Annotated in this window: 52 protein-coding genes and 1 tRNA gene (2 of these 53 running past the window's edge); 20 read left to right on the forward strand and 33 right to left on the reverse strand. The window is 69.4% G+C overall.

The window, feature by feature from the left end:
- The 4 genes from Q7J39_RS03780 to Q7J39_RS03795 form a co-directional block, all read right to left on the reverse strand.
- On the reverse strand, positions 1-51 hold the start of the coding sequence (locus tag Q7J39_RS03780) for an LptA/OstA family protein (RefSeq protein ID WP_304820573.1). It extends 510 nt beyond the left edge of the window; 51 of the gene's 561 nt are visible here — the first part of the coding sequence; its start codon is at positions 49-51; its stop codon lies beyond the left edge, outside the window.
- Positions 52-87: 36 nt separating this feature from the next.
- The gene (lptC, locus tag Q7J39_RS03785; protein ID WP_304820575.1) at positions 88-708 is read right to left on the reverse strand and encodes an LPS export ABC transporter periplasmic protein LptC; all 621 of its coding nucleotides are present in this window, start codon (positions 706-708) and stop codon (positions 88-90) included.
- A gap of 7 nt (positions 709-715) precedes the next feature.
- Positions 716-1,333: a ribonuclease D gene (locus Q7J39_RS03790; RefSeq protein WP_304820577.1), complete on the reverse strand. Its 618-nt coding sequence runs from the start codon at positions 1,331-1,333 to the stop codon at positions 716-718.
- 49 nt (positions 1,334-1,382) lie between these two features.
- Positions 1,383-1,469: transfer RNA gene (locus tag Q7J39_RS03795), tRNA-Leu, on the reverse strand.
- A 154-nt stretch (positions 1,470-1,623) separates the two neighbouring features.
- On the opposite strand from Q7J39_RS03795, the gene Q7J39_RS03800 reads away from it, so the two are divergent.
- Positions 1,624-2,598: a complex I NDUFA9 subunit family protein gene (locus Q7J39_RS03800; protein ID WP_304820579.1), complete on the forward strand. Its 975-nt coding sequence runs from the start codon at positions 1,624-1,626 to the stop codon at positions 2,596-2,598.
- A gap of 10 nt (positions 2,599-2,608) precedes the next feature.
- Here the strand turns inward: Q7J39_RS03800 and Q7J39_RS03805 are convergent, their stop codons facing one another.
- A complete protein-coding gene (locus Q7J39_RS03805; protein WP_304820581.1) occupies positions 2,609-3,415 on the reverse strand; it encodes an undecaprenyl-diphosphate phosphatase in 807 nt (268 codons plus the stop codon).
- A gap of 223 nt (positions 3,416-3,638) precedes the next feature.
- On the opposite strand from Q7J39_RS03805, the gene Q7J39_RS03810 reads away from it, so the two are divergent.
- Positions 3,639-5,075 (forward strand): NAD(P)-dependent oxidoreductase, encoded by a 1,437-nt coding sequence (locus tag Q7J39_RS03810; RefSeq protein ID WP_304820583.1) that lies wholly within the window; start codon positions 3,639-3,641, stop codon positions 5,073-5,075.
- Between the two features lie 5 nt (positions 5,076-5,080).
- Positions 5,081-9,643, forward strand: coding sequence for a glutamate synthase large subunit (gene gltB, locus Q7J39_RS03815; protein ID WP_304820584.1), 4,563 nt, complete (start codon positions 5,081-5,083; stop codon positions 9,641-9,643).
- A 156-nt stretch (positions 9,644-9,799) separates the two neighbouring features.
- Here gltB and Q7J39_RS03820 read toward each other — a convergent pair whose 3' ends face one another.
- Positions 9,800-10,981 carry a citrate synthase gene (locus tag Q7J39_RS03820; protein ID WP_304820585.1) on the reverse strand — a complete coding sequence of 394 codons (1,182 nt, stop codon included), beginning with the start codon at positions 10,979-10,981 and terminating at the stop codon, positions 9,800-9,802.
- 88 nt (positions 10,982-11,069) lie between these two features.
- Here Q7J39_RS03820 and Q7J39_RS03825 point away from each other — a divergent pair, with 88 nt between their 5' ends.
- From Q7J39_RS03825 to queG, 4 genes are read left to right on the forward strand one after another with little or no spacing between them, the layout of a single operon-like run.
- Positions 11,070-12,140 carry a citrate synthase/methylcitrate synthase gene (locus Q7J39_RS03825; protein WP_304820592.1) on the forward strand — a complete coding sequence of 357 codons (1,071 nt, stop codon included), beginning with the start codon at positions 11,070-11,072 and terminating at the stop codon, positions 12,138-12,140.
- A gap of 56 nt (positions 12,141-12,196) precedes the next feature.
- Positions 12,197-13,129 carry a cation diffusion facilitator family transporter gene (locus Q7J39_RS03830; protein WP_304820593.1) on the forward strand — a complete coding sequence of 311 codons (933 nt, stop codon included), beginning with the start codon at positions 12,197-12,199 and terminating at the stop codon, positions 13,127-13,129.
- A gap of 41 nt (positions 13,130-13,170) precedes the next feature.
- Positions 13,171-13,845, forward strand: a complete 675-nt coding sequence (locus Q7J39_RS03835; protein WP_304820594.1) for a glutathione S-transferase family protein — start codon at positions 13,171-13,173, stop codon at positions 13,843-13,845.
- Positions 13,826-14,935, forward strand: a complete 1,110-nt coding sequence (gene queG, locus Q7J39_RS03840) for a tRNA epoxyqueuosine(34) reductase QueG (protein WP_304820595.1) — start codon at positions 13,826-13,828, stop codon at positions 14,933-14,935. The genes Q7J39_RS03835 and queG overlap by 20 nt, the downstream gene beginning before the upstream one ends.
- Here queG and Q7J39_RS03845 read toward each other — a convergent pair.
- From Q7J39_RS03845 to Q7J39_RS03870, 6 genes are all read right to left on the reverse strand, one after another.
- On the reverse strand, positions 14,932-15,579 hold the full coding sequence (locus Q7J39_RS03845) for a glutathione S-transferase family protein (RefSeq protein WP_304820596.1): 648 nt from the start codon (positions 15,577-15,579) through the stop codon (positions 14,932-14,934). The genes queG and Q7J39_RS03845 overlap by 4 nt on opposite strands.
- A 60-nt stretch (positions 15,580-15,639) precedes the next feature.
- Positions 15,640-16,458, reverse strand: a complete 819-nt coding sequence (locus Q7J39_RS03850; protein WP_304820598.1) for a crotonase/enoyl-CoA hydratase family protein — start codon at positions 16,456-16,458, stop codon at positions 15,640-15,642.
- A gap of 11 nt (positions 16,459-16,469) precedes the next feature.
- A complete protein-coding gene (locus tag Q7J39_RS03855; protein ID WP_304820599.1) occupies positions 16,470-17,387 on the reverse strand; it encodes a glutathione S-transferase family protein in 918 nt (305 codons plus the stop codon).
- A 95-nt stretch (positions 17,388-17,482) separates the two neighbouring features.
- The gene (locus Q7J39_RS03860; RefSeq protein ID WP_304820600.1) at positions 17,483-18,268 is read right to left on the reverse strand and encodes a 3-hydroxybutyrate dehydrogenase; all 786 of its coding nucleotides are present in this window, start codon (positions 18,266-18,268) and stop codon (positions 17,483-17,485) included.
- A gap of 89 nt (positions 18,269-18,357) precedes the next feature.
- Complete coding sequence (locus tag Q7J39_RS03865; protein WP_304820601.1) at positions 18,358-19,782, reverse strand: MFS transporter; 1,425 nt, start codon at positions 19,780-19,782, stop codon at positions 18,358-18,360.
- Between the two features lie 114 nt (positions 19,783-19,896).
- The gene (locus Q7J39_RS03870) at positions 19,897-20,322 is read right to left on the reverse strand and encodes a globin (RefSeq protein WP_304820602.1); all 426 of its coding nucleotides are present in this window, start codon (positions 20,320-20,322) and stop codon (positions 19,897-19,899) included.
- Between the two features lie 127 nt (positions 20,323-20,449).
- Between Q7J39_RS03870 and Q7J39_RS03875 the strand changes: the two genes are divergently transcribed.
- Positions 20,450-21,556 carry an NADH:flavin oxidoreductase gene (locus tag Q7J39_RS03875; RefSeq protein ID WP_304820605.1) on the forward strand — a complete coding sequence of 369 codons (1,107 nt, stop codon included), beginning with the start codon at positions 20,450-20,452 and terminating at the stop codon, positions 21,554-21,556.
- Positions 21,557-21,592: 36 nt separating this feature from the next.
- Here the strand turns inward: Q7J39_RS03875 and Q7J39_RS03880 are convergent, their stop codons facing one another.
- Genes Q7J39_RS03880 through rfbC form a run of 4 tightly spaced genes read right to left on the reverse strand, consistent with a single transcriptional unit; the run spans position 21,593 to position 24,955 of the window.
- The gene (locus Q7J39_RS03880; protein ID WP_304820607.1) at positions 21,593-22,906 is read right to left on the reverse strand and encodes an amidohydrolase family protein; all 1,314 of its coding nucleotides are present in this window, start codon (positions 22,904-22,906) and stop codon (positions 21,593-21,595) included.
- Positions 22,907-22,959: 53 nt separating this feature from the next.
- Complete coding sequence (locus Q7J39_RS03885) at positions 22,960-23,544, reverse strand: DedA family protein (RefSeq protein ID WP_304820610.1); 585 nt, start codon at positions 23,542-23,544, stop codon at positions 22,960-22,962.
- A gap of 20 nt (positions 23,545-23,564) precedes the next feature.
- Complete coding sequence (locus Q7J39_RS03890; RefSeq protein ID WP_304820612.1) at positions 23,565-24,401, reverse strand: acyl-CoA thioesterase II; 837 nt, start codon at positions 24,399-24,401, stop codon at positions 23,565-23,567.
- A complete protein-coding gene (rfbC, locus tag Q7J39_RS03895; protein WP_304820614.1) occupies positions 24,401-24,955 on the reverse strand; it encodes a dTDP-4-dehydrorhamnose 3,5-epimerase in 555 nt (184 codons plus the stop codon). The genes Q7J39_RS03890 and rfbC overlap by 1 nt, the downstream gene beginning before the upstream one ends.
- A gap of 61 nt (positions 24,956-25,016) precedes the next feature.
- Between rfbC and Q7J39_RS03900 the strand changes: the two genes are divergently transcribed.
- Positions 25,017-26,003, forward strand: coding sequence for a glycosyltransferase family 2 protein (locus tag Q7J39_RS03900; RefSeq protein WP_370689987.1), 987 nt, complete (start codon positions 25,017-25,019; stop codon positions 26,001-26,003).
- 216 nt (positions 26,004-26,219) lie between these two features.
- On the opposite strand, the gene argE is transcribed toward Q7J39_RS03900, so the two are convergent.
- The gene (gene argE / locus Q7J39_RS03905) at positions 26,220-27,395 is read right to left on the reverse strand and encodes an acetylornithine deacetylase (RefSeq protein ID WP_304820618.1); all 1,176 of its coding nucleotides are present in this window, start codon (positions 27,393-27,395) and stop codon (positions 26,220-26,222) included.
- 120 nt (positions 27,396-27,515) lie between these two features.
- Between argE and purU the strand changes: the two genes are divergently transcribed.
- On the forward strand, positions 27,516-28,358 hold the full coding sequence (gene purU / locus Q7J39_RS03910; protein WP_304820621.1) for a formyltetrahydrofolate deformylase: 843 nt from the start codon (positions 27,516-27,518) through the stop codon (positions 28,356-28,358).
- A gap of 3 nt (positions 28,359-28,361) precedes the next feature.
- On the opposite strand, the gene Q7J39_RS03915 is transcribed toward purU, so the two are convergent.
- The 9 genes from Q7J39_RS03915 to Q7J39_RS03955 form a co-directional block, all read right to left on the reverse strand.
- Positions 28,362-29,441, reverse strand: coding sequence for a phosphotransferase family protein (locus Q7J39_RS03915; RefSeq protein ID WP_304820623.1), 1,080 nt, complete (start codon positions 29,439-29,441; stop codon positions 28,362-28,364).
- Positions 29,438-29,788: a nuclear transport factor 2 family protein gene (locus Q7J39_RS03920; protein ID WP_304820625.1), complete on the reverse strand. Its 351-nt coding sequence runs from the start codon at positions 29,786-29,788 to the stop codon at positions 29,438-29,440. The genes Q7J39_RS03915 and Q7J39_RS03920 overlap by 4 nt, the downstream gene beginning before the upstream one ends.
- A complete protein-coding gene (locus Q7J39_RS03925; protein ID WP_304820627.1) occupies positions 29,788-31,020 on the reverse strand; it encodes an NAD(P)/FAD-dependent oxidoreductase in 1,233 nt (410 codons plus the stop codon). The genes Q7J39_RS03920 and Q7J39_RS03925 overlap by 1 nt, the downstream gene beginning before the upstream one ends.
- A gap of 67 nt (positions 31,021-31,087) precedes the next feature.
- On the reverse strand, positions 31,088-31,339 hold the full coding sequence (locus tag Q7J39_RS03930) for a DUF1294 domain-containing protein (protein WP_304820629.1): 252 nt from the start codon (positions 31,337-31,339) through the stop codon (positions 31,088-31,090).
- Between the two features lie 39 nt (positions 31,340-31,378).
- Positions 31,379-31,870 carry an FKBP-type peptidyl-prolyl cis-trans isomerase gene (locus tag Q7J39_RS03935; protein ID WP_304820631.1) on the reverse strand — a complete coding sequence of 164 codons (492 nt, stop codon included), beginning with the start codon at positions 31,868-31,870 and terminating at the stop codon, positions 31,379-31,381.
- 11 nt (positions 31,871-31,881) lie between these two features.
- Complete coding sequence (locus Q7J39_RS03940; RefSeq protein ID WP_304820634.1) at positions 31,882-33,084, reverse strand: threonine ammonia-lyase; 1,203 nt, start codon at positions 33,082-33,084, stop codon at positions 31,882-31,884.
- 49 nt (positions 33,085-33,133) lie between these two features.
- Positions 33,134-34,225 carry a GNAT family N-acetyltransferase gene (locus Q7J39_RS03945; protein ID WP_370689988.1) on the reverse strand — a complete coding sequence of 364 codons (1,092 nt, stop codon included), beginning with the start codon at positions 34,223-34,225 and terminating at the stop codon, positions 33,134-33,136.
- A 108-nt stretch (positions 34,226-34,333) separates the two neighbouring features.
- Positions 34,334-35,401: a mannose-1-phosphate guanylyltransferase gene (locus Q7J39_RS03950; protein ID WP_304820639.1), complete on the reverse strand. Its 1,068-nt coding sequence runs from the start codon at positions 35,399-35,401 to the stop codon at positions 34,334-34,336.
- A gap of 10 nt (positions 35,402-35,411) precedes the next feature.
- Positions 35,412-37,244: a dipeptide ABC transporter ATP-binding protein gene (locus Q7J39_RS03955; RefSeq protein ID WP_304820641.1), complete on the reverse strand. Its 1,833-nt coding sequence runs from the start codon at positions 37,242-37,244 to the stop codon at positions 35,412-35,414.
- Positions 37,245-37,371: 127 nt separating this feature from the next.
- On the opposite strand from Q7J39_RS03955, the gene Q7J39_RS03960 reads away from it, so the two are divergent.
- The 3 genes from Q7J39_RS03960 to Q7J39_RS03970 are packed head-to-tail and all read left to right on the forward strand — an operon-like array spanning position 37,372 to position 40,156.
- Entirely contained in the window at positions 37,372-37,893 is a 522-nt protein-coding gene (locus tag Q7J39_RS03960; RefSeq protein ID WP_304820643.1) for an HAD family hydrolase, read from the forward strand.
- Entirely contained in the window at positions 37,890-38,807 is a 918-nt protein-coding gene (locus Q7J39_RS03965; protein WP_304820645.1) for an ABC transporter ATP-binding protein, read from the forward strand. Before Q7J39_RS03960 ends, Q7J39_RS03965 begins: the two co-directional genes overlap by 4 nt.
- Positions 38,804-40,156, forward strand: a complete 1,353-nt coding sequence (locus Q7J39_RS03970; protein ID WP_304820647.1) for a hypothetical protein — start codon at positions 38,804-38,806, stop codon at positions 40,154-40,156. Before Q7J39_RS03965 ends, Q7J39_RS03970 begins: the two co-directional genes overlap by 4 nt.
- Here Q7J39_RS03970 and Q7J39_RS03975 read toward each other — a convergent pair.
- Both Q7J39_RS03975 and Q7J39_RS03980 read right to left on the reverse strand, forming a co-directional pair.
- A complete protein-coding gene (locus Q7J39_RS03975) occupies positions 40,134-41,768 on the reverse strand; it encodes a cisplatin damage response ATP-dependent DNA ligase (RefSeq protein WP_304820650.1) in 1,635 nt (544 codons plus the stop codon). The two genes, Q7J39_RS03970 and Q7J39_RS03975, sit on opposite strands and share 23 nt — an antisense overlap.
- Complete coding sequence (locus tag Q7J39_RS03980; RefSeq protein ID WP_304820652.1) at positions 41,769-42,782, reverse strand: ligase-associated DNA damage response exonuclease; 1,014 nt, start codon at positions 42,780-42,782, stop codon at positions 41,769-41,771.
- Between the two features lie 333 nt (positions 42,783-43,115).
- Here Q7J39_RS03980 and Q7J39_RS03985 point away from each other — a divergent pair, with 333 nt between their 5' ends.
- Positions 43,116-43,559, forward strand: a complete 444-nt coding sequence (locus Q7J39_RS03985) for a PaaI family thioesterase (protein ID WP_304820654.1) — start codon at positions 43,116-43,118, stop codon at positions 43,557-43,559.
- On the forward strand, positions 43,556-43,972 hold the full coding sequence (locus Q7J39_RS03990; protein WP_304820656.1) for a PaaI family thioesterase: 417 nt from the start codon (positions 43,556-43,558) through the stop codon (positions 43,970-43,972). Before Q7J39_RS03985 ends, Q7J39_RS03990 begins: the two co-directional genes overlap by 4 nt.
- A 1-nt stretch (position 43,973) precedes the next feature.
- Here the strand turns inward: Q7J39_RS03990 and phnD are convergent, their stop codons facing one another.
- On the reverse strand, positions 43,974-44,978 hold the full coding sequence (gene phnD, locus Q7J39_RS03995) for a phosphate/phosphite/phosphonate ABC transporter substrate-binding protein (protein ID WP_304820658.1): 1,005 nt from the start codon (positions 44,976-44,978) through the stop codon (positions 43,974-43,976).
- Between the two features lie 117 nt (positions 44,979-45,095).
- Here phnD and Q7J39_RS04000 point away from each other — a divergent pair, with 117 nt between their 5' ends.
- Positions 45,096-46,787, forward strand: coding sequence for a lysine--tRNA ligase (locus Q7J39_RS04000; RefSeq protein ID WP_304820660.1), 1,692 nt, complete (start codon positions 45,096-45,098; stop codon positions 46,785-46,787).
- Between the two features lie 153 nt (positions 46,788-46,940).
- Here Q7J39_RS04000 and Q7J39_RS04005 read toward each other — a convergent pair whose 3' ends face one another.
- A complete protein-coding gene (locus tag Q7J39_RS04005) occupies positions 46,941-49,391 on the reverse strand; it encodes a zinc-dependent metalloprotease (protein WP_304820662.1) in 2,451 nt (816 codons plus the stop codon).
- 152 nt (positions 49,392-49,543) lie between these two features.
- Between Q7J39_RS04005 and Q7J39_RS04010 the strand changes: the two genes are divergently transcribed.
- The 4 genes from Q7J39_RS04010 (at position 49,544) to Q7J39_RS04025 (ending at position 54,301) form a co-directional block, all read left to right on the forward strand.
- Positions 49,544-50,017: a MerR family DNA-binding transcriptional regulator gene (locus Q7J39_RS04010; RefSeq protein WP_304820665.1), complete on the forward strand. Its 474-nt coding sequence runs from the start codon at positions 49,544-49,546 to the stop codon at positions 50,015-50,017.
- A 90-nt stretch (positions 50,018-50,107) separates the two neighbouring features.
- Positions 50,108-51,895, forward strand: a complete 1,788-nt coding sequence (locus Q7J39_RS04015) for an acyl-CoA dehydrogenase C-terminal domain-containing protein (protein WP_304820667.1) — start codon at positions 50,108-50,110, stop codon at positions 51,893-51,895.
- 2 nt (positions 51,896-51,897) lie between these two features.
- Entirely contained in the window at positions 51,898-52,359 is a 462-nt protein-coding gene (locus tag Q7J39_RS04020; protein WP_304820668.1) for an OsmC family protein, read from the forward strand.
- 229 nt (positions 52,360-52,588) lie between these two features.
- Complete coding sequence (locus tag Q7J39_RS04025) at positions 52,589-54,301, forward strand: ATP-binding protein (RefSeq protein ID WP_304820670.1); 1,713 nt, start codon at positions 52,589-52,591, stop codon at positions 54,299-54,301.
- A 146-nt stretch (positions 54,302-54,447) separates the two neighbouring features.
- Here the strand turns inward: Q7J39_RS04025 and Q7J39_RS04030 are convergent, their stop codons facing one another.
- The 3 genes from Q7J39_RS04030 to Q7J39_RS04040 all read right to left on the reverse strand — a co-directional run.
- On the reverse strand, positions 54,448-54,864 hold the full coding sequence (locus Q7J39_RS04030) for a very short patch repair endonuclease (protein WP_304820672.1): 417 nt from the start codon (positions 54,862-54,864) through the stop codon (positions 54,448-54,450).
- A 17-nt stretch (positions 54,865-54,881) separates the two neighbouring features.
- Positions 54,882-55,874: a cysteine synthase A gene (gene cysK / locus Q7J39_RS04035; protein WP_304820675.1), complete on the reverse strand. Its 993-nt coding sequence runs from the start codon at positions 55,872-55,874 to the stop codon at positions 54,882-54,884.
- A gap of 127 nt (positions 55,875-56,001) precedes the next feature.
- Positions 56,002-56,509, reverse strand: partial view of a pentapeptide repeat-containing protein gene (locus tag Q7J39_RS04040; RefSeq protein WP_304820677.1) — the end only. Its footprint extends 932 nt past the window's final position; 508 of the gene's 1,440 nt are visible here — the last part of the coding sequence; its start codon lies off the right edge, out of view; the stop codon is at positions 56,002-56,004.

Raw genomic sequence — 56,509 nt, forward strand, 5'->3', positions numbered from 1 at the left:
ACCGGCCGCGATCAACCCGCAGGCGAATGCGCCCGCCGCCCACTGCTTCATTTTCGCGAACCTGATCATGCCCATGCCGTTCGAAGCCTAGTGTGACTCGACGCGCGTGTGTACGCCGCCCTTGAACACCATGCGTTCGCCCTTGTCGTACACGCCATAGGACTTCGCGATGATTTCGCCAAGCGCGCCGGCTCCCTTGATCTCACCCGCGCCTTCGAGTTCTCCGGTCGCGGTATTGAAGATGGAGGTGGCGGTGGCGAAATTCACGTCCCCCCCGTTCAATTTCACGCCACCTTCGAGATTCAGCACCCGCTTGTCCTCCCGATAGACCCCGGCCTTGGCCGAAATGCGGGTCGGGCGCGGCCCTTCCTCGTCGAGGATCAGCATAGGGGTGTCGAGCATGACGCGCTGGTAGTCCTTGGGATCGCGCACCGCGACCTTGGCGGTCAGGACAAAGGCGCGACCCTTGTCGTCCCGACCGAGAAAGCGGGGATTGACCAGCTGGATGGGAGCGTCGGCGTCCTGAGGCTTGTCCTTGGCGCCGTCCAGCGTGCTCTGGATGACGAAACCCACCATGATCAGCAGGATCAGCCCAATCACCGCCGGCAGCAGCACCCGCAAGCGCCGAACCAGGCGCGAGCGCTTCCGCCAGCGCTCGAAGTCGGCGCTGTAGGGGGCGTGGCTCTGGTCGGCGAAGGCGGTGGTCACCCGACCCTCACATATGGGCGAAGATGTCGACCTCTTCCCAGCCGGCCACATCGAGCAGGGCGCGGTGAGGCAGGAAGTCGAAGCAGGCGCGCGCCAGATGGTCGCGGCCCTCGCGCACCAGCATGGCGTCCAGCCGGTCGCGCAGGGCGTGGAGGTGCAGGACGTCGGAGGCGGCGTAGGCGATCTGGTCGTCGGTGAGCTTGGCGGCGCCCCAGTCGGAACTCTGCTGGGCCTTGGACATGTCGATCCCGGCCAGTTCCTTGGACACGTCCTTCAGGCCGTGACGGTCGGTATAGGTCCGCGCCAGCTTCGAGGCGATCTTGGTGCAGTAGACCGGCGCGGTGACCACGCCGAGATGCAGATAGAACATGGCGATATCGAAGCGGCCGAAGTGGAAGATCTTGGTGACAGCCGGATCGGTCATCAGCGCCTTGAGATTGGGCGCGTCATAGGTGGCGCGGTCCAGCTGCACCAGGTGGGCGTCGCCCTTGCCGTCGGAAATCTGCACCACGCAGAGCGGGTCGCGGCCGAGCCGCAGGCCCATGGTCTCGGAATCCACCGCGACCGAGGTTGCGCCGGCGAAGGCGCCCTTGGGTAAATCGCCGATGTGCAGATGATTCGCCAAGGTCGCCTCGCTCCGGCGCAAACTAGATCCTCTCCTATATGGAGAGGGATGGTGCCCAGGAAAGGACTCGAACCTTCACGGCCGTTAAGCCACTGGCACCTGAAGCCAGCGCGTCTACCAATTCCGCCACCTGGGCCCGATCCACCGGATCGCGCGAGGGGGGTTCCTTAGGGCGCCGCCTCTGCCCGGTCAACGCCCCGCTTCACCTTCCTTTCAAGTCGCATTGCGGCGCGGGGTCGGTTCGTCTATCGCAAGCCTTCCAAGAGCCACTCAAATCCGGGCGAAACTCCATGCAGGATCTGGTCACCGTCTTCGGCGGTTCGGGCTTCGTCGGCGCCCAGGTCGTCCGCGCGCTGGCCAAGCAGGGCTGGCGGGTGCGGGTCGCCGTGCGCCAGCCGCACCTGGCCTATAAGATGCGCCTGCTGGGCGACGTCGGTCAGATCGAGGTCGTGCAGGCCAATATCCGCAACGAGGCCTCCATTCGCCGCGCCGTCGAGGGCGCGCACGCGGTGGTGAACGCCGTGGGCGTGCTCTATGAGACCGGCCGCCAGAAATTCCAGAGCGTGCACGCCATGGGCGCGCGCAATGTCGCGGCGGTGTCCAAGGCCGCCGGTGTCGACACCCTGGTGCAGATCTCGGCCATCGGCGTCGATGCGGAGTCGGGCTCGAAGTACGCCCGGACCAAGGCCATGGGGGAGAACGCCGTGCGGGAGGCCTTCCCCGGCGCCATCCTCATTCGCCCGTCGGTGATCTTCGGGCCCGATGACCACTTCTTCAACAAGTTCGCCGAGATGGCGGTGATCAGCCCGGCCCTGCCGCTGATCGGCGGCGGCGAGGGAAAGCTGCAGCCGGTGTTCGTCGGCGACGTGGCCAAGGCCGTGGCCCGGGCCGTCACCGACCCGGCCTGCGCCGGCCAGACCTATGAGCTGGGCGGTCCGCGGGCCTATTCGTTCCGCGAGCTGATGGAGCTGCTGATGGCCGAGATCGGCCGCAGGCGGTTCCTGGTTCCCCTGCCCTTCGCCATCGCCGCCCTGATCGGCAAGGCCTGCGAGATCCTGGCCCTGACCCCCTGGACCCCGCCGCTGACCGAGGACCAGGTCGAGCTGCTGAAGAGCGACAACGTGGTGTCGGGAACCCTGCCGGGCCTGGCCGAACTCGGCGTCGAGGCCACCGCCGTCGAGGGTATCGTCCCGGCCTACCTCTACCGCTTCCGCAAGGGCGGCCAGTACGCCGACGAGGTCGAGCGCCTGACGGCCATCGCCTAGCCTCTGACGGCTATTGGCTGGCCATCGCCAGCCAGACCAGACCACCCGCCCCCACCACGATCCGCCACCAGGCGAAGGGCGCGAAGCCGTGGCGGCCGACAAAGTCCACCAGGGCGCGGACGACGATGAAGCCGACGATGAAGCTGACCGCGAAGCCGAGCGCGATGATGCCCGCCTGGTCCATGCTGAGCGCGTCCTTGTTCTTGTAGAGGTCGACGGCGAAGGCGCCGGCCATGGTGGGGATGGCCAGGAAGAAGGAAAACTCGGCGGCGGCTTTCTTCTCCACCCGCATCAGCATCGAACCGACGATGGTGGCGCCCGACCGGGAGACCCCGGGGACCAGGGCCAGCGTCTGGAACAGGCCCACCACCAGGGAGGTCTTCCAGGTCAGCTTCATGGCGTCCTCCTCACGGGGCGTCGGCGCCCAGCGGTCCAGGGCCAGCAGGCCGATTCCGCCGATGATCAGCGACCAGCAGATCAGGCGCGGGCTCTCGAACAGAATCTCCTTGATCACGTCGTGCAGGGCCAGGCCCAGGACCGCCCCGGGGATGAAGGCGATCAGCACCGACAGGGCGAACCCGCGGGCCTCGGCGCTGGTGGGCAGGCCGATCAGCACCTTCCACAGCTTGCCGAAATAGAGCGCCACCACCGCCAGGATCGCGCCCAGCTGGATCAGCACCGCGAAGGTGTCCCAGAACCCGTTCGGCAGGCCCAGGAGGGACTTGGTCAGCAGCAGGTGGCCGGTGGAGGACACCGGGATGAACTCGGTCACCCCCTCGACGATGCCCAGGATGATGGCGGCGATCCAGTCGGACATGCGGGCAACTTTCGGCACGGGATGAAGAGGACCCCAAGGGGCGGGATCAGGGTAAATTTGAGGTTCATCCCATTTATGGACCAATATTGTTGAGAACGTGGGCGGGCGGGGCGCGAAGCTTGAGCAAGGCAGGTGATATAATCTAGTTTGTGGACCATCATATTCCGGCCCCTTGAAAAGGCGCGTAAAAGCCTGTCGCCCATGAGGGGGCGGAGGACCGGCCATGGCCGAGCGGATGCTGAAGTTCACGGTTGTCGAGCGGACCACGCCCCCCAAGCGGGCGGCCGAGGCGCGTTCGGGGGATTTCCACGAAATCTACGCCGACTTCATCGACGCCAAGGCCAGCGAACAGGCCTCGCGCTGTTCGCAGTGCGGGATCCCCTTCTGTCAGACCCACTGCCCGCTGCACAACAACATCCCCGACTGGCTGCGGATGACCGCCGAGGGCCGGCTGCAGGAGGCCTATCAGCTTTCCCAGGCCACCAATTCCATGCCGGAGATCTGCGGCCGCATCTGCCCGCAGGACCGGCTGTGCGAGGGCTCCTGCACCATCGAGCAGTCGGGACACGGCACCGTCACCATCGGCGCCGTCGAGCGCTACCTGACCGACAAGGCCTGGGAGGAGGGCTGGGTCCAGCCGCTCATTCCCGGCCGCGACCAGGGCAAGTCGGTGGGGATCATCGGGGCGGGACCGGCCGGCCTGGCCGCGGCCGAGCGGCTGCGGGAGATGGGCTACGCCGTCACCGTCTATGACCGCCACGACCGGGCCGGCGGCCTGCTGATCTACGGCATCCCCAGCTTCAAGCTGGAGAAGGACGTGGTGATGCGGCGCACCCAGCGGCTGGCCGACGGCGGGGTCGTGTTCAAGCTGGACTTCGAGGTGGGCCTCGACGCCACCCTCGATGAGCTTCGCGACACGCATCACAGCGTGCTGATCGCCACCGGCGTCTATGCCGACCGCGACCTGGTGGTCCCTGGCGCGGGCTCGGCGGGGGTGACCCCGGCGCTCGACTACCTGATCGCCTCCAACCGGGCGGGCCTGGGGGACGAGGTTCCCGAGTTCGCCTCGGGCGAGTTGCACGCCAAGGGCCGCGACGTGGTGGTGGTGGGCGGCGGCGACACGGCCATGGACTGCGTCCGGACCGCCGTGCGCCAAGGGGCCAGGTCGGTGACCTGCCTCTACCGCCGTGACCGCGCCAACATGCCGGGCTCGGTCCGCGAGGTAGCCCACGCCGAGGAGGAGGGCGTGGTCTTCGAATGGCTGGCCGCGCCGCGCGCCGTGCTGGGCAAGGCCAATAGGGCCACCGGGGTCCGCGCCGCCCGCATGCGCCTGGGCGCGTCCGACGCCACCGGCCGCGCCGCGCCGGAGGAGATCGAGGGCGCCGACTTCGAGGCCCCCGCCGACCTGGTGATCAAGGCGCTCGGCTTTGATCCCGAGGACCTGCCGCGCGCCTTCGCCGCCCCGGACCTGGCGGTCAGCCGCTGGGGCACGGTGAAGGCCGACTTCGCCACCCTGATGACCAACCTGCCCGGCGTGTTCGCGGCCGGTGACATCGCCCGCGGCGCCTCCCTGGTGGTCTGGGCGATTAAGGACGGCCGCGACGCCGCCGACGCCATCCACCGCTACCTGACGGAACCCGCGCTCGTCGCGGCGGAGTGAAGATGATGAGCCAGTTTCCAGAGTGGGCGGGTGAGGATACGCAGCGCTACCTCGCCAACCGCCAGAAGCTTATCGACGGCCACGCCTATGATCCCGACTCCGAACGGGACGCCTGCGGCGTGGGACTGGTCTGCGCCCTGGACGGGCAGCCGCGCCGCGAGGTGGTGGAGCTGGCGATCCGGGCGCTGAAGAGTGTCTGGCACCGGGGCGCCATCGACGCCGACGGCAAGACCGGCGACGGCGCGGGCGTGCTGGTCTCCGTGCCCCAGGACTTCTTCGCCGACCAGGTGAAGCGCACGGGGCACAAGCTGCGGCCCGGCCCCATCGCGGTGGGCCAGGTCTTCCTGCCGCGCAACGACCTCAACGCCCAGGAGGCGGCCCGCACCATCGTCGAGGCCGAGGCCCTGCGGTTCGGCTTCTACATCTATGGCTGGCGCCAGGTGCCGACCGACACCCGGGTGATCGGCGAAAAGGCCAACGCCACCCGCCCCGAGATCGAGCAGATCATGCTGGCGGGCCCCGCCGGCCTGGAGGGGGAGGCCCTGGAGCGGGCGCTGTTCCTGTGCCGCAAGCGCATCGAGAAGCGGGTGCTGGCCGCCGGCATCCAGCAATTCTACCTGTGCTCGCTGTCGGCCCGCTCGCTGATCTACAAGGGCATGTTCCTGGCCGAGCACATCGACGCCTTCTATCCCGACCTGACCGACGAACGGTTCACCGCCGCCGTGGCGATCTTCCACCAGCGCTATTCCACCAACACCTTCCCGGAATGGCGGCTGGCCCAGCCGTTCCGGATGCTGGCGCACAACGGCGAGATCAACACCAAGAAGGGCAACCTGAACTGGATGAAGAGCCACGAGATCCGCATGGCCGCCGACGCCTTCGGCGACTTCGGGGACGACGTGAAGCCGGTGATCCAGGATGCCAGCGGCTCGGATTCCATGGCCCTGGACAACACCTTCGAGGTGCTGGTCCGGGCGGGCCGCGACGCCCCCATGGCCAAGGCCCTGCTGATCCCCGAGGCCTGGGCGCACAAGAGCGACGAACAGATCAGCCCGGCCCACAGGGCGCTCTACGCCTATTGCAACGCGGTGATGGAGCCCTGGGACGGGCCGGCCGCCATCTGCGCCACCGACGGCCGCTGGGTCGTGGCCGGCAAGGACCGCAACGGCCTGCGCCCCCTGCGGGTGACCTATACCGACGATGGCTTGCTGATCATGGGCTCGGAGGCTGGCATGTGCCGGGTCGACGAGGCCCGCATCGTGCGCAAGGCCCACATCCAGCCGGGCCGCATGGTGGCCGTCGATCTGCTGGAGGGCCGCCTCTACGAGGAGGACGAGATCATCGACCGCCTCGCCGCCCAGCATCCCTATGACCAGTGGCTGGGCAACATGGTGGACCTGGAGGCCCAGATCGCACCGGGTCCGGAACCTCGCGCCTATGGCCGCGAGGAGCTGACGCGGCGCCAGGCCGCCGCCGGGATGAGCCTGGAGGACCTGGAGCTGCTGCTGGCGCCGATGATCGAGGACGGCAAGGAGGCGGTGGGCTCCATGGGGGACGACGCGCCCCTGGCGGTGCTGAGCGACCAGTACCGGCCGCTCAGCCACTTCTTCCGGCAGAACTTCAGCCAGGTGACCAACCCGCCGATCGACAGCCTGCGGGAAGCCGGGGTCATGAGCCTGAAGACCCGGTTCAAGAACCTCGGCAACATCCTGGCCCAGGACGAGGCGCAGACCGACGTCTTCGTGCTGGAAAGCCCGGTGCTGACCACCGGCATGTACCAGCGGATCATGGGCATCATCGGCGAGGCCTCGATGGCCAGCATCGACTGCACCATGCCGATCCCGGCCGACGCGGGGCGGCCCGGCGACGCCCTGCGGGCCAATCTCGACCGCATCCGCGCGGAGGCCGAGGATGCGGCCCTGCGCGGCTGCGCCACCATCGTGCTCACCGACGAAGCCTCGGGGCCGGGCCGGGTGGGCCTGCCGATGATCCTGGCCACGGGCGGGGTCCATTCCTGGCTGGTGGCCAAGGGCCTGCGCTCCTACGTCTCGATCGTCGTGCGGTCGGCCGAGTGCCTCGACACCCACTATTTCGCGGTGCTGGTGGGGGTCGGGGCGACGGCGGTGAACGCCTATCTGGCCCAGGAAAGCTTCCAGGACCGGCTGGAGCGCGGCCTGACCGGGGCGCTGACGCTCCACGACGTCTGCGCCAACTTCAAGCACGCCATCGAGGGCGGGCTCTTGAAGATCATCGCCAAGATGGGGATCGCGGTGATCTCCTCCTATCGCGGCGGCTACAACTTCGAGGCCGTGGGCCTGAGCCGCGCCCTGGTGGCGGAGTTCTTCCCGGGCATGCCCTCGCGCATCTCCGGCATCGGCCTGGCCGGTCTGGAGGCCAAGGCCGTCGAGGTGCATCGGCGCGCCTGGGATCCGGGCGCCGTGAGCCTGCCGGTGGGGGGGCTCTACAAGGCGCGGTCCGCCGGGGAGAGCCACGCCTTCGAGGCCCGCATGATCCACACCCTGCAGGCCGCCTGCAACAGCGGCGACTATGCCGCCTACCAGCGGTTCTCGGCCGGGATGCGCCGCCAGCCCACCATCCAGCTGCGCGATCTGCTGGACTGGCGGTCCGGCGAACGGCCGGTGGCGTTGGACGAGGTGGAGAGCGTCAACGAGATCCGCAAGCGCTTCCTGACGCCCGGCATGAGCCTGGGGGCGCTGAGCCCCGAGGCGCACGGGGTGCTGAACATCGCCATGAACCGGATCGGGGCCAAGAGCGTCTCCGGCGAGGGCGGCGAGGATTCAGCCCGCTACAAGCCCCTGCCCAACGGTGACAACCCCAACTCGGCGGTCAAGCAGATCGCCTCGGGACGGTTCGGGGTGACGGCGGAATATCTCAACCAGTGCCGCGAGATCGAGATCAAGGTCAGCCAGGGCGCCAAGCCCGGCGAGGGCGGGCAGTTACCTGGGTTCAAGGTAACTGAGCTGATTGCACGTCTGCGGCACGCGACGCCGGGCGTCATGCTGATCTCGCCCCCGCCGCACCACGACGTCTATTCCATCGAGGACCTGGCCCAGCTCATCTACGACCTGAAGCAGATCAACCCGACCGCGCGGGTCTGCGTGAAGCTGGTGGCCATGACCGGCATCGGGGCGATCGCCGCCGGCGTGGCCAAGGCCAAGGCCGACGTGATCCTGATCTCCGGCAATGTCGGTGGCACCGGGGCGTCGCCGCAGACCTCGATCAAGTATGCCGGCGGCCCCTGGGAGATGGGCCTGTCGGAGGCCAACCAGGTCCTAACCCTGAACAACCTGCGTCACTCGGTCCGCCTGCGGGCCGACGGCGGCATGCGGACAGGCCGCGACGTGGTGATCGCCGCCATGTTGGGGGCGGAAGAGTTCGGGATTGGAACCGCGAGCCTGATCGCCATGGGCTGCATCATGGTGCGCCAGTGCCATTCCAACACCTGCCCGGTGGGGGTCTGCACCCAGGACGAGGCCCTGCGGGAGAAGTTCTCCGGCAGCCCGGAGAAGGTGATCAACCTCTTCACCTTCATCGCCGAGGAGGTCCGCGAGATCCTGGCCTCGCTCGGCTTCAAGTCGATCCAGGAGATCGTCGGCCGCACCGACCTGCTGCAGCAGGTCTCCCGCGGCGGCGAGCACCTGGACGACCTCGACCTCAACCCCCTGCTGGTGATGGCCGACCCGGGGTCGAACCCGCGCTATTGCGTGGTGGAGGGGCGCAACGAGGTGCCCGACACCCTGGACGCCCAGATCGTCCGCGACGCCGCCCCCCTGCTGGAGCGGGGCGAGAAGATGCAGCTGACCTACACGGTGCAGAACACCGCGCGCGCCATCGGCTCGCGGACCTCGTCGCACATCGTGCGGCGGTTTGGGATGACCGGTCTGCCGGCCGGGCACCTGACCGTGCAGCTCAAGGGCTCGGCGGGTCAGAGCCTGGGAGCCTTCGCGGTCCAGGGCCTGCGCATCGAGCTGACCGGCGAGGCCAACGACTATGTCGGCAAGGGCCTGTCGGGGGCGACCATCATCCTGCGGCCTTCTCCGCACCTGGCGGCGCCGGAGGCCAACGCCATCCTGGGCAACACCGTGCTCTATGGCGCCACCTCAGGCCGGCTGTTCGCGGCGGGCCTGGCGGGCGAGCGGTTCGGGGTGCGCAACTCCGGGGCCGTGACCGTGGTCGAGGGCTGCGGCGCCAACGGGCTGGAATACATGACCGGCGGCCGGGCGGTGATCCTGGGACCGGTGGGCTTCAACTTCGCCGCCGGGATGACCGGGGGCATGGCCTATGTGCTGGACCTGCACGACCGCTTCCTGACCCACCTGAACACCGACAGCGTGGTGGTACAGCGGATCGGGACCCGGGCCTGGGAGGCCGAGCTGCACGGCCTGGTGGAGGAACACGCCCGGGAGACCGGCTCAGCCTTCGCCGCCGGCATCCTGCGCGACTGGGACCGGCATCTTGGAAAGTTCTGGCAGGTGGTCCCCAAGGAGATGGTCCACCGCCTCGACAAGCCGCTGGCCGAGGAAGAGGCGGTGCATCACCGGGCGTGAGGCAGGGCGGAGAGGGCCTAGCCCCTTCCGTCTCGTCGCTGCGCGCCGATCCACCTCCCCCGGAGGGGGAGGAATTTCGCGCTCCCAATTCCTCCCCCAGCGCGCAGCGCGTGTCGGGGGAGGTGGCGCGCGCCGGCAGGCGCGTGACGGAGGGGGCTAGGACACCTCCACCCCCACATACCTAGCCCTCGGCCGGATCAGGGCGCCGGTCTGGCCCTGTTCGATGGCGTGAGCGATCCAGCCGGCGCAGCGGGCGGTGGCGAAGAGGGCGAAGGGGGCTTCGCGGGGGAGTTTGAGGGCGTCGGAGATGGCCACCAGGGCGAAGTCGATATTGGGCGCCAGGCCGGTGATGTCCTCGGCTGCAGCCCGCAGGCTGGCCATCTCCGGGGTCAGGTCGAAGCGGTCCAGCAGGGCCGCCGCGCGAGGATCGCGGTCGGGGTAGAGCTGGTGGCCGAAGCCCGGCAGGACCCGGTCCTCGGCCAGGCGGGCGGCGATCACGGCGCGCGCGCCGCCCTGGGCGGCCTCGGCCGCGAAGCCCCGGATGGCGGCGGGGGCTCCGCCATGACGCGGGCCTGACAGGGTGGCGAGGCCCGCGAGCGCAGCGGCGGCCAGGGACGCACCCGTGGACGCCGCGACCCGGGCGGCGAAGGCCGAGGGGTTGAGCTCGTGGTCGGCCAGCAGCACCAGCACCCGGCGCACCAGGTCCGCCCCCGGCCCGCCGGGCCCCAGGCCCCAGGCGAAGGCCAGGCGGTTATGGATCGCCCCGCCGCCCACCTCGCCGGCGATGGCGTCGGTGAGCACGTCCAGCAGGGTGGCGGCCTCGACGGCCAGGGCCAGGGGATGGCGGCCGAGCGCGGGCGGATCGACCCCCGCCCGCGCCGCCAGCGCCAGGAAGGCCCGCGCCGTCATGTCGGGCGCTTGCGGCGGCTGGGGCCGGTCGGTGCGCTTCAGGGCCGCGCCATGGCCGCCGCGCAGCAGCCGGGCGACGGACTCAAGCGTCTCGGTCTCGGCCAGTTCGACGGCGTCGCGGCCGCGATAGAACAGCCGGCCCTGGGCGATTGTGGTGATGGCGGAGACCAGCACCGGCTCGCCCCAGGCGATGGCGCCGGCCGCCACCTCCGAAGCCTTGCGGCTGCGGGTCTTGCGCTGAACCAGGACGGCGATGTCGGCGGCCCGGTAGAGGCTGCGGCGCGGGTCGGCGGGATCGATGCGGGTCTGGACCCGGCCGCGGCTGACATAGGCGTAGAGGGTCTGGGGCCGGACGCCGAGGCGTTCGCGGGCCTCGTCGGCGCCGATCCAGTCACTGGCCTTGGCTTGTGGGGTCTTGGTCTGCGGCATCAGATGTTGATTATGTTGATCAAGATTGACGCGTCCAGCTTGGCGGCAAATATCGCGGTTAGCAAGAGCTTGGAAAAGGAGCCCTCCCATGTCGGACGGACTTGAAGACGTCGTCGCCGCCCACACCGTGATGTCCGACGTGGACGGCGCGGCCGGCCGGTTGATCATCCGTGGCCGGTCGCTGGACGACTTGGCCGGCCGCGCCAGCTTCGAAGAGGTCACCCGCCTGCTGTGGGACGGGTTCTTCGACCACCTGCCCGCCGACCTGGTGGGCCCCCTGGCCGCCGCCCGGGCCGAGGTGTTCGCCGAGGTCTCGGCCATGGACACCGGAATCCTGACGCTTTCCCCCATCGAGGCCATGCGGGCCCTGACCGCCCGGCTGGCGGACGGGGACGACCTGGCCGTCGCCCTGCGCCTGCTGGCCGCACCGGCGGTGTTCACCGCCGCCGTGGTGCGGGGCCAGGCCGGCGACGCGCCCATCGCGCCCGACACCTCGCTGGGCCACGCCGCCGACATCCTGCGCATGCTGGGCAAGGCGCCCGACCAGGCGCAGGCCGAGGCGCTGGACACCTATCTGGTGACGGTGAGCGACCACGGGCTGAACGCCTCGACCTTCGCCGCCCGCGTGGTGGCCTCGACGCGGGCGGGCCTGGGGTCGGCCGTGCTGGCCGGGATCAGCGCCCTGAAAGGCCCTCTGCACGGCGGCGCGCCGGGCCCGATCATCGACATGCTGGACGGCATCGGCGGGGCGGAGAACGCCCGGCCCTGGATCGAGGCGGCCCTGGCCCGTGGCGACCGGCTGATGGGCTTCGGCCACCGGGTCTACCGCGTCCGCGACCCCCGCGCCGATGCGCTGAAGGGCGCCATCCGGCGGATGGGAACCCGGTCCGGGCGGCTGGAATTCGCCGAGGCCGTGGAGCGCGCGGTGCTGGAGATCCTCAAGGCCCACAAGCCCGACCGGTCCCTGGACACCAATGTGGAGTTCTACACCGCCCTGCTGCTGGAGGCCCTGGCCTTCCCGCCGCAGGCCTTCACCTGCGTCTTCGCCATGGGCCGCACGGCCGGCTGGATCGCCCATGCCCGCGAGCAGCTGGCCGGCGGCCGCCTGATTAGGCCGCAGTCGGTCTATGTGGGGCCGACCCCGCGAGCCGCGGCGTGATGACCTGAGAGTCGTTAGCGCTGGGGTCGCGTGCGGGGCCGCACTAGATAGGGGCCATGCACGCCCCCGCCGGCCTCGACCCCAAGACCGCCGCCGCCCTGACGCGGAAGATCACCCTGCTGTCGGTGGCCACGGCCACGGTGCTGGTGGTGATCAAGGCCGGGGTCTGGCTGATCTCCGGATCGGTGGCGCTTCTTGCGTCAGCGGCGGACTCGGGGCTGGATCTGATCGCCAGCCTGGTGACCTTCTACGCCGTCCGCTACGCCCAGGCGCCGCCGGACGCCGAGCACCGCTTCGGGCACGGCAAGGCCGAGGCCTTCGCCAGCCTGACCCAGGCGGGCCTGGTCTTCGCCTCGGCCGCCCTGATCGGCCAGGAGGCGATCGTCCACATCCTGCATCCAACCCCGGTCGCCAACGAGGGCTGGGCGGTGGCGGTGATGGCCGTCTCCACGGTGCTGACCGGGCTGCTGATCGTGGCCCAGGGCCGGGTTCTGAAGCAGACCAGCTCGGTGGCCGTCTCCGGCGACCGGGCCCACTACATGACCGACGTGGCCTCCAACCTCATCGCCCTCCTGGGCATCGGGGCCGCGGCCTGGCTGGGCTGGCATAGCCTGGACGCCATCGCCGGGCTGATCGTCGCGGCCCTGCTGCTGTGGGCGGCCATCGGGGTGTTCCGCGAGGCCTCCGGCCAGCTGCTGGACCATGAGCTGCCGGACGCCGACCGTGTCCGCATCGTCGAGCTGGTGGCCCAGGACCCGCGCCTCACCGATGTCCACCAGCTGCGCACACGGGCCTCGGGGCCCTATGTCCATATGCAGATGCATGTCGACCTCGATCCGGACCTGACCCTGGAGGCCGCGCACCGGGTGATCGTCGAGGCCGAGGGGCGGATCCTGGCGGCCTTCCCCCATGCCGACATCCTGATCCATGCCGACCCGCGCGGGCGGGCCGAGCCGCACGGCGGGGCGTTCGCGGAACAGGCGCAGTAAACGCGCCCTTAACGCCGCCTGTGGTAGGCCGCGTCATCCCCATGACCCCCGACCGCACCCTGCACCACTTCCCCCTCGATCCCGCCTCGCGCCAGGTGCGTCTGGCGCTGGGGGAAAAGCGCCTGGCCTTCACCGAACAGACGGTGCGCTACTGGGAGCGGCCCAAGGAGCTGGTGAGCCTCAACGCCTCGGGCCTGACCCCGGTGCTGACGGAAGGCCCGCTGGTGCTCTGCGAGAGCCGGGCGATCCTGGATCACCTGGAAGAGACCTATCCCGAACCCGCCCTGCTGGGCCGCGAGCCCGCCGAGCGGGCCGAGGCCAGGCGCCTGCTGCAATGGTTCGACCGCAAGTTCGACTACGAGGTCGGCGGCTTCATCCTGCACGAGAAGATGGAGAAGCGGCTGCTGGGCCTGGGCGCCCCGGACCTGGCGTCGCTGCGCCAGGGGCGCGAGGCGCTGCGGGGCCACATGCTCTATATCGACAGCCTCCTGGCCGACCGCGACTGGCTGGCCGGGACGCGGCTGTCGCTGGCGGATTTCGCGGCCGCGGCGCACCTGTCGGTGATCGACTATTTCGGCGACGTGCCCTGGGCGGACTTCCAGGCCGTCAAGACCTGGTACATGAAGCTCAAATCGAGGCCGGCCTTCCGGCCGCTGCTGGCCGACCGCTGGCCCGGCCTCGCGCCGGCGCCGCATTATGACGACCTCGACTTCTGACCTGATCGCCGCCAAGGCCGCCGAGCTGGGCTTCGACGCCTGCCGCTTCGCGCGCGTCGACGAGGCCTGGGCGGCGGGCGGGCGGCTGCACGACTTCATCGACCAGGGCCGCCACGGCGAGATGGACTGGATGGCCACGACCGCCGAGCGCCGCGCCCATCCCAACGCCATGTGGGGCGGGGCGCGGTCGGCCATCATGCTGGGGGTCAACTATGGTCCTGAGACCAATCCCCTGGAGGCCCTGGCCCACCGCGACCGCGGCGTCATCTCGGCCTATGCCCAGGGCGACGACTATCATGAGCTGATCAAGGGGCGGCTGAAGCAGCTGGCCAGTTGGCTGGCGAGCAAGTTCGGCGGCGAGCTGAAGGTCTTCGTCGACACCGCGCCCTTGATGGAAAAGCCGCTGGCGGCCCGGGCCGGCCTCGGCTGGCAGGGCAAGCACACCAACCTGGTGAGCCGGGAGTTCGGATCGTGGCTGTTCCTGGGCTCGATCCTGACCGAGCTGGAGCTGGCCCCCGACGCCCCGGAAGTCGATCACTGCGGGTCGTGCCGGGCCTGCCTGGACATCTGCCCGACCAAGGCCTTCCCGGCGCCGTTCCAGCTCGACGCCCGGCGCTGCATCTCGTACCTGACCATCGAGCTGAAGGGGCCGATCCCACGGGAGTTCCGGGCCGCGCTCGGCAACCGCATCTATGGCTGCGACGACTGCCTGGCGGTCTGCCCCTGGAACAAGTTCGCCGAGACGGCGCGGGAGCAGCGGCTGCACGCCCGCGACGCGCTCAAGGCGCCGGGCCTGCGAGAGCTGGCGGCGCTGGATGACCCCAGGTTCCGCACCCTGTTCTCCAAGAGCCCGGTGAAGCGCATCGGCCGCGAGCGTTTCGTGCGCAACGTGCTCTATGCGGTGGGGAATTCGGGGGACGTGGGCCTGGCCGAGGTGGCCGAGACGCTGCTGGTCGATCCCTCGCCCCTGGTTCGCGGCGCGGCGGTCTGGGCGCTGGGGCGGCTGCTGGATGCGGAGGCGTTCGAGGTGCTGCGGATCGCGCAGAAGGAAGCCGATGCCGATGTGCTCTTGGAGTGGGACGCCGCCTAGCCGCCCTGCCACGTCGCGGCGGGCCCATCGCCCTGCGCCGCCTTCGCCCTGACGAACGCTTCGCGTCCCTGCAGCCGCCCCCAGTACGCCGCCACCGCGGGCGTAAACCGCGCGTGCAGCCCCAGGGTCTGCGCCAGCAGCAGGGCGTAGCCCACCGAGATGTCCGCCCCCGTGAACCGTCCCGCGCAGTACCAGCCACCATTGGCGGCCAGGCGCGGCTCGAGCCCCTTGAGCCGGGCGTTGAACCAGCGGCCGTAGTCGTCGGCGACCTGGGGGTTGCGGCGGTCCTTGGGCTCCAGGCGCGTGTAGCGGAGCACCAGGGTCTGGGGGAAGGTGAGCGTCGCCTCGCCGAAGTGCAGGCCGTTGAGCCAGTCGCCATAGGCCGGGTCGCCGGGTTCCACCGAGAGCGGCGTCGGGCCGTCGCGGGTGGCCAGATACTGGATGATGGCGGCGCTCTCGGTCATCCGGGTCGCGCCGTCCACCAGCAGGGGGATGGTGCCCAGCGGGTTTTCCGCCAGGTACTCCGGCGCCAGCACCCGGGGCGGGAACGGCAGCAGCTTCAGTTCATAGGGCAGCCGCAGCTCCTCCAGCGCCCAGAGGGCGCGGAAGGAGCGGGCGTCGGCGCAGTGGAAGAGTGTGAGCATTTTTTCCTTGTCGCGTGACGGGCGCCGAAACCGGTGTCCACTTTCGGCTGTCACGCTTCCTCAGTCAGCGTAGACCGCCGCGCGCTTCTGCATGTTGGACATCACCGCCTCCACCTGGTTCGGCGAACCGATCAGGGCGCCCTGTTCCTGGCTTTCGGCCAGCAGGATGGCGTGCTGGTCGGCGTCGTGCGCCATGTCCAGCAGGCGCTTGGAGCCCTTGATGGCGTGCGGGTTCTTGCTGGCGATCTCGGCGGCCAGGGCCAGGGCCTCGGCGCGGGGATCGGCGCAGACGCGGGTGGCGAAGCCCAGGCGCAGGGCCTCCTGCCCGTCGAAGATGCGGCCGGTATAGGTCAGCTCCCGGGCCACGTCGTCGCGCACCAGGCGCTTCATGAGCACGATGCCGCCCATGTCGGGGACCAGGCCCCACTTGATCTCCATCACCGCCATGCGGGTGTCGGCGGTGACGAAGCGCAGGTCGGCGCCGAGCGCCAGCTGGAAGCCGCCGCCGAAGGCCACCCCATGGATGGCGGCGATCACCGGCACGGTCTGCTCGCGCCAGACCATCACCGCGTGCTGGGCGCGGTTGGAGCCGCCCGGCGTGCGCTTGGGGGTCAGCAGGGCCTCGCCCGTGGAGGACTGGCCGCCCGCGCGCTCGCCCGAGGCCATCTTGCCGAAATTGCCCATGTCGAGGCCGGCGCAGAAGGCCTTGCCCTCGCCCGACAGCACGATGGCGCGAACGCCCGGCCGGGTCTTCAGCGCCTCGCCGGTGTCGATCAGGGCCTGAAACATGTGGTCGTCGAGGGCGTTCATCTTGTCGGTGCGGACCAGGCGCACGTCGGCGACGCCGTCCTTCAGATCAACCTTGATGCGGTCTTCCATGGCGGGCTCCTTCAAAGGGGTCGGGCGCGCACGGCCACGTAGCCGGCGCGGGGGAAATGGATATGCAGGGCGCCGAGGTCGGCGGAGTCCCGGCGGATCACCAGCCGGTCAGGCGTGGCGGCCACCAGGGTCCCGGCGATGGGATCGCGGCCATAGTCGTCGGCCATCACCGTCACATGGGTTCCGGGATCGAGGCCCAGGGCGTCGGCGGGATCATGGGCGGGGGTGGGCCCGGGCATGGTGTCGCGGGCGATCTCCAGGGCCACGCGGCCGGCCATCTCCTCGCGGGCGCCTTCGCCCAGGGCCATCATCTTCTCGGCCCAGTCGGGGATGCGGGTGAGGCCGGTCATCAGGGTCTTGGCCGTCGCCGGCAGGACATTGCTGAGCCAGACGACGTTCATATAGGCCGCGACGTCGGCGAGGCCGGGCCGGTCGCCCGACAGGAAGGGATGGCCCGCCAGGCCCTGGTCGATCCAGGCGGCGTGGGCGCGCCATTGCGGCCGCATGACGCCGGCCGCGCCCTTCATGGCGGCGACATCGAAGGGGCGGCCCGAGAGCTTCTCGCGGTCGTCGAGGAAGGCCTTGGGCACAGCGTCGCCGATCTCACCGAAGATCACCGGCACGGTGGTCTGGAAGAACAGCCGGTCGGCCCAGAAATTCACCGCCCAGTCGAGGCCGGTGACGGCGGGCGGGTTGGGGGCGCGGCGCTCGATCTCGGCCAGGATCACCTGGGTGTCGCAGTAGACATCGGCGCCGATCTGCATGACCGGCGCGCGCCGGTAGCCGCCGGTCAGCGGGGTGAGGTCCGGCTTGGGCATCATGTTGGGGGTGATCACCGAGGACCAGGCCAACCCCTTCAGCCCCAGGAAACAGCGCACCTTCTGGGAGAAGGGCGAGGCCTCGTAGTGGTGCAGGATGATCCCGGTCATGACGTCTCCCCGGCAGGTTCGATGGCCTGCGCGAGGCTTACGCTGTCACGGAATTGGACGGCGCGAAACTCTGACGCGGCGTCAGCAGGGTCGCTCTAGGCCGCGGTCCAGCCGCCATCCACCGACAGGTTGGCGCCGGTCATCTGCTTGGCGGCGGGGGAGCAGAGGAAGACGGCGATGGCGGCCACCTCTTCGGGGGTGACGAACTGCTTGGTGGGCTGGGCGGCCAGCAGCACGTCGTTGATCACCTGCTCCCGGGTCAGGCCGCGCGAGGCCATGGTGGCGGGGATCTGGTTTTCCACCAGGGGTGTCCAGACATAGCCCGGGCTGATGCAGTTGACGGTCACCCCGTGGGGGGCGAGCTCCAGGGCCGCGGTCTTGGTGAGACCCACGACCCCGTGCTTGGCGGCCACATAGGCCGACTTGAAGGGCGAGGCCACCAGGCTGTGGGCCGAGGCGGTCGAGATGATCCGGCCCCAGCCGCGGGCCTTCATCCCCGGCGTCACCGCGCGGATGGCGTGGAAGGCGGCGGTCAGGTTGATGGCGATGATCTGGTCCCACTTCTCCACCGGGAAGTCCTCGATGGGGGAGACGAACTGGATGCCGGCGTTGTTGACCAGGACATCGACGGCGCCGAACGCCTGCTCGGCGGTGGCGATCATGGCGGCGATTTCCTCGCCCCTGGTCATGTCGGCGGGGGAATGGAGGCAGCGGACGCCGAACTCTGCTTCGATGCCGGCGCGGGCGGTCTCGATGTCCTCGGGCTTTCCAAAGCCGTTGATCATGATGTTGGCGCCCTCGGCGGCGAAGGCGCGGGCGATGGCCAGGCCGATCCCGCTGGTGGAGCCGGTGACCACGGCGGACTTGGATTGCAGGATCATGGCGGCGGTCTCCGAGCGAACCGGACGTGGTTGGCCCCCAGGCTCATATTGCGGCGCACAATGAACGCAAGACAAGACTGGACCGGCGGCTAGATGCCCTTGCCGTCCAGCACGGGGATGGCGGGTTCGCCCGAGAGGCTTTCCAGGATCGGGGCCTCGGCGAACTGGGCGTCGCGGATGTCCAGGTCGCGGCGGATCTGGGCGTGGCGGTCGGCGTCCAGGCGCCAGCCGACGACGCAGGCGCCCCCCAGCATGACGAAGACGATGGGCCCGGCGATATAGGCCCATTCCAGGCTGCGGATGGCGGCGGGCGTGTTCACCGCCCCCTCCGCGGCGTTGTAGCCGAGCTTGCCCAGCAGCGGGAAGGTGACGCCGATCGAGAAGGCCGAGGCGATCTTGGCGGCCAGACTGTTGAGGGCGTAGATCAGGCTGATCCGCTCCTGACCCTGCTCCAGGCGGACCTCGTCGCCGACATCGGCCAGCATGGCGCGGATCATCAGATCAAAGCCAGCGGCCATGAACCCGCACCAGAACATCACCGGCAGGGCGGCCAGGACGCTGCCCTTGGGGATCACCAGCACCATGCACAGGCCCAGCGAATAGGCCGTGGTGGTGACCATCAGGGTGCGGTGCTTGGAGAGCTTCTGGGCCAGACGGGCGGTCAGGGGCGCGCCGAGGATACCGGCCACCACATAGACCAGCAGCAGGATCGAGGCCTGGGTGCCGGTATAGCCGCGGCTGTCGGTGAAGAAGAAGACGTAGAGGGCGCTCATCCAGCCAGGGCCCAGGGTCAGGGCCATCTGGGCCAGGAACAGCCGCAACAGATCGGGCTTCACCAGCAGCGAAATGTAATCCCGCAGCCGGAACTGCGGCAGGCCGGTCTCCGGGGCGATGCGCTCAGGCGTGCGGAACACCATCCAGACCATGGAGATCGGGATCAGCCAGAAGATGAACCAGCCCATGTCCGGCACGGTCTGGGCCGTGGTGCGGTTCAGCGCATTGGCGCCGATGGGGATCAGCAGCACCACCACCGCCCCGATGACCCCCAGGGCCGCCACCACGCCGAACAGGCGGGAGCGCTCATCATAGGTGGTGGAGAGATTGGCGCCCCAGGCCGAGTGGCCAAGACCCATGATCGAGGTGCCGAGATAGAAGACCAGCAGCCAGACCACCAGATAGCCCGCCCCGATGCCCGGGCGAGCCTGGAACAGGGCGTAGACCGCCAGCATCAGCACCGGGGCGCCGATGATCATCCAGAAGCGGTAGCGGCCAATCCGGGTGCGGGTGCGGTCCATGATCAGACCCAGGACCGGATCGACGCCGATATCCAGCAGCCGGACGATGGCCCAGGCGCTGCCCACGACCGCCAAGCTGACCCCCAGATGGCTGGCGAAGTAGGGCGGCAGATAGACGGCCACGGCCACGGCCAGCGCGCCGAGCGGCAGGTTGGAAAGCGAAAAGCCGAGGATGGTGGGCAGGCCGAGCCTGCTGGAGCCTGACGCACCCTGGTTCACTAAGACTGCTCCCGACCGGCGCCGCTCAACCGGGCGCTCCGCCGCCGCACAGGACGCGCTTTCCCGGGGGGAGGGCAAGAGGCGGCGCGCAGAATGACAACAAATACGTCCGGTCTAGACCGTGACGCCCACCGTCTCCGCCTGGTTCGGGTGGGTGACGTAATAGTCGAGGTCGGCCAGCAGCTTGGTCCAGGCTTCGTCCATGGCCGGCGTCCAGTCGGCGCCGATCACGTCCTTCAGGGTGGCGGCCACCGTGCCGAAGAAGATCGCGAAGATGTCCGGCGGCACGTTATAGCCGGCGTGGTTGATCACCTCGGTCTGGATCAGGGTCGAGGCGTAGAGCCGCTCGCCGACGAAATCGAGGATGGCGGAGAACACCCGGGCCAGCATCTCACCGCGGATCGCCCCGTTCTTGTCGCCCCAGAACAGGGGCTCCATCGACGGATGGTCGGCGAACAGGCGGGCATAGACCAGCGGGGTCAAATCCTCGCAGCGTTCGGCGGCCAGTTCCAGGCTCTGCTCGATCAGGTTGGCGTTCATAGGGTCCTCCCGCGTGAGGCCGGGATCATCGCGCGGCTCCAGCTTATCAGCAATCACTTAAGACAAGCCGGGACTTGCGCCGGGGCCCGCGGACCTTTCAACTGCCGCCAACCTCGCTCCAGACCGGATGACCGCCTTGCCCGCCGACCTGCTCACGCCCCTGACCTTCGCCCATGGCCGCGCCATGAAGAACCGCCTGATGCTGGCGCCGCTCACCAACCTGCAGAGTCATGTGGACGGGACCATGTCGGAGGACGAGTTCCACTGGCTGACCCTGCGGGCCCAGGGCGGGTTTGGCCTGACCATGACCTGCGCGGCCCACGTGCAGGCGATCGGCCAGGGCTTCCCCGGTCAGATGGGCATCTGGTCGGACAACCACATCGAAGGCCTGACCCGGTTGGCCACGGCCATCAAGGCGGCGGGCAGCGTCGCGGTGGTGCAGCTGCACCATGCGGGCTATCGCTCTCCCAAGGACTTGATCGGGACCCAGCCGGTAGGGCCGTCGGACGATGAGGCCTCGGGCTCGCGCGGGCTTTCGACCGCCGAGGTCGAGCAGGTGGTGGAGGACTTCATCGTCGCCGCCGTGCGGGCGAAAACCGCCGGCTTCGACGGGGTCGAGATCCACGGCGCCCACTCCTACATCCTCTGCCAGTTCCTCAGCGCCGGCCTCAACCGCCGCACCGACTCGTATGGCGGCTCGGCGGAGAACCGGGGCCGGATCATCGTGGAGATCCTGCGCGGGGTGCGTGAACGCTGCGGCCCCGACTTCCTGCTGGGCCTGCGGCTGTCGCCGGAGCGGTTCGACCTGGATCTGCGGGAGATCGCCGACTTCGCCCAGGCGGTGATGAGCGGCAAGCTGATCGACTTCCTCGACATGTCCCTGTGGGACGCCTTCAAGGAGCCGGCGGACGAGGCCTACAAGGGCCGCAGCCTGATGAGTTATTTCACCGAGCTGGACCGGGGCGCCGTGCGCCTGGGGGTGGCCGGCAAGATCATGAGCGCCGCCGATGCGCGGGCCATGCTGGCGGCAGGCGCCGACTTCGTCCTGCTCGGCCGCGCCGCGATCCTGCACCACGACTGGCCGCACCGGGTGGAGACCGACCCCGACTTCACGCCCATCAGCCTGCCGGTGACCCGCGAGCACCTGCGCCAGGAAGGCCTGGGCCCGGCCTTCGTGGACTACATGGCGACCTGGAAGGGCTTCGTGACCGAGCCGGAGGCAGTGGGGGCCTGACCGCCCAAAGCCTTCCCCCTCGTGGGGGAAGGGAGGTTACTGCGCCACGGCCTTGCCGTCGGCCTTGTAGACGGTCCCGCCCTTCATCACGAAGCCGACCCGCTCCAGGGTGGTGACGTCGGCCAGGGGATCGCCGGCGACGGCGATGATGTCGGCGTAGCGGCCGGCCTGGATGGAGCCGATGTTCTTCGCATCGCCGATCAGCTCGGCGGCGCCCGCCGTGGCCGCTGTGATGGCGTCGGCGGGGGTCATGCCGGCCTTGACCATCAGGGCGAACTCCTGGGCGTTCTCCCCGTGGGCGGACATTCCGAAGGTGTCGGTGCCAAACGCGATCTTCACCCCAGCGGCGTAGGCGTCGTGCAGGTTCCTGACCATCACCGGCACCACCATCAGGGCCTTTTCGGCGGTGGAGGGATTGAGCTGTTCCGGATGGCTCTTGGCGCGGTCATAGACCCGCGCACCCACCAGCATGGTGGGGACGAACCAGGTCCCGTGCGCCTTCATGATCCTGTAGCTCTCGGCGTCGGCGAAGGAGCCATGCTCGATGGAGTCGACACCGAGCGCGGCCGCCTTGTCGATGGCCAGCTTGCCGTGGGCGTGGGCGGCGACCTTCATGCCGAGCGCATGGGCGGTGTCGATCACCGCCTTGATCTCGTCGTCGGCCATCAGCTGATGTTTGGGATCGTCGCCGATCGACATCACCCCGCCCGAAGGCATGATCTTGATCAGGTCGGCGCCCTGGCGGTGCAGGGTGCGGACCGCCCGGCGCGCGGACTCCGGGCTGTCCACCAGATTGTCCTGCCAGTGGGGGTGATCCAGGTCGGGATCCAGGCCGTTGGCCGCATCGCCGTGACCACCCGTGGGACCGATGGCGCCGCCGGAGCTCCAGATGCGCGGACCGGGGATGGCGCCGGACCTGACCGCCTTCTTCAGGGCCACCACGACTCCGGTCTCGCTGCCGACATCGCGCACCGAGGTGAACCCGGCCAGCAGGGTGGCGCGGGCATAGCCCACCGACTCGATGGTCACGTCATAGGGGGTGATGGTCACCGCGTTGCGGATCGGGTCGCCCTGGTGAAAGCCTGCAGTGATGTGATCGTGGGTGTCGATCAGGCCCGGCAGGACGGTGCCGGACGTCAGGTCGATGACCTCGGCGCCGGGGGGCGTGACATAGCCCGCCTGCACCCCGGTGATGCGGTCGTCCTTGATCAGGATGGAGACTTGCGCGCGCGGGGTCTTGGAGACTCCGTCGATCAGCCGCCCGGCATGGATGACGACATCCTTGGCCAGGGCCGGCGTGCTTATCACCAGGGCGCAGACCGCCGCACTCGCCAACCCACCGATACGCATGGAAACCCCCGCAAGAACCTGGCGGTGAAGCTATCCAGCGCGGGGCGCAAAGGCTAGCGGGAGAAACGCGTCTTCAGGCGCGGCAAGGCCCACTTGGCCAGGTGGAAGGCCGCCACGACCCCCACCAGCACCACCGCCGCCACCGTCAGGCGGTGCTCCATGCCCTTGAAGCGGCCGAAGGTGGCCTCGATAGTCTCGCCGAACCAGTAGCCGACGGCCGTGAACACGACGGACCAGAGGACGGCCGAGGCGATGTTCAACAGGGTGAAGGCCAAGCTGGATACCTTGGACACACCAATGGCGATGGGGCTGACCATCCGCAGGCCGAACAGGTAGCGGAAGGCGAAGATGTAGCTGATCGGGAACCGCTCGATGAAGAGCAGGGCCTTTGCGAAGGCGGAGGTCTGGGCTGCGCGGATCACATACTTGGTGGTGCGGAACCGCCGGCCGGCCAGGAACAGGCCGTGGTCGATCAGGGCCGACCCCGCGGCCGCCGCGGTGAGGGTGAGCCACAGGGGCATCAGGCCCTGGTGTGCCAGGAAGCCGCCGGCGATCACAGCAGCTTGCCCCTCGAAGGCCGCGCCAAGGAAGACGGCCATGGGGCCGTAGGTCACGAGGGCGTTGTGCAGGTCGCCCATGGGCGGGAGGTCTTTCGCGTCTAGCGGAAGCGGATCAGCGCTTCCTGGGTAGCTGACGCCACCAACGCGCCACCCGGCCCATAGATCGATCCGCGATTGAATCCGCGTCCGCCCGAGGCCGATGGGCTGTCCTGCACATAGAGGTGCCACTGGGAAAAGTCGCTGGCCTTGTGGAACCAGAGCGCGTGGTCGAGGCTGGCCACCTGTAGGCGGCCTGAGTCCCAGTTCACCGCGTGCGGCCGCAGGGACACGTCCAGCAGGGTCATGTCGGTGCCGTAGGCCAGGGCGCACTGATTGAGGATCACGTCGTCCCCCAGCGACACCCGGGCGCGGAACCAGCACATGTCCAGCGGCGGCAGGGCCCGGGTCTGCCCATGCGCCTGCGGGTCGCAGGGGCGGACCTCGACGGGCCAGATGCGGCGGCTGGCGGGATCCAGTCCCGCCTTGGCGCGCAGCTCCTCCTCGTTAAGCAGGCTGTCGGGCGCCGGCGCGGGCGGCATGTCGAACTGGTGCTCGAACCCCGTCTCCGGGGTCTGGAAGGAGGCGGCCAGGTTGAAGATCTGCTTGCCGTTCTGCAGGGCCACCACCCGGCGCACCGCGAAGCTTCCGCCGTCGCGCACCCGCTCCACCTGGAACAGGATCGGGACCTTGGGGTCCCCCGGCCGCATGAAATAGCCGTGCATGGAGTGGCACAGCCGGCCGTCGTCGATGGTGCGATAGGCCGCGGCCATGGCCTGGGCCACCACCTGGCCGCCATAGATGCGGCTGCCGGCCCCAGCCGGAGTCTGGCCCCGGAACATGTCCAGCTCGATGGGCTCGAGCTCCAGGATGCTGACCAGTTCGGAAACGTCCGCCATCAGAAGCTCACCGGGGCGAGGTCCTTCAGGCGCAGCGCGGCCTTGTCCTTGTCGGAGAGCACCGATCCGGCGAAGGCCGGCCAGTCGATGGCCAGGTCCGGGTCGTTCCAGAGGACCGCGCCTTCGGTCTCCGGCGCATAGAGGCCATCGACCTTGTAGGCCAGCTCGGTGTCGGGCTCGAGGGTGCAGTAGCCGTGGGCGAAGCCGCGCGGCACGAAGATCTGCTCGCCGCCGCTCGCGGTGAGGGTGGCCGAGACCCAGCGGCCGTAGGTGGCCGAGCCGGCGCGGACATCCACCGCCACGTCGAGGATCGAACCGCGCAGCACCCGCAGCAGCTTGGCCTGGGGGTGGGGGGCGGTCTGGAAATGCAGGCCCCGCACGGTGCCCGCCTCGCCGCTGAAGGCGTGGTTGTCCTGCACGAAGTCGATATCCAGCCCATGTGTGGCGAAGGCGCGCCGGCTCCAGGTCTCCATGAACCAGCCCCGCGCATCGCCATGGCGCTTGGGCGTGATAAGCAGGACCTCGGGCAGGGCGAGGGGCGTAATCGTCGTCATGGCGCCTCAGTTGGACGGAGTGACGCTTGCGATGGCGCGGGTTGGCGCGAAAGACAAGTCTTTGACGCCCGCCGTCAGCATCGTGGTGGTCGCCTATCAGAGCGGCCACCACCTGGAAACCTGCCTCGCGGCCCTGGCGGCGCAGGGGTTTACCGACCACGAGATCATCCTGCTGGACAACGCGTCGGCCGACGGCGCGCCACAGGCCGCGGCCGCCGCCCATCCGAACGTGCGGTTCGTGGAGGCGGGTTCGAACCTGGGCTTCGCGGCGGGAGTCAATCGCGCCGCCCGGCTCGCCACGGGCCGGTGGATGGCCCTGATCAATCCCGACGCCTTCGCCGATCCCGACTGGCTGGCGACGCTGGTGGCGGCCACGGAGACCTGGCCGACCGTGAAGTGTTTCTCGTCACGCCAGCTGATGGCCGACGATCCCAGCCGCCTGGACGGCCTCGGCGACGTGATGTCCGGCGCCGGCTTCCCCTTCCGGGGCGGCTATATGGGCCGGGACCCGGGGCCGATGGCCCCGGGCGAGGTGTTCTCGGCCTGCGGCGGGGCCATGCTGGTGGACCGGGCGTTCTTCCTCGCGCTGGGGGGCTTTGACGAGCGGCTGTTCTGCTACTGCGAGGACGTCGATTTCGGCTACCGCATGCGGCTGATCGGCGAGCCGACGATCGTCGTTCCCACAGCCGTGGTCCGCCATGTCGGGTCAACGGCCTCGGGTGGGCCCAGGTCGGCGTTCGCGGTGTTCCACGGCACCCGCAACCGGCTGTGGGTCTATCTGAAGAACACGCCCGCGCCCCTGCTCTGGCTGACCCTGCCCCTGCACGTCCTCACCACCGCCCTGCTGTTTCTGCGCCACGCCGACCGCCACGAGTTCAAGGCGCCCTGGCGGGGGCTGCTGGCGGGGCTGAAGGGCCTGGACGTGGCCCTGGCCGCCCGCCGGGAAACCCAGGCCACGCGCACGGTCGGGTCGTGGGCCATCGCGCGCGCCATGACCTGGAACCCGCTGGACCTGTTCCTGCGCCGGGTGGTGATCAAGCGGCGGTAGGGAGGGGAAACCACGAACCTCACGGACGGCGCGAACAAAGAACAAGTGTCATCCCGGAAAGCGCGCAGTGCTTGTCCGGGACCCAGACGCGCGGGACTTTCAGGATGGATCGGTGAGTATGGGTCCCGGTCTTCCGCTACGCGGAAACCGGGATGACACCCGTGGGAAGCGGCTCGTTCTTGTTCGTGTCGTTCGTGAGGTTCGTGGTTCCTCTTCTCATTCCCCCCTGGCCGCCCACTCCACCAGCCGCTCCATGAAGGCGCCGCCGCGGTCCATCTGGACGGCCTCGACATATTCGTTGGGCTGGTGGGCCTGGTCGATGGAGCCGGGGCCGCAGATGACGGTGGAGAATCCCGCCTGCTGGAACTGGCCGGCCTCGGTGGCGAAGGCCACGACACGGGGCGGGCCGTTGTCGCCGGTCAGCCTGCGCGCGAAGACCTCGGCCGCGCCGTCGGGCTCGGGGGCGAGTGGCGGGGTGGCCGAGCGGCGCTCGACCTTGACGCCCGCCTCGGGAAACCGGACCTTCAGGGACGCGTCCAGCTCCGCGCACTGGGCCAGGAACGGGGCCAGCAGGGCGTCGGGATCGAGGCCGGCGGCGTAGCGCAGATCAAACTGGAAGCTGCACTCGCGCGCCAGGATGTTGCCCGCCGTGCCGCCGTGGACGAGGCCGATGGTCATGGTCGCGTGCTTGGGCGTGAACAGGGAGGCCGGGTCGGCCTCGCGCTCGAGCCGGGCGGCCAGGTCGCGCACCGCCGCCAGCAGCGGCACGGCCTCCATGATCGCAGAGACGCCGAGCTGGGTCTGGCTGGAATGGGCCTCGTGGCCGTTGACGGTCACCAGATGATTGATGATGCCCTTGTGGCCGCGCACCGCCTCCATGTTGGTGGGTTCGCCCACCACCACCAGGGCCGGGGTCGGCAGCTCCCGGCCGATAAGCCGGATCAAATCAGGCGCCCCCAGGCAGCCGACCTCCTCGTCATAGGAGAAGGCCAGGTGCACCGGCTTCCGGGGGCCCGCCGCCACCAGGTCGGGGACGGCGGCCAGGGCCAGGGCCAGGAACCCCTTCATGTCACAGGTCCCGCGGCCATAGATGCGGCCGTCGTCCTTGGGGGTCAGCGTGAAGGGATCGGTGATCCAGGGCTGGCCGTCCACCGGCACCACGTCGGTATGGCCCGACAGCACCACGCCGCCGGCGATCATCGGTCCGATGGTGGCCAGCAGGTTGGACTTGGAGCCGTCATGGTTGGGCGCCCGACGATGGGCGACGCCGTGGCCATCCAGATAGGCCTCCACCCACTCGATCAGGGCGAGGTTGGAGAGCCGCGACGTGGTGTCGAAGGCCACCAGGGTGGCGAGGATGTCGAGGGCGCGGGCGGTGAGGGTCGAGGACATGGGCGCCACCCTAGCGGTCGGGGCTGACCGGCTCCACCCGCCAGGCCGCGCAACTGACCGTGACCGGGCCAACTGTTCGGAACTTGACGTCCGCGCCGTGATCAAGCCTTAGGCGATGCCATGATCCTGACCCTCGCCTGTCCCGACCGCCCCGGCATCGTCGCCCGTGTCTCGGCCTTCCTGTTCGAGCGGGGCTGCAACATCCTCGACGCCCAGCAGTTCGACGACGAGGAGACCGGCCGCTTCTTCATGCGGGTGGTGTTCGATGCGGGGAAGGAGAGCGCCGAGAGCCTGCGCGAAGCCTTCACGCCCCACGGCGCGGCCTTCGGCATGGCCTGGACCCTGCGCGACGCCAAGGTGAAGAAACGGGTGATGATCCTGGCCTCGCAGCAGGACCACTGCCTGGCCGACCTGCTCTATCGCTGGCGCCGGGGCGAGCTGCCGATGACGCTGGCCGCCGTGGTCTCCAACCACGCCGCCGACACCTATGCGCACCTGGACCTCTCGGGCGTGCCCTTCCACCATCTTCCGGTGACCCGCGACACCAAGATGGAGCAGGAGGCGGCGCTTTGGCGGCTGATCCAGGAGACGGAGACCGAGCTGGTGGTGCTTGCCCGCTACATGCAGGTGCTGTCCGACGGCCTGGCCGCCAAGCTGGAGGGGCGTTGCATCAACATCCACCACTCCTTCCTGCCGGGCTTCAAGGGCGCGCGGCCCTATCACCAGGCCCACCAGCGCGGGGTGAAGGTGATCGGCGCCACCGCCCACTATGTCACCGCCGACCTCGACGAGGGCCCGATCATCGAGCAGGACGTCGAGCGCATCAGCCACCGCGACACCCCGAAGGACCTGATCCGCAAGGGCCGCGACATCGAGCGCCGGGTGCTGGCACGCGCCGTCCGCTGGCGGCTGGAGGACCGGGTGCTGCTGAACGGGAGCAAGACGGTGGTGTTTACTGACTGAGGGCTAGGCCCTCCGCAGCAGCTTCATCGACTCCAGATCCGCCGCCTGGGCGCAGTGGCGGCGCGCCATGGTCAGGAACATCTGGTCGCCGCGGTCGGTCTGCTTGGTGCTGACCGAGGCGAAGATGGCGGTGAAGACCCCCTGCAGCAGGTAGTGGCGGTAGCCGTTCCAGGCGTCGTTCCAGTCATAGGTCACCCCGTACCCGCGCAGGGCCTCCAGCCACTGCTTCAGCAGGTCCTGTTCGTGCTTGCGGCGGATCTCGGTGGGCAGGCCCGCGCCGATGAAATAGGCCACGTCCAGCACGCCGGCCCCCAGGGCCACCGACTGCCAGTCCAGCACCGCCAGGGGCCAGCGGCCGCCCTGGGGTTCGAACAGCATGTTGTCGAGGCGGAAATCCAGGTGCTGCAGGGTCTTCGGCGCCGCGGGCCCCTCGTAGAAGGCGCCGATATTGTCGGCGAAGTCCTGGCAGATCGCCATGTACTCCGGCTCCAGCCGGTCCTCATAGCGGGCGCGGAAGGCGGTGATAATGCCGCCGAACATCGCCGCGATCCCGCCCCCGTCGATGGCCGGGCGGTTGAGGAACTCCACCTCGGCCAGCTTCGGGTCGGCCCAGCGCGGACCGTGCAGGGCCGCGGCCTCCCGCATGGCTGTCTCGGCATCGGCCAGGCTGCAGCCGGTGAGCTGGTCACCCCCCCGGGCCGGGCCCATATCCTCCAGCAGCAGGGTGAAGTCATGGGTCTCGGTATTGATCTGCGCGACGTAGGGCCTGGGCGTGCGGATCGCCACCGTGTGGGCGACCTCCTGGTAGAAGCGCACCTCATTCAGATAGAGGCCGATGGCTCCGCCGGTGGCGCGGCTGACCGGGTCGGCCGAGGGGAACTTCCCCACCACGCTGGCGGGCGCGCCCTCGACGGGCGCCGCATAGGCCAGGTTGAAGCGGACGCTCTCCCCCAGCATGCCGTCCCCGACCTTTTCGGTGGTGAAGCCCTCGACCTTGGCGGCGACCCCGGCGCGGTTGAGGGCGGCGGTCAGCCAGGCGGCGTCGACGGCATAGGGATCGGTGACGATGGGAAGCTCGCTCACGCGGCCTGTCCCAGGGTGTGGACATAGACCTCGTTGCGGACGATCGCGTCGCCCTCCATCAGCACCAGGTCGAAACCGCGCAGGGCGGGCGTGGCCGCATCCCCGATGGTGCAGTACCAGCGGCCGCAGAAGCCGCCCGTGATCTCCCAGACCTCTTCGGCCTCGTAGCGCATGGGCGGGGTCATGCCGAACAGGCCCGTGAGATAGGCCCCCAGCGCCTCATGACCCTGAATGCCGGCGGCGGTCTGCTGGTCGAAATAGCGGGTGTCGGGGGTGTAGAAGGTGAGCAAAGCCTCGACATCCTTGGCGGTCCAGGCGGCCAGCCAGCGGCGGTTGAATTCTTCCATCAGGCTTCTCCGAGGACGCGGGCGCGGTGCTCTGGGGTGAAGATCTCGGGCGGCAGGACCTCGGGCCCGGCCATCACCGCGAAGGTGTGGGCGCGCAGGGAGGCGTCCTGGCTCGCCCGCTCGTGCAGGCTGTCGCGCCGCGCGCGGGCGGCCTCGCCGAACTCCGCCTCCAGGGTGGAGACGATGGAGGCGGTGAACCGCAGGCGGCGCAGGCGCTCGGCCCGCTCCTGCGCATAGGGGGTGAAGTCGGCCTTCGCCCAATCGGCCTCCCCCTTCAGGATGTCGGTGACGATACGGACGTCGCGATAGGTGATGGAGAGGCCCAGGCCGATGATCGGGTCGTTCCAGCCGCCGGCGTCCCCCACCAGCACGGCCCCGGGCGCGAAGGGCGCATCGGTCCAGGCGTCGTTGTTGAAATAGGAGAGCAGCGGCCCGATGGGCGTGGCGTCGGCCAGGTGGATGTTGTCGGGGGAGCACTCCATGCGGAAGGCCTCCAGGAAGGCCTTGGCCCCCTCCGGTCCGGCGAACCGCCGCCGCTGATCCAGGGCGTAGCTGCCGTAGAGCCGCACCCGGCCGGACCCCTGGGGGAAGGCCAGGAAGGAGAAATCGCCCTCCACCCCGATGGCCTGAACCTTCTCATCCCAGTCCGGCGCGCCCTCCACCAGCAGGCCGGCGAACATGTGGTGCGGGCTGTCCTGATGCAGGGGGATGCCCAGGGTCTCGCGGACCAGGGAGGCGCGGCCATCGGCGCCCGCCAGCAGCCGGGCGGTCACGGTGTTTTCCTGGCCGTCCTGACGGAAGGTGACGGTGGGGCCCGCCCCGCCGGCCACCGACATCACCTGCACCCCGCGCCGGGCGTCGACGCCCCGGCGGACGGCCTCGTCGAACAGGGTCTGGCAGTGATGGGGATGGCCGATGCAGAGCGGGCCCGGCACGCCCGGCGCGAAGATCCCCAGCGGGGCCGGCGTCGCGCGCGCCGCCTCCGGGGTGCGGTTCTCGTCGTAGGAGATGTGGGTCTCGATGTGGTGGCCGCCGGCGCTCACCAGCAGATCGTAAAGCCCCAGACGCTTGACCTCGGCGACGCCCCAGGGCGCGATCCACTCGCCGCGGACCTTGTCCTCGTAGACCTCCGAGGCCTCCAGCAGCAGGACCTTAGCGCCGGCCTGCGCCATCACCGCCGACAGGGCCGAACCACCGATACCGCCGCCGACAACGATCAGATCGTAGTCCATGTGCCTATTCCGTCCCTTGGCCGGCGCTCTGACGGCGCGGCTCCGGAAGCGATCTCAGCAGGGTTCCTTAGCGTATGACAAGGGCATGGCGCGCGGCGAGAACAGCGAGCACCGCCAGCAGGCCAAGCTGGCCCAGCACGATCAGGTTGAGCTCCCCCGCGAAGGGCTGTTTGCGGGTCTTGTGGCGCAGCAGGCGCTGGGCGCTCACCGCCCCCAGGCTGCCGCCCAGGGCCGCCAGACCCAGCAGGGTGGCCTCCGGCGTGCGGCGGCGGCCGGCCGCGGCGGCGCGCTTGTCGCCGGCGAACACCGCGAAGGTCATCAGGTTGACGACCGCCAGGTAGAGCAGGGCGTAGCCCAGTTAGCCCTGGCCCACCGAGCCGGGGCCCGGCAGGACGCCGATCAGTTCAATCTTGAAGATCAGCACGCTGTTGCCGGGAATCTCGCCGCCCCCCGCGCCCTCTTCGCCGTAGCCGAGTTCCGGCGGCACATAGAGCATCCAGACATCGCCCGGCCGCATCAGCTGCAGGGCCTCGATCCAGGCCGGGATCAGGGCGTCGATGGGCATGGCCGCCGGGGCGCCGCGCTCGTAGGAGCTATCGAAGACCTTGCCGTCCAGCAGCTTGCCTTCGTAGTGGACCTTCACCTCGTCGCCGGTGTGGGGCTTGAGGCCCGTGGCCGGACCCGACTGGATGATCTTGTACTGCAGGCCCGAGGGCAGGGTGACGACGCCGGCCGCCTTGCCGTTGGTGGCCAGGAAGGTCTTGGCGGCCGCCAGGTTGTCGGTGGCCTTCTTGCCGGGACCGCAGGCGGCCAGCATGACGAGGGCCAGGGCGAGAACGATACGCTTCATCACTGTGTTTCCTAAACGGCGCGGGGCGGGTAGCCGCTCTCGCGCAGGGCGTCCATGATTTCCTGGGTGTGCTGGGCGTCGCGGGTCTCGATCATGATGTCGAACTCCGCGCCCTTGGCGGGCACGTCCAGGGCCAGGCGGTTGTGAGCGACCTCGACGATATTGGCCCCCATCTTGCCGATCAGCACCGAGACCGTGCCCAGCAGGCCCGGCCGGTCGTCGCCGACGATGCGCAGGGAGACCAGCCGCTGCTCGCGCACCAGCTCGCGGGTGAGCACCGAGGCCAGCAGGCGGGTGTCGATATTGCCGCCGGTGATGATCAGCCCGACCTTCTTGCCGCGGAACTTCTCCGGATAGGCCAGCAGGGCGGCCAGCGAGGCCGCGCCGGCGCCCTCCACCACGGTCTTCTCGACATTGCAGTACAGCGCGATGGCCCGCTCGAAATAGGGCTCCTCGATCAGCAGCACGTCGTCGATCAGCGGCCGGGCGACGGCGTAGCACTCTTCTCCGACCGACTTCACCGCGATGCCCTCGGCGATGGTGGCCCCGCCTGTGGCCGCGCCGATCCCACGCATCCTTGCGGTGAAGGAGGGGTACATGGCCGGCTCGACCCCGTAGATCTCGACCTTGGGATTCAGCGACTTGGCCACGGTGGCGCAGCCCGCGATCAGCCCGCCGCCGCCGATGGGAATGGGCAGGACCTCCAGGTCCGGCACGTCCTCGAACATCTCCAGGGCCACCGTGCCCTGGCCGGCCATCACCTTCAGGTCGTTGAAGGGGGGAACAAAGACCAGCTCCCGCTCGGCGCAGAGGGTCTTGGCCAGAGCCGCGGCGTCGTCGAAGGTCTCCCCGTCCAGCACCACCTCGGCCCCGAAGGCGCGGGTCTGCTGCACCTTCACGAAGGGAGTGTTGCGGGGCATAACGATGGTCACGGGAATGCCCAGGCGCGCGGCGTGATAGGCCAGGCCCTGGCTGTGATTGCCCGCGGACGCCGCGATCACCCCGCGCTTGGCCTCGTTGTCGTTGAGCTGCAGCAGGGTGTTGAGCGCGCCGCGCTCCTTATAGGCGGCGGTGAACTGCAGGTTCTCGAATTTCACCCAGACGTCAGCCCCGGTAATCTCCGACAGCGTCCGCGACTGGCGGCAGGGCGTGCGCTCGATGCGCCCCTTCAGCCGCTCGGCGGCCGCGCGGATATCGTCGATGGACAGGGTCATGATCAGGCCAGGGGTGGAAAAGGACGCCACCTCTAACGGCGGTGGGCCCTCAGCGCAAACCGCGTAGGACGTCCACGCGGCGCATGGCCTTGCCGGGAAGCTCCGACATCTTGCCCAGCGGCAGGGCCTCGGCGGCGCGGCGCACGCCATAGGCGGCGTGGCGGACCAGGGCGGCCGGCGCGACCCCACCGACAAAGCCGTGGGTCACCCAGACGCCGGTATTGGCCAGCTCGCGCTTGAACCGGTAGTCGCCGGGGCCAAGGTCCAGGCGAGAATAGGGGGTGGCGTCCATCCAGCGCAGGATGTCCTGGAACAGCAGGATGCCCGGCGAATAGCGCTCGAACTCCGGATCGTGGGCGATCAGCCAGCCGTGGACGGTCTGCTTGCCGTGCAGATGCAGGTGAACCGCGGCCAGGCGGTCGCCGAAGTGCAGGGTGAACAGGCCTGCGCCGAAGTCCGGATCACGCCGCTCGAACAGGTCCTGCATCAGGCGCAGGGTCCAGCCGGCGTCGAAGATGTCGGTCTGGCCGGTGGCGGCCAGCTGGGCGCGCTTCCAGGCCACCAGCTGGTCGAAATCGGCCTGGCTGCGGGAGAAGGCGGTGAAGGTGGCGGGGCCAACCTCGCGCTCGACCTTGCGGCGCTTCTTGTCACAGTCCTTGAGGACCGAGGTCCCGGCCTCGCGGCGGGCGGCCTCATAGGCCTCGTAGCCCACCTCGACATCCACCACGTGCGAGAGCTGGCGGCCGCGGGCGAAGGGGGAGAACTCGGTCTGGTCCTCGATCATGTGGCAGAAGTCGTAGCGCTGAACACCCAGCGCCTGGACCATCCTGCGCACGTCGATCTTCACGCCCGGCTCGGCCACCAGGCCCTGGTAGTCGCACATCGGCGCGCCGACCGGCATGGCGGTGAGGTGGCCGACGCGGACCGGCAGGAAGGCGACGTCGCGGCCGTCCTGGACGGCGACGGCGACACGGATCTGGCGGGAGGTCTGGCGCTGGACGCGCTCCAGCGTCCGGGCCCAGTCGGGGGACAGGAAGGGCGAGTCGAGGGTGATGTCGCCGGCCTGCAGCTGCGCCCAGCGCGCCATGCGCTGCGCCGTCATGTCCTGCGGACGGAGGACTTCGATTTGCAAGACGGCCATCCCCGGCGGCGAAACGCGACCGGGCGACCTTAACCACGAACCCTTTCCGCGAAGTTGCCGGAATCGCCGCGGCGCAACTTGCGCGGGGTGTCCGCGCGCAACCTCAGATCAGAGAAGCTCGCCCCGGCCCTGGGTCTTCAGGGCCTCCACCGCGGCCTTGACCGACGAGGTGGACTCCCGGCGGGTCACCAGGACGACGCCGTTCTCCACCACCACCACCAGGTCCTCGACGCCCGCCAGAACCACCACGGGACCATCGGTGCGGGCGATGTTTCCCCTCGAGTCCACCGCGATGGCGTCGCCGTCCAGGGCATTGCCGTCGCCGTTGCGGACCGAGCCCTCCCACAGGGCGTGCCAGTTGCCGACGTCGCTCCAGCCGATGTCGGCGCCGACGACGCTGGCGCGATCGGTCTTTTCCATGATGGCGGTGTCGATGGCTTCCGAGGGCGCGCTGAGGAAGTCGGGGGCCAGGGCGATCACGTCGCCGGGACGCTGGGCCTTGGCGACGCCCGCCTCGGCGGCGGCGCAGATGGCGGGCGCCAGGCGTCGGCATTCGTCCAGGAACGCCCTGGCGCTGAACATGAACATGCCGGCGTTCCAGCCATAGTCGGGATCGGCGACGAAGACCTTGGCGGTCTCCAGGTCCGGCTTCTCGACGAACTGGGCGACCTTGCGCACCAGGCCCTCGCCGGCCCCGGCGCGGATATAGCCGTAGATGGTCTCAGGTCCGGTGGGCTTGAGGCTGAAGATCACCACCTCGCCGCTCTGCGCCGCCGCGCGGCCGGCCTCGATGGCCGCATGCATGGCCGGCACGTCGGCCACCAGGTTGTCGGCGTGCAGCAGGATGAAGACCCCGTCCGGGTCGATCTCGGCGGCCACGGCGGCGGCGGCCACGGAGGCCGCGGCGGTGTTGCGGGGGGCGGGCTCGGCGATCAGAGCCTGGGCCGTGATCCCCACCTCGGCCAGTTGGGCGCGGGTCAGGTCCGCGTGGGACGCGGCGCAGACCACGATCGGCGGATTGAACATCGGCCCTGTGACCCGCATGGCGGTGGCCTGGATCAGGGTCTGTGGGCCGCCCAGGCGGTGGAACTGCTTGGGCTTGGCCTGGCGCGACAGGGGCCACAGGCGCGTCCCCGCGCCGCCGGACATCAGGATGGGCGTGATCTTCGAGGTCATGATTTCGCGCTTAGGCCGCTTCGGACGGCGGATCGAATTCGGAGACAAGGTGGCCCGGCGCCACCTCCTTCAACTGCGGCACATAGACCTGGCCCAGGGGGTCGGCCGACAGGCGCGAGGGCAGGAAGCGCAGGGCGCTGCGGGGGTCCATGGGGCTGGGCGGCTCCCCCGACAGCTTCAGCCGCTTGCGGGAACGCTCGCGGACCGGATCAGGGATCGGGGCGGCCGACAGCAGGGCCTGGGTATAGGGATGGTGCGGGTGGGCGTAGAGCTGCTCGCGCTCGGCCTGCTCCATCACCCGGCCCAGATAGAGCACCATCACCCGGTGGCTGATCTCCCGGACCACCGCCAGGTCGTGACTGATGAAGATCATCGCCAGGCCCATCTCCTTCTGCAGCTCGATCAGCAGGTCGATGATCTGGGCGCGGATCGAGACGTCCAGGGCCGAGACCGCCTCGTCGCAGATGACCAGTTTCGGCTTCAGGATCATGGCGCGTGCGATGCCGACCCGCTGGTTCTGGCCGCCGGACAGCTCGTGCGGGTAGCGGTTGATCAGGGCCGGCGCCAGGCCGACCTTGGCCATCATGGCGGCGACCTCGGTGTCGCGCTCGGCGCGCTTCAGCTCCGGCTTGAACACCTGCAGGGGCTCGGCGATGGAGTCGCCGATGGTCATGCGCGGGTCGAGGCTGGCCAGGGGATCCTGGAAGACGATCTGCAGGTCGCGGCGCGCGGCGCGCATGGCTTCCTTGTCGGCGCCGGTGATGTCGCGGCCCAGCAGGGTCACCGCCCCGCCGGTGGCCGGGATCAGGTTGATGACGGCGCGGGCCAGTGTGGACTTGCCGCAGCCGCTCTCGCCGACCACGCCCAGGGTCTCGCCCTCGCGCACCTGGAAGGAGACGCCGTCCACGGCGCGCAGGTTCCGTTTCGCGCCGAACAGGCCCTCGTGCATCGGGAACCAGACCTTGATGTCCTTGCCCTCCACCACGACCGGCGCGTTGGGCGCGACGGGGCTCAGGGTCGGACGGCCACCGCGGTCGGAGCGGTCGGAGCGGTCCAGCCGCGGAATGGCGTCCAGCAGGGCGCGGGTATAGGGGTCCTTGGGCGCGGCGAAGATGGCCTCGGCTTCGCCCTCCTCCACATAGGCGCCGTCCTTCATCACGCAGACCCGGTCGGCGAGGCGGGCGATGACCCCCATGTCGTGGGTGATCAGCACCATGGCCGTGCCGGTTTCGCGCTTCAGCTCGTCCATCAGGTCGAGGATCTCGGCCTGGACGGTGACGTCCAGCGCCGTGGTGGGTTCGTCAGCGATCAGCAGGGCGGGCGAACCCGCCATGGCCGCGGCGATCATCACCCGCTGGCGCATGCCGCCCGACAGTTCGTGCGGATACTGCCGCAGGCGGCGCTCGGCGTCGGGGATGCGCACCCGGTCGAGCCAGTCCTTGGCGTGCTTGGTGGCCGCGTCGCCGGACATGCCCAGATGCAGGCGCAGGGGCTCGGCGATCTGCTCGCCGATGCGGACATGGGGGGTGAGCGCGGTCAGCGGATCCTGGAAGATCATGGTCATCTTCGAGCCGCGGATCTTGTTCAGCGCCGAGGGCTTGAGGTTCAGGAGCTCGGTCCCCAGGAACTTGGCCGAGCCGCTCGCCACGCCGTTGCGGGCCAGGAGGCCCATCAGCGCCATGAAGGTCTGGCTCTTGCCCGACCCGCTCTCGCCCACGACGCCGAGGGTTTCCCCTCGGGCAACGTCAAGGGACACGCCCCGCACGGCCCGAACCACCCCGTCGTGGGTGGCGAAATCGACCTTGAGGTCCTTGATGGAGAGAACGGGCGATGCGTCGGCCAAGGCGACCTCGAAAACTTGAAGGGTTCACCGACCATAGCCGGGGCGGTGTGTCGGCGAAATGGCGCGTTACGAAAGCTTAAGTCCAGACCCCCGCGACGGCGCGCGGGCTTGGCGCTAGAGTGCCCCGGTGAGCGCGCCCGACCAGCCCCCCCGCCCCGCCCTGTTCCTCGATCGCGACGGGGTGCTCAATGAAGACCCCGGCTATGTCTATCGCTGGGAGGACTTCGTCTGGATTCCAGGCGCCCGCGAGGCCATCGCCGCCTTCAACGCCGCCGGATGGTGGGTGTTCGTGGTGACCAATCAGTCCGGCGTCGGCCGTGGCTACTATACCGAGGCCGATGTCCGGAAGCTGCACGTGCAGATGGGCGCCGACCTGGCCAAGGCCGGCGCTCGCGTGGACGCCTTCTACTACTGCCCGCACCACCCCGACGCGGCGCAGGACATCTACCGACATCCCGATCCGCCGAACCGCAAGCCCAACCCCGGCATGCTGCTGCAGGCGATCGCCGAGTGGCCCGTCGACCTCTCGCGCTCCCTGATGGTGGGCGACAAGGACGGCGACGTGGAGGCCGGACGCCGCGCCGGCGTGCGCGGCCTTAAATTCACCGGCGGCAACCTGAAGACCTTCCTGGAAGGGGAGCTGACATGAGCGCCATGATCGAGGTGTCCGGGGTGGTCTATGACTACCCGGCGGCCCGCGCCCTGCACGGTGTGTCCTTCGAGGTCCAGGCCGGCGCGGTGCTGGCCCTGGTGGGTCCCAACGGGGCCGGCAAGTCGACCCTGATGCGCTGCATCGCCGCCCTGGACGCCCCCACCGAGGGGACGATCCGGGTGGCGGGCCTGGACGTCGAGGCCGACCCGCGCGGGGTCCATGCCGCCATTGGCTACCTGCCCGACTTCTTCGGCCTCTATGAGGAGCTGTCGGTCCGCAAGGCCCTGACCTATGCCGCCCGCTCGCGGGGCGTGGGGGTCGCCGAAACGCCCGCCGCCGTGGAAATGGCGGCGGCCCGGGTGCAGCTCACCGACCGCCTGGAGGCTCGGGCAGGGGAACTGTCGCGAGGCTTGAAGCAGCGCCTGGCCATCGCCCAGACCATCGTCCACCAGCCCCGCGTCCTGCTGCTTGACGAGCCCGCCGCCGGCCTGGATCCGGAGGCCCGCCGCAGCCTGTCGGACCTGATCCTCTCACTCGCCAAGGATGGCATGACCATCGTGGTCTCCTCCCACATCCTGGCCGAGCTGGAGGACTACTCCACCCAGATGCTGATGATCCGCGACGGCGCGGTGGCCGGCGGCGGGGTGGTGGCGGCCGGGGGCGGACACCGGGACGGCCAGCGGGTGGAGGTGACCTTCGCCGCCCCGCCGCTGGATCTCGCCGAACGGCTGGAGACGCTCGGCGTCACCGTCGAGCGCCAGGCGGGCGACACCGCCACCCTTCTGCTCCCCGAGGGCGAGGATGACTCGAGCCTGCTGGGCAAGCTGATCGGGGCGGGCCTGAAGGTCCGTTCCTTCCAGGCGGCGAAGACGACCCTCGAAGACGCCTATCTGGCGGAGGTGGCCCGATGAACCCCGAATTCCAGCGCAATCTCTGGCTTGAGGCCTCGCCGCGGCGCATCGCCTGGGCCGCCGTCGTCCTGGTGATGATCTACGGCGCCACGGCCCTGGTGGCGCGGGAGTCGATGGGCGGCCCCCTGCCGGCCATGGCGGGTGTGGGCGGCTTCGTCTTCGTCATCTGCGGCCTGCTGTGGGGTTCACGCGCCGCCGGCGGCGCGGTGCTGGGCGAGATCGCCGACCGCACCTGGGATTTCCAGAGACTCTCAGCCCTGACCCCCTGGTCGATGACCTGGGGCAAGCTGCTGGGGGCCTCGTCCCTGGCCTGGATCTGCGCGCTGACCGGCGTCGCCCTGATGGCCGGCCTGATGCTGATCCAGGGCCAGCCCGGCGCCCTGTGGATGCTGGCCTTCCTGATTTCGCTCGCCCTCTTCCTCCAAGCCATCTGCCTGGCCGCGGCCCTGATCGGGGTGCGTAAGGCCCGCGCCGAGGGCCGCGTCGCCCGGGCCGGCGGCGTGTTCTGGGGCCTGATCCTCGGCCTGTTCCTGCTGTCGGCGGTGGCCGGATCGTCGGGCTTCCAACGCGGCGCGGGCCTCTCCGGCCTCTCTTCCTTCCTCTATGCGCGGGGCGACATCACCTGGTGGGGCCAGGTCTTCCCGGCCATCGCCTTCCGCACGCTCGCCACCCTGGCCTTCGCCGGCTGGGGCCTGGCCGGCGCCTGGCGGCTGATGCGGCTGGAGCTGCAGATGAAGAACCTGCCCGTGATCTGGCCGGCCTTCCTGATCTTCCTGGCGGTGTTCCTCGGCGGATTCGCCTATCAGTCCGGCGGTCTCGCCGCCGCCCTGTTGGTGGGGGCCCTGGCCGTGGCCCTGGCGGCCTATGCCGGGGCCTTCGCCGAGCCCGCCGACCGGGTGCGACTGCGCCAGTTCGCAGCCTCCGCGGCGAAGGGCGACCTGGCCCGCGCCCTGCCTCTGACGCCGGCCGCCATCGTCCCCTTCATTCTTGCCTTGATCCTGGTGGTCGCGGCCTTCGTCGTCGGTGGCGCGGGCTCGATGTTCAGCCAGGGCCCTGACCCCGCCCAGGCCGCCGCCCTGCTGGCCTTCGTCCTGCGCGACCTGGCGGTGATCACCCTCTTCCGCTTCGGGCCTCGCCCGCAGCGCGGCGACTTCGGCGCCGTGGTGGCCCTGGCCCTGCTCTATGCGGTGGGCGGCATCGTCGGCTCGGTCATCAGTCCCGGAACCGGCCAGGCCCTCTTCGTGCCCATGTCCACCGCACCGTGGGTCAGCCTCGCCTCGGGCCTGGCCCAGGCCGCCATCGCCTGGGTGCTCGCCTGGCGTCGGATCAAGGCGCCCGAGGTGCGCTGACCTTTTCCATCTGATCCAGCATCCGCTCCAGGGTCACCAGCTCGTCGGCTTCCCCGGCGGGTTTGTCCCAGCGGATGCGGTGGATGCGGGGGAAGCGCATGGCCACCCCGGACTTGTGGCGGGTGGAGCGTTGCAGGCCCTCGAAGGCCACCTCGAACACCAGGCCGAAATGCGGCTCGGCCTTGACCGAACGCACCGGCCCGAACCTTTCGATGGTGTTGTCGCGGACGAACTTGTCGATCTGCTTCAACTCCTCGTCGGTGAAGCCGAAATAGGCCTTGCCCACCGGGGTCAGGACCCGCTTGCCCTCGACCTCCGTCCAGACCCCGAAGGTGTAGTCGGAATAGAAGCTGGACCGCTTGCCGTGGCCGCGCTGGGCGTACATCAGCACCGCGTCGATCAGGAACGGGTCGCGCTTCCACTTGAACCACGGCCCCCTGGGGCGTCCGGCTTCGTAGATGGAGTCCCAGCGCTTCAGCATCAGGCCCTCGGCGATCTGCGGGTCGCCCGGCGGGGGAGAGGCGCGCAGGTCCGCCAGTTCGGCCCAGGTCTCGAAGGGCTGCAGCACCGAGAGATCGATACGCGGGGTGGCCAGCTCAGCCACGAAGGCCTCCAGCCGGAGACGCCGCTCGCGAAAGGACAGCACGCGGGTGTCCTCGCCCGCCTCCGCCAGCAGGTCATAGGCGCGGATACCGGCCGGGTGTTTCGCCATCAGCTTGGCATCGACGGTCTTGCGGTTCAGCCGCTGCTGCAGATCCCCGAAGCTCGCCACCCCGTCGTCGCCCATCACCAGAAGTTCGCCGTCGAGCGCGCCTTCGAAATCCAGGACGTCCAGCACATCGGGAAACGTCTTTGAAATGTCGTCGCCGTTGCGGGTGTAGAGGCGGCGCACCCCCGCCTCGTTCACCGCCTGGACGCGGATGCCGTCCCACTTCCACTCGGCGGCATAGTCGGCCGGGTCGAGCTTGCCGAGGTCGACGGCCTCGTCGAGGGCCTGGGCCAGCATGGTGGGCCGGAAACGGCCCGGCGAATCCGGGCGCGGGCGATCCGAGCGCCCCTCCAGCCAGGCGAACAGGTCCTCGTAAGGCGCATGCAGGGCGTGCCAGACCTCCTCGACCTCGTTGATCGGGACCCCGCCGAGGTCGGCTGCCGCCTGCTTGGCCAGACGGCCTGAGACCCCCACCCGCAGGCCGCCGGTCATCAACTTCAGCAGCGCCCAGCGCCCCGTGGGCTCAAGGACATCCAGCCACGCCTCGATCAGCCGGGGCGCCTCCGCCCGCGTCGCGCCGCGCAGGGCGTCGATCACCTCCGACAGCTCCGGCTCGCGGTTGGCGCCGGGGCGGGCCGGCCAGACCAGGGCCACGGTCTCGGCCAGGTCGCCCACATAGTCGTAGGACCAGCGGAACAGCAGCGGGTCCATGCGTTCCTCCACCGCCTTACGGATGAAGGCCGGCTTGGCGGCGTCGAAGGTCAGGTCGCCGGTGAGCGCGGCCAGCGCCCAGCCCCGGTCGGGGTCCGGCGTCTCGCGCAGATAGTCGCGCACCAGGGTCAGCTTGGCGTTGCGCGACGCCGTCAGCGACAGGCGGTCCAGCAGCTCGGCGAAGGCGCGCACCTAGCCGTCCTCCTCGTCGTCGTCATAGCCAACCAGGGCAAGCGCCCGGGCCTGGATGCCGTGCAGTTGCGCCCACCGCGCCAGGGCCTCCTCCCGGCCGTGGGTGATCCACAGCTCGCCGGGGCGCAGTTCGTCCACCGTGGCGGTGAGCTCGTCCCAGTCGGCGTGGTCGGAGATCACCAGGGGCAGCTCGGTCCCCCGCTGCCGGGCGCGGGCGCGGACCTGCATCCAGCCCGAGGCAAAGGCCTGGACCGGATCGGGGAAGCGGCGCGACCAGCGGTCCTGCAGGGCCGAGGGCGGGCCGATGACGATGGCCCCGGCGAAATCCGGCTTGGTGGCCACGGTGGCGGGCGACAGCGGGCCAAGCTCGACGCCGTGGTCCTCGTAGAGACGGTTCAGCCGCTCCAGGGCGCCGTGGACATAGATGGTCTTGTCCCAACCGGCCTCCCGCAACAGACAGATCACCCGCTGCGCCTTGCCGAGCGCATAGGCGCCCACCAGATGCGAGCGTTCCGGGAACTGGGTCACCGAGCGCAGCAGCCGGGCGATCTCGCCCGAGTCCGGCGGATGCCGGAACACCGGCAGGCCGAAGGTGGCCTCGGTGATGAAGACGTCGCAGGGAACCGGCTCGAAAGGCGGGCAGGTGGGATCGCGGCGGCGCTTGTAGTCGCCCGACACCACCATGGTCAGGCCCTTCCACTTGACCACCGCCTGGGCCGAACCCAGGACGTGGCCGGCCGGGACCAGGGTCACCTCGACGGCGTCGCGATGGACGGTCTGGCCATAGGCGGCGGCCTCGGTGGCGCCGGCGAAATCGGCCCCATAGCGCTCGGCCATGATCGCCAGGGTCTCGGGCGTGGCCAGCACCGCCCCGTGGCCGGCGCGGGCATGGTCGGAATGGCCGTGGGTCACGACGGCCCGGTCCACCGGCCGGGTGGGATCAATATAGAAGTCACCGGGCGGGCAGTAGAGCCCGGCCGGGGTCGGACGCAGCAGGGCTTCAGGCTTGATCATCGCGGCCGCCGGCTCCGGGAAAGCTCAACCTTACGGGACATTAATATTGTGAATTCAACGTCATGACCAAGACTTAACGGGTCTTTCGAGATCGGCGGGACTACACCGCCGCCCGAGACGAACGCACCTTCTCGCGCTTCGCTCCAACCGAAAGAAAACGTCATGCCCAACTCATTGAACCTCGGCCGCGTCGGCGGTCTCGTCAGCCTGCTGATGGCCGCCCTGCCGATGCTCGCCATCGCCATTGTCGCCATCTCGACGGGCTTCACCATCGGCTAGAGCGTCCCCTGGGTCATCCTTGACCCCGGGGCGGGCCTGGCCCAAACCGGAGGCATGGACGCACCCGAAAACGCCATCGCCGAGCAGGCCCGCCACATGGTGGAGACCGTGCCACAGGCTGCGGCCCTCGGCTTCAAGCTGGTGTCTGTGGGCGACGGCAGAGGCTCCATCCTCGTTCCCTGGCGCGCCGACCTGGTGGGGGACCCCGCCACCGACGTGATCGCCAGCGGTGTCGTCACCTCCCTGCTGGACCACTGCTGCGGCCTGGCGATCAATTCCTCCAAGGGCGAGCGCTTCCCCACCGCCACCCTCGACCTGCGCATCGACTACATGCGCCCCGCCGCGCCGCGCGCCGAAATCACCGCCCTGGCTCACTGCTACAAGATGACGAGGTCCATCGCCTTCGTCCGCGCCGAGGCCTGGGACGTCGACCCCGCAGACCCCATCGCCACCGCCCAGGCCGCCTTCATCCTGCACGGCGCGAGCGCCCCGCGATGAGCGAGGCCAATGATCGCCTGCAGGGCTTCCTGGCCTCGGTGCCCTATATTCAGTTCCTCGGCATGCGCTGCGAACTGGCCGGCGACGAGATGACCGCCACCCTGCCCTTCGCGCCGCACCTGATCGGCAACACCATGCTGCCGGCCCTGCACGGCGGGGTGATCGGCGCCTTCCTGGAGATGACGGCGCTGGCCCAGCTCTCCGTGGTTCAGCACACGCCCAAGGTCCACAAGACCATAGACGTCACCATCGAGTACCTGCGCCCCGGCCGCGCTCTGACCACCTATGCCCGGGCCGACCTGCGAAAGGTCGGCCGCCGCATCGCCAATGTGACGGTGGAGGCCTGGCAGGAGGCGCGCGGAACCCCGGTCGCCGCCCTGCGCGGGCACTTCATGCTGAGCGGCGAGGAATAACTCAGATCGCCGGCCTGAGCGCCTTGGCTTCCGCATGCACCGCGTCCAGCGCGGCCTGAGCCTTGGCGATCTGCGCCGGATCGCCCTTGGTCTTGCTCTGAAGAAGCTGCTCGGTGGCCTCCATCTCCCGCACCGGCAACAGGTGGGTGGCATCGGCGCGCTTGAAGGGGCCCGTCTGGATGCGCCGCAGATTGTCCCTCTGGCGCTGCGCCTCAGGGCCGTTCCCGACGCCATAGGTGAGGAAGAACTGGCCGACCTTGGCCTTCACGGCCGGGTCCAGGTCCTTGCGCCAGACCATCGGATCCTCGGGGATGGTGGGCGAGGTCCAGATCACCTTGAGATTGTCCAGGGTCGCGGCGGCCGCGCCGCCCTGCTGGCGAAGCCGCAACAGGGACTGGGTGTTGTTGGTGGCCGCGTCCAGCACCCCATTGCTCACGGCGAAGAGGTTGGCCTCGTGGTTGGCCGAGCGGACGGTCTTGAAGCACGTCTCCGGACTGATCGAACGCGGTGCGAACAGATAGGTCATGGGGGCCAGCGTGCCGGAGGTGGATTTCACGTCCCCCATGCCGAAGTTCAGGGTCCGGTCGCATTTGAGCAGGCCCTCCAGGGTGATGGGGCTGTCCTTGGCCACGATGATCACCGACTGATAGCCGTCCTGGCCGCCGTCCGGCTTGGTGGTGCGAGCGAAGATCTCGCCATTAGAGCGGCGCACCGCCTCGAGTCCCGACTGGTTGCTGAACCAGCCCAGGTCGGTCTGTTTGAAGCGCATGGCCTCGATCAGCGACGAATAGTTGCTCCCGAAGAAGGGCTTGATGGCGAGCCCTGTCGCCTTCTCCATATCGGCGAGAACCGGGGTCCACTCAGCCGCCGCGGTGGAGGCCTTCTCGGTGGAGAGAATCGAGAAGGTCAGGATGGTCCGGGCCGGCGGCGCATCGGCCGGCTTGGCGCAGGCGGCCAACAAGAGGGTCAGCGACAAGAGCGCTGCGCCCGTTCTGAAAGAGATCATCGGCACACCCTGTATGAAGCCCCATCCCCTGTTTCGCCTGTTCTTGTGACGCCTGTCCGACAACGGCCAGCGAAAACTACACTTGAGGTGGGGCAGTTAGGGCGGTAACGCCCGCCCATGTCACTGCAAGGTCTTTCCCACCAAGCCCGCGAGGCCAAGAGCTGGCCCTTCGAACAGGCGCGCCTGCTGCTGGCGCGCATCCTGCGCCTGCGGCTCTCCGACGCCGAGCGCGATCTGGCCGCCAGCCTGATCAACGAAGGCAAGGCCGCGCAGGCCGTGGCCACCTTCCCGGCGCTCAACAAGCCGGTGGTCTTCCAGTGCGGGTTCGGGGCCTCGGGCCTGCCGCACATGGGCACCTTCGGCGAGGCCGCGCGTCCGACCATGGTGCGCAACGCCTTCCGCGCGCTCACCGAGGACCAGGTCCCCACCAAGCTGATCGTCTTCTCCGACGACATGGACGGCCTGCGGAAGATTCCCGACAACGTCCCCAACCGCGAGATGCTGGAGGAGGACCGCGACAAGCCGGTCTCCAGCGTGCGCGACCCCTTCGGCGAGTACGAGAGCTTCGCCCACCACAACAATGCCCGCCTGCGCGCCTTCCTCGACGGCTTCGGCTTCGACTACGAGTTCAAGTCGTCCACGGAGACCTACCGGTCAGGCCAGTTCGACGAGGTGCTGCTGCGGATGCTGGAGCGCTTCGACGCCGTCCAGGCGGTGATGCTGCCGACGCTCGGCGAGGAGCGCCGCGCCACCTATTCGCCCTTCCTGCCCATCAGCCCGATCAGCGGCAAGGTGCTGCAGGTCCCCACCCTGGAGCGCGACGTCGCCAAGGGGACCATCGTCTTCGACGACCCTGACGGCGGCCGCACCGAGGTTCCGGTCACCGGCGGCCAGGTGAAGATCCAGTGGCGCCCCGACTGGGCCGTGCGCTGGACCGCCCTTGAGGTCGACTTCGAGGCCTCGGGCAAGGACCTGATCGATAGCGTCCGCGTCTCCGACAAGCTCACCAAGGTGCTGGGGGGCGTGCCGCCCGTGGCCTTCCACTACGAGCTGTTCATGGACGAGAACAACCAGAAGATTTCCAAGTCCAAGGGCAACGGCCTGACCATGGAGGAGTGGCTGCGCTACGGCGCGCCCGAGAGCCTAGCCTATTACATGTACCAGTCGCCCAAGTCGGCGAAGCGCCTGTTCTTCGACGTCATCCCCAAGGCGACCGACGAGTACCTGCAACAGCTGGACGCCTTCAACCGGGCGCGCGGCGACGCCAACGCCGTGGCGCTGGACAACCCGGCCTGGCACGTCCATCGCGGCGCGCCGCCGGAGCAGGGGTCGCCGGTCAGCTTCTCCCTGCTGCTGAACCTGGTCTCGGCCGCCGACGCGTCCACCAAGGACATCCTCTGGGGCTTCATCCAGACCTACATCCCCGGCGCGACGCCGGAGAGCCAGCCGCTGCTGGACCGGCTCAGCGACTATGCGATCAACTACTACGAGGACTTCGTGAAGCCCTCGAAGACCTTCCGCCTGGCCAATGCGCAGGAAGCCGCCGCGATGGCCGACCTGGCGGCCCGGTTCCGGGCCCTGCCGGCCGGCGCCGACGCCGAGGCCATCCAGAACGAGGTGTTCGAGGCCGGCAAGGCCGGGGGCTTCGAGCCCCTGCGGACCTGGTTCACCGCCCTCTACGAGGTGCTGCTGGGCCAGAGCCAGGGTCCGAGGTTCGGCTCCTTCGCGGCGATCTTTGGCCTGGACCGCACCGTGGCGCTGATCGAGCAGGCGCTGGCGGGCGAGCTGGTGGCGGCGGCGAAGGCCTAATCCCCTCCGTCTCGGCTTCGCCGATCCACCTCCCCCGAACCGGCCTGCGCCTGGGGGAGGAATTAGGAGCGCGAAATTCCTCCCCCAGCGCGAAGCGCGAACCCGGGGGAGGTGGCGCGCGCGTCAGCGCGTGACGGAGGGGGCTGGAGCCCCTCAGTATTCCCCGTCATCCCCGATCGGCATGCCCGGCGGCACGGTGGGCTTCACCTTCGGCGCCGCCAGCACGCGGGCCATCTCATCCTTGTCCCCGATCAACCCCGCCAGCCGCAGCCGATGGGCGCGGTCGGACCCCACGCCGGGCGCGGCCTTCAGCTTCGCCGCCAGGTCAGCCAGCCGCTGGTCGATCTCGGCGGCCACCGCCGGGGCGGTCTCAGGCTTGCGTGAGACCGAGGCCATCTCCAGCACGGCCCGGGTCTGCACCCGCCGGGCGATCTCGGCGTTCCGTCCGGTCGCCGGCGTGAAGGCCGTGACGATCAGCCGGTCCAGCACCTCGCCGGCGCCCGGCAGGCTCGGATCGCGGCGGCGCTGTTCCACCAGGCGCTTCAGGCGATCCGGCGTGGTGAGGGTCCCGATCGCAAGCCCTGCCGCCACATCGGCGGCGGTGAGCGGATCGAAGACCGGGCCACCATCGAACACCTCGATCTCGAACTGGCGGTCATCGTCGCCGGACTGGCCGGCGGAGAGCAGCGGGATCAAGGCCTCCGGCGTGTCCAGTTCAGCAGGTCTGAGGGTGGCCAGCACCGCCTCCAGGGCCGCCCGCTGCCGGGCGCCCGCCACGATGGGCGCGCCGTCGTGGACGTCGCCCTTCACGCCATAGGGATATTCCACGCCACCCACCTGCTTGGCGGCGGCCTCCAGCTGGTAGCGGTGCAGCAGATAGATGGGCACGTACTTGCGGCGCAGGTTGGCCATTGGCTCGCCGGTCTTCAGCGCCCCGGTCCCGAAGCGGTCCAGGGCGGCGCGGCGCACGGTCATCATGCGGGCGAGCTCGGCGGTGGCGTCGGCCCCGTCGTCCCACAGGCCGCCCCAGGGCTGGGCCGCGCCGGGCGCACGGGAATCGCCATCGGTGACATAGCGGGCCCCGCGATCGGCCTCCGCCTTGGCCTTGGCCGCCAGCGCCGCCTCGCCGGCCTTGCCCGCCGGGACCTGGCCGTAGAGCCAGTCGACAATGAACCTGTCCCAGGCGCCGAGGCCCACCCCATAGGCGTCCGACAGGTCGGGCTTGCCCGCCACCAGGGTCACGCGCGGGGCCGGATAGTCCATCACCGAGGCGCGGCCCTGCGTGCTGCCCGCGAAGTTGTGCGCAAAGCCCAGGGAGTGGCCGACCTCGTGGGCGGCCAGCTGACGCAGGCGGGCGAGCGACACCTGGATCGGGTCATTGGGCCCGCCCGTCCCGTTCCGGTCGGCCCCCACCAGACCCTCGAAGATCAGCATGTCCTGGCGCACCCGCAGCGCCCCCAGCAGCACGCTGCCCTTGAGGATCTCACCGGTGCGCGGGTCCTTCACCGACTGGCCCACCGACCAGCCGCGGGTGGCGCGATCCACCCAGTTGATGACGTTGTAGCGGACGTCCAGGGGGTCGATCCCCTCGGGCAGGATCTCCACGCGGTAGGCGTCCACGTAGCCCGCCGCCTCGAAGGCCTCCCCCCACCAGGCCGCGCCTTCCTGAAGCGCGGTGCGGATCGGCTCGGGCGCGGCGCGGTCCACATAGAAGACGATAGGTTTCTTCACGGGCGACCTGGCCGCCGTGGGATCGGTCTTCTCCAGCCGGAACCGGTAGACCATCTGGCCGACGATCTCCTCGCCGAGCGGGGCGGCATAGTCGAGGACCACCCCGCCGAACACCCCGGCGCGGGGATCGAACTTCCGGGTTTCGTAGCCCGGCTCCGGCAGCTTCACGAGGGCGTGCCGCACCTGCAGGGTGATCAGCCTGGCGTCGGGGGCGATGTTGCGGCTCTCGGGGCCGGGCGTGTCGGACTGGTAGGTCTGGCGGGCCTCGAACTCCAGGTTCTCCGGGAACACCTTCACCGCCGAGGGGTCGGCCATCGAGAGGTCCGGAACCAGCTTGTAGCCCTTCTCGTCGGCGGTCTTCAGGGCGTCGGCGGCGCCCATGACGTCGCGGGTGAGGAAGCTGGCGATATCCACCAGGATGCGACCGTCTCCGTCCGTCCCCGCCACCTCGCCCGCCCACACCGTGGAGGTGGCGAAGGCCTCGCGGGCGGCGGTCTGCTCGGGGGCCGGGGCGCCGGCGGCGCGGAAGCGCGGGTTCTCGTATTCGGCGATGACCTTCTTGCCGATGCGGCGGAACACCAGCACCTGGGTCTCGCCGATCGCGGCGCGGTCCAGGCCCACCGGCGCCGAGCCCAGGCCGGTGCGCAGGGCGGTGAGATAAAGGAAACGGCCGCTGACCCCGTCTGAGTCCGGCGCGGGCAGGGAGAGCAGGATGCGGCCCTTGGCCTTGTCCACATAGACCGGCAGCAGGCCATCCTGGCGCTGGGCTCCGGCGGTGGCGGCGGACTGCGGTGCAGGCCTTTCCTTGGCCAGGGCCGGCGCGCCCGCCAGCAGGACCAGGGCGACCGCCCCCGAGCAAAGCCACGCAACCATCGAACCGCCCCCAGGTGAGGGGCTCAGCCTAAGGCTCCGCGCGACGATCACAAGCCTGAGAGCTGCCGCTAAGTGACCAACGATCATGTTGACGTTAACGGAACTCAGGCTTACGTGTTGGGAAAGCAAAAACGTCGAGGGAGGACATCCAGATGCCCATGGAACTGCGCCGTCCGGCGCGCACCTTCACCATCCGTCAGTTGTGCCTGGAATTTAAATGCACGCCGCGCGCCCTGCGCTTCTACGAGGACAAGGGCCTGCTGGCGCCGGCCCGGGACGGCATGAACCGGGTCTATTCCTACAAGGACCGCGGCCGGCTGCAGCTGATCCTCAACGGCAAGCGGGTCGGCCTGGCCCTGGCCGAGATCGGCGAGATCCTTGACCTCTACGACCTGAACGACGGCGGCACGGCCCAGAACGTCAAGTCGCTCACCAAGTTCCGCGAGCGCATCGTCGCCCTGGAGGCCCAGCGCCAGGACATCGACAAGGCCATCGACGAACTGCGCGCCGGCTGTGACGCCCTGGAGGCCCAGCTGTCGCGCACCCGCCCCGACCTGCTGCCCCGCGCGGCCGACTACGACCAGGTCCTGCGCGAACGGCTCGGCGACCTCGAACACGCCAAGTGACGAACCGCGCTTTGGCGCCGGCTCGAACCAGCTGATATTCAGAAAGGGCTTCCGACCCGTCGGGAGTCCTTTACCCATTCCGGAGCCGACATGACCTACCAGCCCCCCGTGCGCGACCACGTCTTCCTGCTGCGCGACGTGCTGCAGATCGAGAAGTACGCCGACCTGCCGGCCTTCGCCGACGCCGCGATGGACGTGGTGGAGCAGATCATCGAGGAGGGTGGCCGCTTCGCCTCCGAGGTGCTCGCCCCCCTGAACGCGGTGGGCGACAAGGAAGGCTGCACCTGGCATTCCGACAACACGGTCACCACGCCCACGGGCTTCAAGGCGGCCTACGCCCAGCTGGTCGAGGGCGGTTGGCCGGCGATCGGGGCCGAGCCCGCCTATGGCGGCCAGGGCCTGCCCCACGTGGTGAACCTGTCCTTCTCGGAGATGAGTTCCTCGGCCAACATGGCCTTCTCCATGTATCCGGGCCTGACCCACGGCTGCTATTCGGCGATCCTCAACGGCGGCTCCGACGAACAGAAGAGCCTCTACCTGCCCAACCTGGTCTCCGGGAAATGGGGCGGGACCATGAACCTCACCGAGCCCCAGTGCGGCACCGACCTGGGCCTGCTACGCACCAAGGCGGTCCCCCAGGGCGACGGCAGCTACAGGATCTCGGGCCAGAAAATCTGGATCTCGGGCGGCGAGCACGACATGGCCGAGAACATCGTCCACCTGGTGCTGGCCCGCATCGAGGGCGCGCCGGCCGGGGTGCGGGGCATCAGCCTGTTCATCGTGCCCAAGTTCATTCCCGACGCTCAAGGCCAGCCGGGCGCGCGCAACAGCGTCTTCTGCGCTGGCCTGGAAGAGAAGATGGGCATCCACGGCAACGCCACCTGCGTCATCTCGCATGAGGAGAGCACCGGCTGGCTGGTGGGGACAGAGAACCAGGGCCTACGGCTGATGTTCGTGATGATGAACGAGGCCCGGATCGGGGTCGGCCTGCAGGGCATCGCCCAGGCCGAGGCCGCCTACCAGGCCGCCGCCAGCTTCGCCAAGGACCGCCTGCAGGGCCGCTCGCTGACCGGACCCAAGAACCCCGACGGCCCCGCCGACCCGATCATCGTCCACCCCGATGTGCGCCGCATGCTGATGGACAGCCGCGCCATCATCGAGGCCGGCCGCGCCTTCCTGTTCTGGACCGCCCTGCACGGCGACCTGGCCCATGCCAGCCCCGACGAGGCGGTGCGCCAGAAGGCCAATGATTACATGGCCCTGATGACCCCGGTGGTGAAGGGCTTCCTCACCGACAAGGGCCTGAAGGTCTGTTCCGACGCCCTGCAGATCCACGGCGGCTCGGGCTTCACCGAGCACTTCCCGGCCAGCCAGTACATGCGCGATGTCCGCATCGCCCTGATCTACGAAGGCACGAACGGCGTCCAGGCCCTCGACCTGGTGGGCCGCAAGCTGGCGGCGGACGGCGGCCGGGCGGTGATGAGCTTCTTCGCCGAGATCGACATGTTCGTCGATGCGAACCAGGGCGACCCGGCCCTGGCGCCCTTCACCGAGGGCCTGGCCGACGCCAAGGCCAAGCTGCAGGAGGGCACCATGTGGCTGATGCAGAACGGGCTGATGAACCCCGACAACGCCGGGGCGGCGTCCACCGACTATATGCATCTCTTCGGCCTCACGGCCCTGGCCTATATGTGGGCCCTGATCGCCAAGACCGCCCAGGCCAAGATCGCCGCCGGCGACGCCGATCCCTTCTACGCCACCAAGCTGACCGTGGGCCGCTACTACATGCAGCGGGTCCTGCCCGACGCCGGCGCCCACCTGGCCAAGCTGACCACGGGGGCCGAGCTGATGATGGCCCTGCCGGCGGAGGCCTTCTGACGATGGCGAAATACGTCGCCGAGGTCCTCTGGACCCTCAAGGACGGCGAGGACTTCCTGAAGGGTCGCTACAGCCGTGGCCACGCCATCACCTTCGACGGCGGCGTCGAACTCGCCGCCTCGGCCTCGCCGCACGTGGTGGGCAAGTGGGCGGTGGAGGCGGCGGTCGATCCGGAAGAGATGCTGGTGGCGGCGCTCTCCAACTGCCACATGCTGACCTTCCTGCACCGGGCCCGGCTCGCGGGGTTCCTGGCCGTGCGCTACCAGGACGCCGCCGAGGGGATCATGGAGGAGATCGCGCCCGGCCGCCTGGCCCTGACCAAGGTCTGGCTGCGGCCGGCCATCACCTGGCAGGGCGACACGCCCACGGCGCAGCAGCTCGACCAGCTGCACCATGAAGCCCACGACGAGTGCTACATCGCCAACTCGGTGAAGACGCAGGTGATCGTGGAGGCGCGCGCCTAGACCCTTTCCGGATCAGGTTGAAACAACCTGATCGGATGAAAAGGGTCTATCTTCTTGAATCTAGAGCATGTCCGGGCGGCGAAGCGGTTCCCACTTGCGCCTGACCTGCTCTAGAGCGTTTCCCGCATTCCGCGTTCGACGACCCGCGCTTTACGAATGGTTTATGCGCGGTGGCGTAGCGTCAACCCAGAGGGGGCGTCCAGACCCCCAGCCGGGGACGCCGCACATCGTGAAGACCGCATCCGATCTCGGCCTTGCCAAGACCATGCTCGCGCGCCGTAACGGCCTGCGCACCCGCATGATGTTCGCCGCCATCTACGCCGTGGCCTTCGCCCCCGTGGCCGGCTGGGCGCCGTCCGCCCTGTGGATCGCCGGCTACAGTCTGCTGCAGGCGGCGGAATACTATCTCTTTGCTTCGGAGCGCGCCCGGGCCCGGCCGGTGCGGGGGAGCCTGGCCCTGGCCATGCTGGCGCTCAACTCGATGGTCTATGGCTCGCTGGCGGTGCTGGCCATCCTCAGCCAGGGCGCCTGGGGCCTGACCTGCGGCGGCCTGTTCCTGGCCGGCGCCGTGCTCAACACCGTGGTCACCAACCAGAGGTCCCAGGCCGCCTATGTCGCCTCCATGGCCCCCTTCGGCGTCTATCTGCTGATCACCGCGGGCCTGGCCTGGACGATCAGCGGAACCTCCACCTATGGCGTGGCCGTGGGCATCGTCGGCGTGCTGCTGGTCTTCTCCTCCACCATCCTCTGGCGGGCGGCGGCCGACGGCATCGAAGGCCAGCGCCGGGCGCGGGAGGAAGCCGAGCGGGGCCGCCACGCCGCCGAAGCCGCCGCCGACGCCAAGTCGGCGTTCATCGCCATGGTCAGCCACGAGCTGCGCACCCCCATCAGCGCCATCCTGGCCGGCGCCGAGGCCATCGAGCGCCGGGGCGGCCAGGACGCCAGCGACGGCGCCCTGATCGCCGAGAGCGGCCGGATGATGCGCACCCTGCTCAACGACCTGCTGGACCTCTCCAAGATGGAGGCCGGCCGGATGCGCGTGGAGACCATCGCCTTCGATCTCGCGGGACTCGTCAACGACACCACCGCCTTCTGGCGGGCCGAGGCCGAGAAGAAGGGCCTGACCCTGGAGCGCCTCGGCCTGAAGGCCATGCCGGGCGCCGTGGCCGGCGACCCGACCCGGCTGCGCCAGATCCTCAACAACCTGATCTCCAACGCCATCAAGTTCACGCCGTCAGGCGCCGTGACCCTGACCGTCACGCAGCAGGGCGACGTCTACGGCTTCGCCGTGTCAGACACCGGGCGGGGCATGACGCCCGAGGAACTGTCACGCCTGTTCGCGTCCTTCGAACAGGGCCAGGTCTCCACCGCCCGCACCCATGGCGGCACGGGCCTGGGCCTCTCCATCAGCCGCGAACTGGCCCGCCTGATGGGGGGCGACCTCACCGCCGCAAGCCTGGCCGGCCAGGGCGCGGTGTTCACCCTGGCCATCGAGCTTCCGGACGCCGCCGCCGCCGCGGCGCCGGACCTGGCCGACGTGGCCGAGGTCCGGGTGCTGGTGGTGGACGACCACGAGATCAACCGCCGCGCCGTGGCCCTGATGCTGGAGCCTTTCGGCATGGACCTGATCGCCGCGGCCTCGGCGGCCGAGGGGCTGGAGATCGCCGCGGCGCAGCCCTTCGACGTCATCCTGATGGACGTCTACATGCCCGAGATGGACGGCCGCGAGGCCTGCCGCCGCCTGCGGGCGACGGCGGGGTTGAACCAGGGAACGCCGGTCATCGCCTGCACCGCCTCGGGCAGCGACCAGGACTGGGCCGACTGTGTCGCCGCCGGCATGACCGACCACGTGGCCAAGCCGATCGACCCCGGCGCCCTGAGCGCCGCCATCGCGCGGGTGCTGGCGTCTGGGGAAGAGTCCGTCGTAGCGGCGAGGGCCTAACCCCCTCCGTCTGTTCGCTGAGCTCAGATCCACCTCCCCTGCAACGGCCTGCGGCCTGGGGGAGGACTTGGCGCGTCTAATTCCTCCCCCAGCGCGAAGCGCGATGCGGGGGAGATGGCGCGCGCGTCAGCGCGTGACGGAGGGGGCTAGGGTCTGGCCGCCAGCAGCCCCGCCAACCGCGCCGTCAACGCCGCGCCGTCCTTCAGGTCACACTCCCAGATCGTCTCCACGCGCCAACCCAGCGCCGCCAACGCGTCCTGGGAGACCAGGTCCCGCGCCCGGTTGCGGCCGACCTTGGCCACCCAGTAGTCGCGGTTGGCCTTGGGGACGCGGGCGCCTCGCGCGCAGTCGTGGCCGTGCCAGAAGCAGCCGTGGACGAAGATCGCCAGCCTGCGGCCCGGCAGCACGATGTCGGGCGAGCCCGGCAGGTCCTTGCGGTGCAGGCGGTAGCGGGCGCCCAGTCGCGTCAGGGCCTTGCGGACCTTCATCTCCGGCGTGGTGTCCTTGCCCTTCACCTGGGCCATGACCGCCGAGCGTTTGGCGGGGCCATAGACGTCGGTCACGGCCCGGACGCCGCCGGTTAGAGCCCGTCGAACAGGGCGGTGGACAGGTAGCGCTCGGCGAAGCTCGGGATGATGGCCACCACCGTCTTGCCGGCGAACTCGTCGCGGGACGCCACGTCGAAGGCCGCCGTCAGGGCCGCACCCGAGGAAATCCCGACCGGGATGCCCTCTTCGCGGGCCACGCGCCTCGCCATGGCGAAGCTGTCGTCGTTGGAGACCTGGATGATCTCATCGATCACCCCGCGGTCGAGGATCGAGGGGACAAAGCCCGCCCCGATGCCCTGGATCTTGTGCGGACCGGGCTTGCCGCCCGACAGGATCGGCGAGGCCTCGGGCTCGACGGCGATCATCTTCAGGGACGGCTTGCGGGCCTTCAGCACCTGGCCGATCCCGGTGATGGTGCCGCCGGTGCCGACCCCGGAGATCACCGCGTCCACGCTGCCGGCCGTGTCGTTCCAGATCTCCTCGGCGGTGGAGACCCGGTGGATCAGCGGGTTGGCGGCGTTGTCGAACTGCTGGGGCATGACGGCGCCCGGCGTGGCGTCCACCAGCTCCTTGGCTCGGGCCACGGCGCCGGCCATGCCGCGCTCGGCCGGGGTCAGCTCGAGCTTGGCGCCCAGGATCAGCAGCATCTTGCGCCGCTCGATGGACATGCTCTCGGGCATCACCAGGGTCAGCTTGTAGCCCTTCGACGCGGCGACGAAGGCGAGCGCGATGCCGGTATTGCCGCTGGTGGGCTCGATGATGGCGCCGCCGGGCTTGAGGATGCCGCGGGCCTCCAGGCTCTCGATCATCGCCACCCCGATGCGGTCCTTCACCGAGCCGATCGGATTGAAGAACTCCAGCTTGGCCAGCACGCGCCCCTTGGGCTTCAGCGCCTTGGTGAGGTTGGGCAGGGCCACCAGGGGGGTGTCGCCGATGGTGTCGATGATGGAGTCGTAGATCTTGCCCCGCCCGGCGCGCTTGTAGCGGGCGGCGTCATAGGCGGAGGTGTCGGCGGCGTCGGCCATGGGTCTGGTCTCTGGAGGTGTCTCTTTGAGGCCAGACCCTACCCCCGTGGCGGGGATTTGGAAGGGAGGTTCTTGGCGGCGAGGCCCGAGGTTTTCTAAAGACGCGGGGGCGAGTCTCGGCAGTCGCCTATTCTTCTAGGGCGTCGGCATCGGCCACGTGCAGCAATGCTACAGCGTGAGTTAACCAAGCAAATCGTTCTGGATAGGTCGCCGCCAAGTACGTAACCACGTGTGTACTAAAAGCTGCCACGAGCAAGCGCGCCATTCCCTTACCCACTACCTTGGCGAGGTCTGCGCGGAAATGGCCCCATGTTTCGCCAACGAGGCGCCGCGCCTCTCTTACCGTCCAAGAAATGAGGCCTTTGAGAAGGTTTTCAATGCTGGCGAAGAGGTTGAATACTGCCAGTTTTTGCCGGTCGTCGGTTATCTCAACCTCGTCAGTGACACGAGCGAGCGCCTTAGGAACTCTTCCGTCCACAACATCCTGGTGCGCGTGCAGCACCTCAGACATCTCGTTGCCGGATTGGAGCGCTCGGTCGCGATCCCCGGCCTCGTATGGAGACATAGAAGCCTCCTCCAAGAACGCACGCCACCTATGAGATTGATTTATAAACAGATAGTGCTGAATGAGCGTC

Source organism: Phenylobacterium sp., from assembly GCF_030651185.1.
GTDB lineage: Bacteria > Pseudomonadota > Alphaproteobacteria > Caulobacterales > Caulobacteraceae > Phenylobacterium.

Coding starts and splice junctions, on each gene's coding strand:
- Q7J39_RS03830 (WP_304820593.1), top strand. CDS start 12,197: ATGCACGCCCCCGCCGGCCTCGACCCCAAGACCGCCGCCGCCCTGACG.
- Q7J39_RS03845 (WP_304820596.1), bottom strand. CDS start 15,579: ATGCTCACACTCTTCCACTGCGCCGACGCCCGCTCCTTCCGCGCCCTC.
- Q7J39_RS03950 (WP_304820639.1), bottom strand. CDS start 35,401: ATGACCTCGAAGATCACGCCCATCCTGATGTCCGGCGGCGCGGGGACG.
- Q7J39_RS03870 (WP_304820602.1), bottom strand. CDS start 20,322: ATGAACGCCAACCTGATCGAGCAGAGCCTGGAACTGGCCGCCGAACGC.
- Q7J39_RS03890 (WP_304820612.1), bottom strand. CDS start 24,401: ATGGCGGACGTTTCCGAACTGGTCAGCATCCTGGAGCTCGAGCCCATC.
- Q7J39_RS03880 (WP_304820607.1), bottom strand. CDS start 22,906: ATGCGTATCGGTGGGTTGGCGAGTGCGGCGGTCTGCGCCCTGGTGATA.
- Q7J39_RS04000 (WP_304820660.1), top strand. CDS start 45,096: ATGTCACTGCAAGGTCTTTCCCACCAAGCCCGCGAGGCCAAGAGCTGG.
- Q7J39_RS03985 (WP_304820654.1), top strand. CDS start 43,116: ATGGACGCACCCGAAAACGCCATCGCCGAGCAGGCCCGCCACATGGTG.
- Q7J39_RS03990 (WP_304820656.1), top strand. CDS start 43,556: ATGAGCGAGGCCAATGATCGCCTGCAGGGCTTCCTGGCCTCGGTGCCC.
- Q7J39_RS03850 (WP_304820598.1), bottom strand. CDS start 16,458: ATGGAAGACCGCATCAAGGTTGATCTGAAGGACGGCGTCGCCGACGTG.
- gltB (WP_304820584.1), top strand. CDS start 5,081: ATGAGCCAGTTTCCAGAGTGGGCGGGTGAGGATACGCAGCGCTACCTC.
- Q7J39_RS03860 (WP_304820600.1), bottom strand. CDS start 18,268: ATGATCCTGCAATCCAAGTCCGCCGTGGTCACCGGCTCCACCAGCGGG.
- Q7J39_RS03970 (WP_304820647.1), top strand. CDS start 38,804: ATGAACCCCGAATTCCAGCGCAATCTCTGGCTTGAGGCCTCGCCGCGG.
- Q7J39_RS03825 (WP_304820592.1), top strand. CDS start 11,070: ATGTCGGACGGACTTGAAGACGTCGTCGCCGCCCACACCGTGATGTCC.
- queG (WP_304820595.1), top strand. CDS start 13,826: ATGACGACCTCGACTTCTGACCTGATCGCCGCCAAGGCCGCCGAGCTG.
- Q7J39_RS03980 (WP_304820652.1), bottom strand. CDS start 42,782: ATGATCAAGCCTGAAGCCCTGCTGCGTCCGACCCCGGCCGGGCTCTAC.
- cysK (WP_304820675.1), bottom strand. CDS start 55,874: ATGGCCGACGCCGCCGACACCTCCGCCTATGACGCCGCCCGCTACAAG.
- Q7J39_RS03805 (WP_304820581.1), bottom strand. CDS start 3,415: ATGTCCGACTGGATCGCCGCCATCATCCTGGGCATCGTCGAGGGGGTG.
- Q7J39_RS03835 (WP_304820594.1), top strand. CDS start 13,171: ATGACCCCCGACCGCACCCTGCACCACTTCCCCCTCGATCCCGCCTCG.
- Q7J39_RS04005 (WP_304820662.1), bottom strand. CDS start 49,391: ATGGTTGCGTGGCTTTGCTCGGGGGCGGTCGCCCTGGTCCTGCTGGCG.
- Q7J39_RS03925 (WP_304820627.1), bottom strand. CDS start 31,020: ATGGACTACGATCTGATCGTTGTCGGCGGCGGTATCGGTGGTTCGGCC.
- Q7J39_RS04020 (WP_304820668.1), top strand. CDS start 51,898: ATGGCGAAATACGTCGCCGAGGTCCTCTGGACCCTCAAGGACGGCGAG.
- Q7J39_RS03930 (WP_304820629.1), bottom strand. CDS start 31,339: ATGACCTTCGCGGTGTTCGCCGGCGACAAGCGCGCCGCCGCGGCCGGC.
- argE (WP_304820618.1), bottom strand. CDS start 27,395: ATGTCCTCGACCCTCACCGCCCGCGCCCTCGACATCCTCGCCACCCTG.
- Q7J39_RS03965 (WP_304820645.1), top strand. CDS start 37,890: ATGAGCGCCATGATCGAGGTGTCCGGGGTGGTCTATGACTACCCGGCG.
- Q7J39_RS04015 (WP_304820667.1), top strand. CDS start 50,108: ATGACCTACCAGCCCCCCGTGCGCGACCACGTCTTCCTGCTGCGCGAC.
- Q7J39_RS03820 (WP_304820585.1), bottom strand. CDS start 10,981: ATGCCGCAGACCAAGACCCCACAAGCCAAGGCCAGTGACTGGATCGGC.
- Q7J39_RS03935 (WP_304820631.1), bottom strand. CDS start 31,870: ATGAAGCGTATCGTTCTCGCCCTGGCCCTCGTCATGCTGGCCGCCTGC.
- Q7J39_RS03885 (WP_304820610.1), bottom strand. CDS start 23,544: ATGGGCGACCTGCACAACGCCCTCGTGACCTACGGCCCCATGGCCGTC.
- Q7J39_RS03940 (WP_304820634.1), bottom strand. CDS start 33,084: ATGACCCTGTCCATCGACGATATCCGCGCGGCCGCCGAGCGGCTGAAG.
- Q7J39_RS03800 (WP_304820579.1), top strand. CDS start 1,624: ATGCAGGATCTGGTCACCGTCTTCGGCGGTTCGGGCTTCGTCGGCGCC.
- Q7J39_RS04010 (WP_304820665.1), top strand. CDS start 49,544: ATGCCCATGGAACTGCGCCGTCCGGCGCGCACCTTCACCATCCGTCAG.
- Q7J39_RS03855 (WP_304820599.1), bottom strand. CDS start 17,387: ATGACCGGGATCATCCTGCACCACTACGAGGCCTCGCCCTTCTCCCAG.
- Q7J39_RS03810 (WP_304820583.1), top strand. CDS start 3,639: ATGGCCGAGCGGATGCTGAAGTTCACGGTTGTCGAGCGGACCACGCCC.
- phnD (WP_304820658.1), bottom strand. CDS start 44,978: ATGATCTCTTTCAGAACGGGCGCAGCGCTCTTGTCGCTGACCCTCTTG.
- Q7J39_RS03920 (WP_304820625.1), bottom strand. CDS start 29,788: ATGGAAGAATTCAACCGCCGCTGGCTGGCCGCCTGGACCGCCAAGGAT.
- Q7J39_RS03945 (WP_370689988.1), bottom strand. CDS start 34,225: ATGGCCGTCTTGCAAATCGAAGTCCTCCGTCCGCAGGACATGACGGCG.
- purU (WP_304820621.1), top strand. CDS start 27,516: ATGATCCTGACCCTCGCCTGTCCCGACCGCCCCGGCATCGTCGCCCGT.
- rfbC (WP_304820614.1), bottom strand. CDS start 24,955: ATGACGACGATTACGCCCCTCGCCCTGCCCGAGGTCCTGCTTATCACG.
- Q7J39_RS03875 (WP_304820605.1), top strand. CDS start 20,450: ATGACCGCCTTGCCCGCCGACCTGCTCACGCCCCTGACCTTCGCCCAT.